Here is a 57,671-nt window from a genome sequence, read left to right on the forward strand (position 1 = left end):
ATGGCACTTTCCCTAAGGTTACCCTCGCCAGACGTTATCTGGCATCCTGCCCTATGGAGCTCGGACTTTCCTCGAGTCCCATGGACTCGCAACCGTCTTTCATACTTGCTTCAATTCAGTTTATCATAGCTAGCCTATTTGTTGCAAGAAAATGCAATATTATAAGAAAAAGAAATCATTCTGTTCTGTAAAAGCTTTCACAGGAACAGATATATCTTTACTAAGTAAATAGTCACGTAAACCCCTAGCAACAATAGATTCTGTGCCAAAATGTCCTGCATCAACTACAAGCAATCCAAGCTCTTTAGCTAATTGTGCATCATGATATTTCACATCGCCTGTAACATATGCATCTACACGCAAGCGAGCTGCATCCTTAATAAATTCAGCACCGGCACCAGAGCATAGTGCTATAGATTGAATTTCTTTAGGCGCTATGCCAGCAAAACGAATATTAGCCTCTGGTAATGCTTCCTGTACCCATTCACGGAATGTATCTAAATTTAAGGCGTTTGGTAATCTACCAATACGACCTAAATATTGAGTTGCCCCTTTCGGCTCAAATAAGGATAGCACCTCATAAGCGACCTCTTCATAAGGATGTGCATCTTTCATAGTTTTAATTACGCCTTGTAAATGCATTCCATCCACTAATGCATTAATTTGTACTTCTGGTACTACTGTCATAGATCCCGCTTCACCAATTACAGGATGAGAGTTATCATTGCCTACAAAACGACCTTCACCATGAGCACTAAAACTACAGTATTCATAGTTACCAATGCGTCCAGCGCCAGCATTCCCCATTGCAATACGGACCGCATCAGCAGCATTTTCCGGTACAAAAGTGGTTATCTTATACAATGTATCTTCACCAGTTTTGATAAAGCCTTTAATATCTATAAGACCTAATCGTTCTGCCAACATATCATTCAAGCCACCAGATGCAATATCAAGATTTGTATGTGCACTGTAAACGGCAATATTATGTTGAATCAGCTGATTAATCATTTGCCCTTGCGCCGTATCACAAGACAATTGTTTTAAGCCCTTAAAAATCAACGGGTGATGACTAACAATTAGATTACAGTCATGTTCAATGGCATATAAAATGGCCTCCGCTGTTACATCTAATGTAGTTAACACGCCTGTAACGATAGCATTTCTATCACCCACCATGAGGCCTACATTATCCCAAGATTCTGCATAAGAACGAGGGGCCAATTGTTCCATTAATGTAATAACTTGTTGAACTGTTGTCATAAAGCTCACTTCTTTCTATCTTCTAAAAGTCCGTGCAGAAATTTTACTTCACGCTCTAAATCCTTATATTTATCTGTATGGCTCAATTGCTCAGTCATACCGTCTAGTGCACATTGCCGTTGATATATTAAGTACTCAATATATTTCGTCCAAAGTGATGGTCGTTCATGTTCCAAAAGAGCACCTACAGCCCATAATAATGAATCCTCTGGCAATGATTGATAAACATCTACGTATTCAGTCATGCCCGTATACGCTTCTACCTGATCATTACGCACTGCTAAAAATGCAGTGTATAGCTTTCCTGCATCTTCAACGATGATTTCAAGGACGATAACATAGCCCTTTTGTACCATATATTGACGTAATTCTTTTTGTCCATTCTGTGGTTGTAATACGTAGAACTCTAAAGGCTCTGGACCAGCATCTACAATATCGCGCATGAGGTATCCACCCATACCACAGCAAATAGCACCATTTAATTCGCCCTTCTCTGTTACCTTTAGACCATCCCCTAATCGACAATCTACTTTAGAAGTTAATCCACAAGATTGAACATATTCTTTTGCAGATTCTAAAGGTCCTTTATGCACGTCGCCAGCAATAACAAATTCAGCACGATTACGGTTGATGAGTTCTACTGCTAAATATCCATGATCAGTACCAATATCAGCTATAGCATGAGCTTTTGGTACGATTGAAAACACCGCCTCTAAGCGATCCATCATAGGTCTAGGTTCCATAATTCCTCTATTATTATATATAAAAATAACCGCCCTTGAATCCTCAAGGACGGTAGATATCAACATAATTGGTGGGCCCACCTGGGATCGAACCAGGGACCGACCGGTTATGAGCCGGTTGCTCTACCCCTGAGCTATAGGCCCACAGTTAGTTTCTAGCTCATTAATTATACCGAATAGGCTAGTACTAAGTCAAGGCACACCGTATTTCTATGACTGTTTCATGAGCATAAAACGATGAATCATATTGTCTTCGTTGAACACACCTTTTGTAGCCAGTGTCGTCGTTTGACTATCGGTAGATTTAATGCCCCGTGCACTCATACAGCTATGAGAGGATGTAATATGAACAATCACATCTTCAGAGCCTGTTGCTAAAGAGATTACCTCAGCTATATCTTCTCCGATTTTCTCTTGCAATTGCAAACGCTTACAACACATTTCTGCAATGCGAGGAATCTTAGATAAGCCAATAACTCGACCTTTCGGAATATAACCGATACTAATGCTCATATCATACATGAGCGCCATATGATGCTCGCAATGAGAGAAGCAAGTAATATCCTTTACTACTACCATTTGATTTGTATCAACTGCAAAGGTCTTGCCATACATTTCAGCAATCTCTGCATTTGTATACTGAATCCCTTCATATACTTCTTCCATCATTTGTGCTACGCGCTTTGGTGTTTCCAGTAAGCCTTCTCGGTTAGGGTCCTCTCCCAAGGCTTCTAGTAATTGATATATAAGTGATTCTATTTTTTCTGTATCCATATTTTCCCCTTTATATCAAGATGTCATCATATCTCAATGCATCATACTTTGATTACATAGGATACTGATTCGATACATCCTAACTACACTATACACCTTTCGCATCTGGATCCCATACAAATTTATGAATTTGCAGTTGGAATCGTACATTCTGTAAATTATATGTTTTCATATAATCGATAATGGATGCTGCTTCAATTTTTCCCCACACAGGGGATACATAAATTTGAGCCTTTGTAGGATGTTCATTAATGATACGACGCATACAGTCCAAGTCCTCTACAGAACCTACTACAAATTTAATTAAATCTTGTCTTGTAGAAACTTTGAATATATCTAAATCCATAGACTCTTCTGCCAAAGATGATGGCGTCTTGTAATCGTAGGTAAACCACACATTGTCTCTGTGAAAGCTCGGTATAATGGTGCCATTCGTTTCAATATTGAAATCGTAAGGACTTTCATCAGCTAATACACCTTGAGTGCCTTCAGATAATTCATTTCTCACAGTCGATTTTTTAACAGTACACGATTTATCCTCTAGTTTAGTAGATTTACGACGATTTAATTCATCGATTAGCTCCACTACAGCAGCTTCTTGTAATAGTGGCTCACCACCAGTTATGGTAATTCGATGATTGCCTAAACTTTCAATAGCATCAGCTACCTCTTGTACGGTCATATCTGTGAAAGTACTATCAATGCCATAACTATAAGTGGTATCACAATATGAACAGCGGATATTGCAGTCATGAAGACGCAAGAATGTTGTCAATAAGCCTTGTCGACTACCCTCCCCATCAATGGAGCCGAAAATCTCAATCACGTTCATAAATAGCCGTGTTCCCTTCAGACTCTTGAACCTCTACTTTAAAACATTTCGGTCCTAACTCATCGGCAATCCATTTCGCCATATTTTCAGCCGTAGGATTGATATCGCCTAATACATCATTGATATGACGATGATCTAAGCGGCCGTGAATCTTTTCTTTAATAATAGTAAAGTCAATAACCATGCCATTATGATCTAATTCTTCAGAACGAGCATGGACAGTAATAATCCAATTATGTCCATGTAGATTTTGACACTTGCTAGGATAATCTAGTTTTAATTGATGAGATGCACTTACCTCTAAACGTTTAGTAACTGTAAACATTGTATCTCCTAAATCCTTCATTACATTTCAATATATTACTATCAGATTATATCGATGATTCTATAATTGTATAACTCTAGCGCTAGTAAAACTAATAAAACTAATAGAGTCATTAGAACTATTAGAAATAATCATAATTTTAAACATTACTAACCTTTATTATAACACAAAAGGGCTGTAACACAGTGCTAGAGAACACTGCATTACAACCCTTAAGAGATTCAATATCTTATAAGAAGTCTTTAATTTTATCGCGTTTACCACGATTGCGCAATTTAGTAAGCGCTTTGCCTTCTATTTGACGAATACGTTCACGAGTTACATTGAAATGTTGACCTACTTCTTCCAATGTACGAGGTTTGCCGTCCTTTAAACCAAAGCGCAAGATCAATACTTGTTGCTCACGGTCAGTTAAGCATGTAAATACATCTTCAATTTGTTCTTGTAATAAGATGTAGCTAGCTGCATCGTCTGGAGCAATAGCATCTTGGTCCTCAATAAAGTCTCCCAAGTGAGAGTCTTCCTCTTCACCAATTGGAGTTTCCAATGATACTGGCTCTTGTGCGATTTTTTGAATTTCACGCACGCGCTCTACCGTAATGCCCATACCTTCTGCGATTTCTTCTGGTAATGGTTCACGACCTTTATCTTGCAATAATTGTCTGGAAATACGAATCAATTTATTGATTGTTTCTACCATATGTACAGGAATACGAATCGTACGAGCTTGGTCCGCAATAGCACGAGTAATAGCTTGACGAATCCACCATGTAGCATATGTGGAGAATTTATAACCCTTTGTATAATCGAACTTATCTACAGCTTTAATAAGGCCCAAGTTACCTTCTTGAATCAAATCCAAGAATAACATGCCGCGACCTACATAACGTTTTGCAATACTTACAACTAAGCGCAAGTTAGCATCTACCAATTTTTTCTTAGCCTTTTTGGCAAGTTGAATATCTTTATATGTAGCATCTTCTGCTGCGCCAGCTTCAATTTGCTTTGCTAAAACGATTTCTTCATCTGCAGAAAGCAATGGGACACGACCAATTTCCTTGAGATACATACGTACAGGATCATCAATGTTAACACCAGAGTCTACACTTAAATCGATGGAGATATTCTTTTCATTAGGAGTATCTTCTTCATCCTCTTCTTCTGGTTCTATTGGCTGAGCGTCCGCATCCTCACTGTCGATATCAGCCACTACTTCAATATTTAATTTACCAAATGTAGTATAAATATCGTCTAATTGTTCCGCAGTAAGTCCAGTCTGCTCATGAAGAGCATCTGAAATCTCTGATTGTGTCAACACGCCGGTTTTTCGGCCTTTTTCAAGAAGTTGTTCTACAATCTCCTCTATTTGACTTTTTTGTACTTTCTTAGCCACAGCGCTCTCCTTCTTACATTATATTACTTAGACCATTCTCTAATTAAGTTCTGTATTTCCTGACACTTATGTAATTCGCTAATAAATGTCGAATCTCCTGCCCGTTTTAATTGATCCGCCATAATTGAATGCGCTTTATACTGTTCACGCAATGAATGAAGCCTTATCTTGCGGATTAATCCAGGCACTTGTACCTTATATTCATCGTCACTCATAACAACCAATCTAGAGTAAATATCATAGTCCGATGAGGATAAAATAGATTGAATGGCAGTATCATCTAGACGACCTTCTTGTTTAAATAAGGTGAATATCTTTTCTATTATACCTCGATATTCAATTTTTTCAAAGTCTTCTAATGGCAAATAGCTCATCATATGTTGTAACACTTCACCATCTGTAAAGGCTAAGGACAATAATTTTTCTGCATCACCTTTAGGTAAATCCTGTGTTGGCAACGGTGCAGACGCAGTATCAACCAATTCAATTTGTCCTTTTTTTACATAGTCTCTGAAATATCTAAAAATACTACTATTATCAAGCCATAGTGGTAATGCCAATGTCTTTAGAGCATCATCCCGTTGTGTTTGACTATCTATATTAGCAATATATGGGAATACATCAGCCATAACAGCTTGCTTCCCTTCCGTATTATTTGTGTCATGTTTAATTAAGGACTCACTTAATAAATAATCAAGAGGCTTAACCGCTTTAGCTACTAAATCTTTAAATGCTTGTCCTCCATGATTACGTACATAATCATCTGGATCCTTACCATCTGGCATAGCCAGAACACGCACCTTAAAGTCCGTATTTTGTAATAGTTCTATAGCCCTAGCTGCTGCTTGACGACCTGCGCCATCCATATCATAAGCCAGCACAATTTCATCAGCCTGCCTCATTAAGATATGACCATGATCTCGTGTATAAGCCGTCCCCAGGGATGCTACTACATTAGTAACACCATGGTTATGAGCAGATATAACGTCCATATATCCTTCCACAAGGATAGCCTGTCGCTCTTGACGAATAGATTTATAAGCCTTATCAAAGGCAAATAATAATTTTCCCTTTTCAAAGATGGCTGATTCTGGTGAGTTTAAATATTTTGGCGTGCTGTCATCCATAACACGACCACCAAAGGCAACTACACGACCTTTACCATCCATAATAGGGAACATAATTCGGTTTCTAAAGAAATCGTAAAACTGTCCCTTTTGGTTTTTACGAACCAGATTCAACTCCAAGAGAATAGAATCATCGATACCACGTTCGTGAAAGGCGCGATACAACTTATCCCATCCATCTGGAGCAAAGCCTAATTTGAATTTTTCAATCGTATCTTTTGTAAGGCCCCGTTTTTTTAAGTAATCAAGGCCCACCTTACCAATCGATGTTTGAGTAAGGCAGTTATGGAAAAATGTAGCCGCTAATTCTGAAGCTTCATATAGTTTTTTTCGTCGTTCATCTCGAGCTCGTTGTTCTGGTGAAAGTTTTGCCTCCGGCAAGGGAATATTAGCACGATTAGCAAGCCGCTCTAGAACCTCTACAAAGCTTAAATGCTCTAGTTCCATGAGGAATTTAATGACATTCCCCGATGCATGACAGCCAAAACAATAATAAAAGCCCTTTTCAGGGGCAACACTAAAGGACGGCGTCTTTTCATTATGAAATGGACAACAACCCCAATAGTTCTTGCCCCGTTTCTTTAAAGCTATATGCTCGGATATTACAGATACAATATCATTTGCATCTTTGATTTGTTCAATCAATTCATGTTCAAAATATCTGCTCATAGCCAACGCCTCCTTCCCTTATATATATTAATTCGATATATAAATAAAAAATCCTCTATTTGTAAAGTAATTTAATCAATTATCGAATCAATAGGTTTAATAACCGATACGAATCATAGGAATCATCATCTATTAAAGATTAATACATAAGGATTCCTATACTCCGTATCTTTAAATTATATGCAAATGAAATTTGATAATAATAGGCTGCAATGAAATCATTGCAGCCTATACTTATCGCTTATAGCATATTATTTTGCGTAATCCACAACACGAGTTTCACGAATAATTACGACCTTAATTTGGCCTGGATATTCGAGTTCAGACTCGATGCGTTTTACGATATTCCGAACAAGTAATGTAGACTCAGCTTCATCAATCTTATCCGGTTTTACTACAACGCGAATCTCACGACCTGCTTGAATAGCAAAGCATTTTTCAACGCCTTCGAAGGATTCAGCGATTTCTTCCAATTTAGATAAACGTTTTAAGTAGTTTTCTAATGTTTCTCGACGTGCTCCTGGACGAGCCGCAGAGATAGCATCAGCAGCTGCTACTAATACAGCTTCTACAGATTGGAACTCTTCATCACCATGATGAGCGCCAATGCAGTTAATTACTGCTGCGCTTTCACGATATTTACGAGCCACATCAACACCGATTTGAACATGAGAACCTTCAAGTTCACGGTCTAATGCTTTACCAATATCATGGATCAAACCACCTCGTTTAGCCAATGTTACATCACAGCCTAGTTCAGCTGCCATCAAACCTGCTAAATGAGATACTTCAATAGAATGTTTCAAAACGTTTTGACCGTAACTAGTACGATATTTCAAACGACCTAAAATCTTAACAATTTCAGGATGTAAGCCATGAACATCAGCTTCAAATGTTGCTTGTTCACCAGCTTCTTTAATAGTTTGGTCAACCTCTTTACGAGCTTTACCAACCATTTCTTCAATACGAGCTGGATGGATACGACCATCTACAATCAATTTTTCTAAAGCAATACGAGCCACTTCACGACGAATTGGGTCGAAGCCAGAAAGAATAACTGCTTCTGGTGTGTCATCGATAATCAAGTCAATACCTGTTAATGTTTCGAGTGCGCGAATATTACGGCCCTCACGACCAATAATGCGGCCTTTCATTTCATCATTAGGCAATGCCACTACGGATACGGTAGTCTCCGCCACATGGTCAGCTGCGCAACGTTGGATTGCAGAGGAGATAATTTCTTTTGCTTTTTTCTCCGCATCATCCTTAGCTTGCTGCTCCATTTCCTTAACCATAATTGCCGTTTCATGACGAATCTCTTGTTCTACATTTGTTAACAAGATATTCTTAGCTTCTTCAAATGTCATGCCAGAAATACGTTCTAACTCTGCCATTTGTTTTTCATACAAAGCTTCAATTTTTTCACGGCTTTGGGCTAAGTCAGCTTCTTTGCGATGTAAAGCTTCCTCTTTGTGTTCAATATTGTCTAATTTTTTATCCAAAGATTCTTCTTTTTGAAGAATACGACGTTCCATACGTTGAAGTTCAGAACGGCGATCTTTATTTTCTCGTTCTACATCAGAACGGAGCTTATGAATTTCTTCTTTCGCTTCTAATAAAGCTTCTTTCTTTTTAGACTCAGCTGTGCGCTCACCATTTGCGATGATACGTGCAGCCTCTTGTTCAGCTTGATTCAGTTTTCCTTCAGCAATATTTTTTCTAAAAAAATAGCCTGCCCCTAGTCCAATCAGTACCATTACCACTGCAATTAGACAATACTCTAAAATATGTCCCACATCTTCTAAAATCTGTCTCACCTCCTCTTAAATTCTCAAAATCGAGCTTTCATGCTCCTTTTTATGCCCTTCATGCATTAAATTATCATTTAGCCATATCATCATATAAATAAATAAGGCTATTATTAATTTTAGACTTGAAAGCCCTTTCTGTCAAGATTTTACAAGCCTGGTAAGGCCTCAGAAAAAGTACTATCTATTCATAAAAATCATTGCACACAACTTGGATAGTACTCGTTGAAAACCCTCTATATTTGAGAAAATTAAAGACTTTTACACGAGGAGTGCAATCCTCATTGAGAATGGAACCAAATTTTTTCTCCACCACACGATAAGCGGCTTTCACTTCATCATAATCAGAGATTTCCGGAGACACAGTAAGACCTCTAAGTTTCATCTTTTGCTTAATCATGTAGGCGCCGTATTTTTGTTCTTTCATCAAATAGTCTAATACTTGTTCAGACAGGCGCTCATCATTGATATAATCATAGTCTCTAAGGCGTTCGAGGACCCGCTCAATGATTGGGTCCTCGATTTGTTTACGTCTCATTTTTTGTGTCAGTTCATAGGAACTTAGAAATCGTTGAGCTAGGAAGCGATACGCTTGATCCATAGCAGCTTGCATCGTTTCTTCACTCATGATTATACTTCTTCAGTTACTTCTTCACCGATTACATCGATTTCTTCAGTGCCAACCGCTAATGTATCGCGAATAATACGATCAATCTCATCTGCGATTTGTGGATTGTCGAGCAAGTATTGTTTAGCCGCCTCTTTACCTTGACCCATACGTTCCCCATTGTAGGAATACCATGCACCAGATTTATTGATGATTTCCATATTTGTACCGATATCGATAAGAGTACCTGCTTTAGAAATACCTTCACCATACATCAAGTCAAATTCTGCTGTTTTGAATGGAGGTGCTACTTTGTTTTTAACTACTTTAACTTTAGTACGAGCACCAACGTTTTCGTTGTTAGCTTTAATAAGTTCACCCTTACGAACATCAAGGCGTACAGAAGAATAGAATTTCAATGCACGACCACCTGTTGTAGTTTCAGGGTTCCCAAACATGACGCCTACTTTTTCACGCAATTGGTTGATAAAGATAACAACAGTTTTAGACTTGCTGATGATACCAGTCAGTTTACGCAATGCTTTACTCATCAAACGAGCTTGTAAACCTACGTGAGCATCGCCCATTTCGCCTTCGATTTCAGCTTTAGGCACTAAAGCTGCAACGGAGTCAACTACTACGATATCTACAGCGCCACTGCGAACAAGAGCTTCTGTAATTTCAAGAGCTTGCTCACCATTGTCTGGTTGAGAAATCAATAAGTTATTAATATCTACGCCCAAGTTACGAGCATATACTGGATCCATCGCATGCTCCGCATCAATAAATGCCGCAATGCCACCTTGTTTTTGTGCTTCTGCTACAGCATGAAGTGCTACTGTTGTTTTACCAGAAGATTCTGGGCCGTAGATTTCAATAACACGGCCACGAGGGAAACCACCTACACCAACAGCGATATCGATAGCAAGAGAACCGGAGGAGATAACCTCTACGTTCATGCGATCAGCCGCTTCACCAAGACGCATAATAGCGCCTTTACCAAAGTCTTTTTCAATTTGTTTTAACGCGTTATCCAACGCTGCTTGTCTGCCATCTACAGCCATTATTTTATTTCCCCTTTTCTGTTATATAAGTATACACATAATATAGTGCTAGCTCTGCTGCACTTTGTCGAATATCTTCGCGATTACCAATTAAATTAGCCTTGTGAGCTACTGTCCCATGAGGTCCAGTTACACCGAACCACACAAGACCAACCGGCTTCTCAGGGCTACCACCGCCGGGACCAGCTATGCCAGTCGTAGAAACGGCATATGTTGTTTGACCCACAGTTCGTGCCCCCTCTGCCATAGCCTTAGCAACTTGCTCACTTACGGCACCATACGTATCGAGCATGTTTTGAGGTACACCTAGTACACGATGTTTGATGTCGTTGCTATACGAAATAACGCCACCCATGTAGTATTCACTACTACCGCTGACATTAGTCAATAACTTACCAACTAATCCAGAAGTACAGGATTCAGCAGTACTAATAGTGCTATGCTCTTCAAGTAACACATGACCAAGTGTTGCCTCCATAGAAACAGTCAAGTCACGTCCTACACGAGAGCCTAATCGTTCTCGAATGATAGCATCCCAAGGGTTGAGAACCTCATGGGCAGCCTCTAAGGTGTCAGCCTTAGCAGTAATACGAACCTCTATGTACCCCTTTTTAATGAGTAACGCAATGGTTGGATTCGATTGGTTCTTAATGAGATCCATTAAGGTATTTTCTAAATCAATTTCGCGAATATCGTATACCCCATAGCGATAGGAGGTAACAACACCTTGCGAACCAAATCGATTCATTAAATAAGGCACCACACTATCGTGGAACATACCCTTCATCTCACCAGGAGGTCCTGGCAAAAGTATGTATGTAGTGTCTCCATCTTCCACTACAACACCAGGAGCCACGCCTACAGGATTTTTAAGAACCTTTGCGTCTTCAGGCAACTCAGCTTCTCGACGACTTGCATCCGGCACGGTACGTTTTACACGGTCAAAGAATTTTTTAACCTCATCCATAGCCTCTTGATTAAATACAATAGGTCGTCCAATAGAATCGGCTAATACATTTCGTGTAATATCTCCTTGCGTTGGTCCTAATCCGCCAGTACTAATAACGATGTCCGCTCTAGTGCTAGCTAATTGAAAGACCTCTGCCATGCGCTTAGGATTATCCCCCACTACAGATTGATGAGCAATAGTATAGCCTAATTTATTTAATTCTTGTGCTAGCCAAGATACATTTGTATTCACTGTATCGCCTAGCAATAATTCTGAACCTGTAGAAATAAGTTCTACAATCATCAGATCACCTCCACAATCGAAAGAATCGAGCTGTGTTTTATTCTACAACCGTAGCTACTACATCGTACGCAAAGCCTTGCTCTACCTGTACTTTAAGAATATCACCAGGTTGAACCTCTTCACCGCAGTCCTCAATGTACATATTACCGTCTACATCAGGTGCTTGAGATTTTAAGCGTCCTTTAGCTAGTAATGTACCATTCTCGCCGTCCTCGATTTCTTCCACCATTGCATAGTCAATAGTACCTTCTAAATCGCGATTATTCTCTTCAGAGATAGCAGCTTGGATGGACATAAGAATATGATAACGTTCTTCTTTAACCTCTTCTAGCACTTGATCTTCACGGGCACCAGCTGGTGTACCTTCCTCTTGAGAGTAGGTAAACACGCCCATATTATCGAATTTGATTTCTTTTACAAAGTCGCAAAGTTCTTCAAATTGTTCATCTGTTTCACCAGGGAACCCAACGATGATAGATGTGCGCAATGTAATATGGGTCGGTGCATTTCTAATCTTCTTTAGCAAACGTTCAATATCATTACGATCATCACGACGATTCATTTGTTTTAAAATATCGTTATTCACATGTTGCAATGGAATATCTACATATTTACAAAGTTTTGGCTCATTAACGATAATATCTAACAATTCATCGGAGAAGAAAGTTGGATATAAGTATAACATGCGAATCCATTCGATACCTTCTACGGCAGTTAATTCCTTAAGCAATGTAGTCAACAATGGTTTACCATCATTTAGATCAATACCATAACTAGTTGTATCTTGAGCGATAAGAACGACCTCTTTAACACCGGATGCAGCCAATCGTTCTACTTCAGCCTTAATAGACTCGATAGTACGACTGCGGAACGCACCACGCACCTTTGGAATAATACAGAAGGTACAACCATTATTACAGCCTTCAGCAATTTTTACATATGCACTGTACCGAGGCGTTGTTTGAATACGCGGCATACGCTCATCATAAATATTTGTAATATTTTCCATGATACAACTGCGATTGCCATGCTCAATAGCATCAACAGCTACCATAATCTGGTCCCATGCACCTGTACCGATTAAAGCATCAATTTCAGGAATTTCTTGGAATAATTCATCTTGATATTGTTGGCTTAAGCAACCTGCTACAATAAGTCCTTTACATTTACCATCCTCTTTATATTGAGCCACCTCAAGAATAGTATTAATAGACTCGGCTTTTGCTTTCTCAATAAAGGTACAGGTATTTACAACGATAAGATCTGCTTCGCTTAGGTCCTCTGTAATCGTATAGCCATTATCTTTTAATAAGCCTAACATTACCTCTGTATCTACTAAGTTTTTAGCACAACCTAGGCTAACATACCCTAATTTCTTACCCATTCTATATCCTTTCATAACTAGTTTATTTCTCAATTTACTTCCTGTAATAGGATCTATATAACTGAGTTACTCCTTGCGGAAGCGCACTTGGCTAACCCAGTGATTTAACAATAACTTTTTGCCATCTATAGTGTAACCACCATTAACAGGCCATAAAATTAGCTCATGTCCCAATGAGTCTTTTGGCTCATCCATTTCTGGGTTTGTAAATATATAGGTGAAGTTATTTTCAACCATATACTTTGCAGTCTTTGTAGACAACAACCAATTAATAAATTCGACACTATCTGCTTTATGTTTTGAGTTTTTTAATACGGCCGCCCCAGTTACATAATAAGAGGTCCCATCTGTTGGATAAATGACCTTAATTGGATATCCATGACGCGTATATTGGGCCGCATCAGATAAATTACCAATGCCGATATTAGACTCTCCAAGCGCTGTTAAACGAACTGGGGTAGACAAGAACTTAGCATGTTGTATTACATGAGGTTTTAAGCTATATAAATAGTTTAACGCCTCAGGCTCCCCTCTATATTCCACCATGTTATATAACAAGTTCGCCGCATTTTGGGATGCTACAAAATCGGTCATTACAATGGTCCAATCTCCTTGTTTTGCCAAGGTATCCCATGTAGTAATATATTTACCAACCCCATTGTAGAAGGTATCATTTTGAACAAATACGATAGGATCATACCAAAGACCTACCCAATATCCATTAGGATCCTTTAAATTGTCACGAACTTCGTCGATTCTCTCATTAACAATAGGTGCATATTTTCCAGTATTGGCACCTACAACGAGGTTATCCTCAGAGGTAAGTACAATATCACCAGATGTATCAGCTACATTAGAGGCCGAACGTTGTGCCATTTGCTCCTCTGTAAGAGGCATAACTGTAACCTTTACATTCTTCTCCTCTTCATAACGATCGGCAAGCAATGTAGTTATATTATTTGGTAAGTCTGTATAAACTGTAATCTCACCACGAACAGGCTCTTTTGCATGTTCTAATTGTTCTTGATGGTAAAAGTTTACGCCATAGGTTAACATTCCTACCACAAAAAGGGCTAAAATGCCCGGAGCAATCCATCGTTTCATATATGCCTCCTATAAGACATAAAGTATCCCCAAATGAGATTAGTAAAACTCATCTCTATAATTAACGACCACCACGGCTTTTATTAGATGGGCGACTTTTGGTCATGCCATTACGAGAGGGTCTACCCTTACTACTTTTCTCACTAGACTGACGTCCGTTGCGACGATCATTATTCTTCCCACTATTACGAGAACCACTAGATTGACTAGGACGATTAGTCCGACCAATTGGGCGTGGTGGAATCAAACATTCAGGTCCAAACCCTATCAAGTCACGTCGATTAGCTTCAATGAGTGCCTCTTTTACAAGGTTGTAATTTTCAATATTTTTATATTGCATTAAGGCCCGCTGCTTAGCTTTATCTCTACCTTTTTTGGCAACATATACAGGTTTTCCATCCAGTGGGTTAATGCCCGTATAGTACATACATGTCGATAAGCTCCCCGGCGTAGGAATAAAGTCTTGCACTTGTTCTGGATACATATGTTGATCACGTAAGAACTCGGCTAATTCAATAGCATCTTCCAAGGCACAACCTGGATGAGAGCTCATAAAATATGGTACTAAATATTGCTTCTTACCAAGCTTTTTATTGGCCTCCTCAAACCAAGATTTGAAGGTGAGGAACTCTTCCTTACCAGCTTTGCCCATCATATTGGTAACGCGTTTAGAAACATGTTCTGGCGCTACTTTTAATTGTCCACTTACATGAAATTCACAAAGCTCGCGGACAAAATCTTTATTGTTATCCGCTAGAACATAGTCATAACGCAAGCCAGAACGAACAAATACCTTTTTTACGCCTTTTAGCTTACGTAATTTACGGAGTAAAGCAATATAGTCATCATGGTTTGTATTTAGATTTTCACAAGGCTCTGGAGCCGCACAAGTACGACCTTTACAAGCACCATATACAGCTTGTTTGTCACAAGCTAAATGACGGAAGTTCGCCGTAGGGCCCCCAACATCATGAATATATCCTTTAAAGTTATCCATATTAATCATAGTTTGAGCTTCATCAAGTAAAGACTCATGACTACGATTTTGGATGATACGACCTTGATGATTTGTTATTGCACAGAATGAACAGCTACCAAAGCATCCCCGTTGACTAACAAGGCTAAATTGTACTTCGCTTAACGCTGGTACACCACCTTTATCATCGTATTTAGGATGCCACTTGCGAGTATATGGCAAGTTATATACACCATCCATTTCCTCCTGTGTCAAAGGCAAAGCAGGCGTATTTTGAATAAGATATCTGTCCCCATGCTTTTGGACCACCATACGACCATAAAATGGGTCTTGTTCATCATATTGAATACGGAATGCATCAGCAAAGGCCATCTTATCGGCTTTAATTTCCTCAAAAGACGGGCATTCAACATAGTCTATAGTAGGAATTTCCTTTGCCATGTAACAAATACCGCGAATAGATGGCAAGGACTCTTTAAAGCGACCTTGATCTAGAGCATCTGCTAATTCCACAATTTGAAGTTCACCCATACCATAAACAAGTACATCGGCCTTAGAATCAACTAAGATAGAGCGACGTACCGTATCTGACCAATAATCATAATGACCAAATCGGCGTAAGGATGCCTCTATACCACCGATAATAAGAGGCACATCACTATATGCCTCTTTCATACGGTTCGCATATACCAAGGTAGCCCGATCTGGACGATGTCCAGATTCACCACCGGGAGAATAATCGTCTTGACGGCGAATCTTCTTTGCGGCCGTAAATTTATTGAGCATTGAGTCTAGATTCCCTGCTGTAACAAGGGACGCTAGACGCGGTTTACCTAGTTTTTTGAAAGCCTCTACATCATTCCAATCTGGTTGATCTATAATGCCTACACGAAAGCCTTTGGACTCTAGGTACCTGCCGATAACTGCAGGTGCAAAGGAAGGATGATCCACATAGGCGTCCCCACTAATGAGGACAAAATCTAATTCGGCCCAACCTCGTTCCTTCATATCCGAAGGTTCTGTTACTAAAAATCTATCCATTGATTGTGTAAATGCCTTTCTATCATTCCTAATCAACTATTAGAAAAGGAATAACCACAGTAAAAATAATGCCATACAGAATAAAATAATGCCTAAAATAATACGTTCCTGAACGATAGAACGTTGGCGTTTTCGTTGACGCGTTTCTAAGGACATACGCTTTTTAGAGGTTTGGTATTCAACGAATTCACTTTGCACCAAATTTGGCGCAGCTTGTGCCTTCTGGCGCGTCACAGAACGCAAAGAAAACGTATCTATATCACCTACTTGACTTTGGTAGGCTTTTACCAAGCGATCCCCATCAAGATCTAAATAATTACCGTAATTACGAATAAAGCCTTTTACGTAGACCTGACCAGGAATGATGTCATACTTACCATCTTCGATAGCTTCCAAATAGGTTGTTTTAATGTGCAGTACTTGCTCCACATCTTTAAAGGTTAAATTACGTCTTACTCGTTCACGTCGTAATTCTTCGCCTAATTCAGCCATTTTCGTTCCTCTCTTAATCTACATAATACTCATATCGTAATCATTTAATTATTGCTCATCATTGGAGTCTGAAAAATATCGCGCCTTAGCTTGTTCAGGGCTCATCAAAATTTCTCGAGCCTTACTACCCATACTAGGACCAACAATTTTAAGATCTTCCATCGTATCAACAAGGCGAGCCGCACGAGTATACCCAATGCGGAATCGACGCTGTAACATAGACACAGAAGCTTGACCAGATTCCATAACGAGATTAACAGCACGTTCTAATAATTCATCGCGGTAGATATCATTTTCTTCTGATGATTCTTTTTCGGTTTCCTTTTCAGCCTCTTGTGTAACAGTATTGTCATATTCTGGTTCACGTTGAGCTTTTACAAATTCTACAAGATGTTCTACCTCATCATCAGAAATAAACGCACCTTGTACACGAATTGGTTTATTAGCACCAATTGGAGCAAATAACATATCCCCTTTACCAAGCAATTTCTCAGCACCCGCCATATCGAGAATAGTACGGGAGTCAATTTGAGAACCTACTGCAAAGGAAATACGGCTCGGTACATTGGCCTTAATAGAGCCTGTAATAACGTTGACAGAAGGACGTTGCGTAGCAAGTACCATGTGAATACCTGCAGCACGCGCCATTTGTGCTAATCGACTAATAGATTCTTCAATATCATCAGGAGCAGTCATCATAAGGTCAGCTAACTCATCGATAATTAATACAATCAAAGGCATAGCCGCCTTAGGGTGCGCTTCGTTATAGCTCTTAATATCGCGTTTGCCAGATGCTGCAAAAGCTTTATAACGAGCCTCCATCTCACGAACAGCCCAACGCAATACAGCAGCTGCTTTTTTCATATCTGTTACAACTGGCGCCATCAAATGAGGAATGCCATTGTAGATAGACAATTCAACCATCTTAGGGTCGATCAATAAAAGCTTAACCTCTTCTGGTTTACGACTAAATAGAATACTTGAAATCAAAGTATTTACACATACAGATTTACCAGAACCAGTAGTACCTGCTACAAGCAAGTGAGGCATCTTCGCAAGGTCAGTAATAACAGGCTTACCTGCAATATCCTTGCCAAGACCTACCGGAATACCCCCACGAGCGTCCTTGAAGTCACTACAATCAAGAACATCACGCAAATGAACGGCCTCTGTCGTCTTATTAGGAACCTCGATACCGATGGCGGATTTACCAGGGATTGGAGCCTCCATCCGAATATGTTGAGCCGCTAAGTTTAAGGCAATATCATCAGTTAAGTTGACGATACGGCTAACCTTTACACCAGGTGCAGGTTCAATTTCGTAGCGTGTAACAGTTGGACCTTGTGTAGCATTAACGACCTTAGCAGTAATACCAAAGTTACTCAATACATTTTCAAGCATCATTGCATTTTGCGCTACTTCTTCACCATTGCTTTGACTCCCCTTCCCTTTCGCCAAAATATCAAGGCTTGGGAAATGATAAGGTCTATCATAGGTACGATGAATTTGACCATCCTTAGATACTGCTACTTGTGCTGTATCTTCTGTAGTACTAATAGTAGATGGTACTTGTAAACTCATACCAGACATACCAGCACCAGCACTTACAGAACTTGCAGCGGCACCTGTTCCAGGTACAGCAGAAGCTATGGCAGCGTGATTAGTTTCCAATGGACCAATCGTTGTATTTTGATATGTAAACTCTGGTTGTTCCTCATGATTATTCTCTACTGATTCAGATTCATCTGTATATCCTTCGTCTGGAGTATATGTATAATCCTCATCTGGAGTATATACATAGTCATCACCTGTAGATCTACTAGCATCAGAGAATTGATCAAAATCATCTGCATCATAAGACTTCGCATCACCAGCATCTTCAGAAATATTCGCCAATTGTTCTGCTGCACGGTTGCGCGCTTCTATTTCAGCTAATTCTTTCCAAGATGTAGGAGCCTTTGGAGATTCTACAGTCGTTACTGTATCCACCATAGGTTCATTATCTACAACCGCACTCGTTTCAAAGTTATCTCGATCGGTAGTGATACCTCGTTTTTCAAGTGTATCTAACGCTTGATCTGCAGCATCAGCAAAGCGTGTGTCCTTTTCCCTGTTATACGCTTTCCGTTGTTCTGCAGCTTCTTTGCGTTGTTCATTCCAATCTTCAAAGACCTCTTTAGCTACAGCGACCTTCTCAGCAGCCACTTCTTTAGCTACATCTAAACCTACTTGTGTTTTATCTGCTGCCTTTTGCAAGCCACTTCGCAAAGATAAACGAGTGATTAGAATACCAAAGGCTAATAATAAGAACACATCTAAAATGATAGCCCCTAGCTCACCTAATAGAGTACGAAGGAATGTAGCGATAGCTCCACCTACTACACCACCTTGATCAGCCAATTGTGTTGTGATTAGTTCCTGCCCCTCAGGAACGCGCCACAATGGAACAAGGGCTAGCAAGAATAAGAAGAACAAAGTCATTACAACGCCCCGTTTAGTAACGGAAATAAATGTTCCTTTATACAATAATCGCCAGCCAATCCAGAACACACCAAGGCAAGGAATAATACCGCCTAGGCCAAAACCATAACGGAATATACCTGTTAAAATCTGTCCTACAAGACCGAGTTCAAACCCAAAGAATCCGAGCAAGGAAATAACTGCAAAGGCAATTACAATTAAGCCTTTAACTTCGCTGCGCAAGGAAAACCCTTGAGACTTAGTTTGCTGTTTTGTACTTGTTCGCTTTCGTCGTGTATTGCGTTTTTTGGTGGAAGTTTTTTCTTCTGCCATAAATCTATACAAACCCCTTACTTATATAACACTACTGTAAATTAACTTATCATTATATTATAGCATATATCGAAGTATTTAGTTAGCTTTTACGCCGTTTCTCCCAGTCACAAAGTAACTGTTCTTCCTTGCCTCTTTTAATACCATTGTAGTACGAAGCATCCATAAGAGGTGTTGGTAAATATTGCTGTTTTACATAGCCATTTGGATAGTTGTGGGCATACTTATAGGTGTTCCCATGACCTAGCTTGCTAGCCCCACTATAATGACTATCCTTTAAATGATCTGGCACCTGTCCACAATCCTTGTGGCGCACATCGGCAATTGCTGCATCGATAGCCAAATAAGCAGAATTACTTTTCGGTGCTAATGCTACATAACAAGCCGCTTCAGACAATATGATACGAGCCTCCGGAAATCCTACCATATGAGCCGCTTGAGCCGCTGCATTAGCTAGAATTAAAGCTTGCGGATCTGCAAGGCCTACATCCTCAGCTGCACATATTACGATACGACGAGCAATAAAATTAGGATCCTCCCCCGCTTCAATCATACGTGCCAAATAATGCACCGTCGCTTGTACATCAGAGCCACGCATACTTTTAATAAAAGCAGAGATTGTATCGTAGTGGCTGTCACCTTTTTTATCATATGTGTAAATTCGACGTCCCACAACTTTTTCAAGAACCTCTATGGTTATAGTCCCTTCATCCGGTACCATAGCTGCAGCCTGTTCTAAAATATTCAAAGCCATACGACCGTCGCCATTAACGAAAATTCCTACATCCTCTAGCACTTCATCGGTTACTTGTAAACGGCGTTTACCAAGACCTACTTCTTCATCTGTAATAGCACGACGCAAAATTTGACCAATCGCCTTTGGTGTTAAAGCCTCCAATGTTATGAGTCGCAAACGGGATAAAAGCGGTCTATTAACCTCAAAAAACGGATTTTCTGTGGTGGCACCAATGAGGATAATCGTACCATCTTCTACACAAGGTAATAACACATCTTGTTGGCTTTTATTGAAACGGTGGATTTCATCGAGGAATAATATAGTTCTTTGTTGTAATGACCGTACGCGCTTACGAGCATCCTCTATGATGTTACGCAACTCACCTATACCAGCATTGGTAGCATTTAAATTTACAAAATGACTATTACTTACCTTAGCAATGATACCTGCTAGTGTAGTTTTCCCCGTTCCACAAGGCCCATAAAAAAGCATAGATGGTATGGTATCCTTCTCTACCATAGCACGTAAGAAGGTCCCCTTCCCTACGGCCTTCTCTTGACCGTATAAATGATCCAACTTGGTAGGACGCATACGCACAGGAAGTGGCTCATATGCATTTGTAGGCTCTAAATCAAACAAACTATCCATTCTATCACCTCAATTCACAGTATCTAAACTATTAATATCCACATTTCTAAACCATTGATGTTCTCATTATATGCCATTTTTACACGCAAAAAAGCCCCACCATGCCGTAATGTACCGCGTTTTGATCCTGCTTAGGGCAGGTGGGTGTCCTCCTCATCCTGCAGTTGTCCCATAAGGGCGTAACGTTCAGACGAGAGTTCGGACTCCCGAAGTAAATGTGTTGGCTCAAAACTGCGATATCACACGCACATGGCAGGGATATCTTATACATAAATAGTATCAGAAAGATTGGTAATAAACAAGTCTTGACATTTGAATTTTAATCAATTCTTGCCTATGTTTTTACACCAAAGATTGCTCTTCTTCTTCCTCGATATCTGGTTTAATATGCAACTCTTTTAATTGTTTAGGTTCTACTTCAGATGGCGCTTGGCTCATAACATCAGAAGCAGATTGAGTTTTAGGGAATGCGATTACGTCGCGGATAGATTGACGTTTTGCCATCAACATAACAAGACGATCAAGGCCGAATGCACAGCCTGCATGAGGAGGTGCACCATATTGGAATGCATCAAGCATGAAGCCGAATTTAGATTTTGCTTCTTCTTCAGACAAGCCAATAGCTTTGAATACTTTTTCTTGTACATCAGATTGGTAAATACGCAAGGAACCGCCACCGATTTCAACACCGTTCAATACCATATCATAAGCGATTGCTTTTACGCTGCCAGGATCGGATTCCAATTTATCAAGGTCTTCATGACGAGGCATTGTGAACGGATGGTGCATTGCAACATAACGTTTTTCATCTTCATTATATTCGAACATAGGGAAATCAGTTACCCATGTGAATGCCAATTTATCTGGATCAATCATGTTCATACGACGTGCCATTTCAAGGCGCAATTCGCCCAATGCACGTGCTACAGTTGCTGGTTTATCAGCAATCATCAATACGAGGTCGCCACCTTTAGCGCCCATTTTTTCACCGATGTTGCGGATTGTATCTTCACCTAAGAACTTCATGATTTGAGACTTAATAGAACCATCTTCATTGAAGCAAGCCCATGCAAGACCTTTCGCACCATAACGGTTTACATATTCAACAAGGTCATCAAGTTCACGACGAGGAATACCTGCATCACCAGGTACTACGATACCTTTAACTACGCCACCATTGTCGATAACAGAACGGAATACTTTAAATTCTGTATCTTTTACAAGATCAGTTACATCAGTAAAGGCCATGTCGAAACGAAGGTCTGGTTTATCAGAACCATATTTATCCATTGCTTCATCCCATGTAATGCGAGGCATAGGCAATGTGATTTCTTTGCCCAATGTAGTTTTAAATACATGAGCAACCATTTCTTCAAGCATGGAGTAAATGTCTTCTTCATCTACGAAGGACATTTCCAAGTCGAGCTGAGTGAACTCTGGTTGACGGTCTGCACGCAAATCTTCATCGCGGAAGCAACGAACGATTTGGAAATATTTTTCATAACCAGCTACCATCAAGATTTGTTTGAAAATTTGTGGAGATTGTGGCAATGCATAGAATGTACCAGCATTTACACGAGAAGGTACTAGATAGTCACGAGCGCCTTCTGGTGTAGATTTAGTAAGCATTGGAGTTTCAATTTCCAAGAAATCGCGGCTATCGAAGAAGTCGCGCATTGCTTTCGTTACTTTGTGGCGTAAAATCAAGTTACGTTGCATTTCTGGACGACGTAAGTCAAGGTAACGATATTTTAAACGAATATTTTCATCTACATCGATATCATCTTGGATATAGAATGGAGGTGTTTTAGCAGAGTTCAATACGCGCAACTCTTCACAGTACATTTCATATGCACCTGTTGGAAGATTTGGATTGATAGCAGCTTCATCACGTTTTGTAATTTTACCACGTACACAAAGTACATATTCGTTACGAACATCCTCTGCTTTGTGGAAAGATTCCACGTTATGATCTGGAGATGCCACTACTTGTACTACGCCAGAACGATCACGTAAATCCAAGAAAATCAAACCACCATGATCACGACGGCGTTCAACCCAACCACATAATACGACCTCTTTACCTACCTCTTGTTCAGAGATGGTGCCACAACCGTGCGTACGGTGTAAGCCTTGCATTGTTTCCATTCTAATTGTCATCCTTTCACCAAAGAAGTTATACGTTCAGAAACTGTATCGAGTGGTACAGCTTCTTGTTCACTAGTTTCCATGAATCGGATTATGGCTTCCCCACGAGCCAATTCATCATCACCCAATATGATAACATATTTTGCATTAATTTTGTTAGCATATTTTAATTGTGCCTTCATACTCTTACCCTGTCCGTCCATTTCAACGGATACATATGCATCATGCAATGCTTGGCAAATTTTGAAAGCCTCTACCTTAGCCGCATCACCAAGAGCTACTACGAATGCAGATGGCTCTACAGTTTGTTCCGGTAATAAGTTTTGTTTTTCAAGGGCTAATAATAAACGTTCCATGCCCATCGCAAAACCGATAGCTGGTGTATGAGGACCATCAAGTTCCTCTACAAGTCCATCGTAACGACCACCACCGGCTACTGCACTTTGAGCCCCTAATGGAGTATATTGCACCTCAAATGCTGTTTTTGTGTAATAATCAAGGCCACGTACTAAACGAGGATTTAATGTATATTGCACATTAGCAGCCGTTAAATAAGTTTTTAATTCTTCAAAGTGATCATGACATTCTTCACATAAATGTTCGTGAATTTCAGGAGCACCTACGGACAAAGATTTGCATGTTTCATTTTTGCAATCCAAGATACGCAACGGATTTTTATACAAACGTTCTTGGCAGTCACTACATAATTGTTCTTTTTTAGGCTCAAAGAACTCAATTAATTTTTCACGGTATACAGGGCGGCATATTGGACATCCTACAGAGTTCACCTCTACATTGAGGTCTTTAAGGCCAAAGTCTTTCAACAATTGTACGACCATGCAGATAACTTCACTATCCACTACAGGGGATTGAGAACCTAATACCTCTGCCCCAAATTGGTGGAATTGGCGGTAACGGCCAGCTTGTGGTTTATCATGTCGGAACATAGGCCCCATGTAATACCATTTTGTAAGGCCTTCTTTACCATATACTTTATTTTCTAAATAGGCCCGTACTGCAGATGCTGTATTTTCAGGGCGCAAGGTAAAGCTAGAGCCACCATCATCACCTGTAGTAAATGTGTACATTTCCTTTTGTACTACATCTGTAGTTTCACCGATGCCACGCAAAAATAATTTAGTATCTTCAAAGGCAGGTGTGCGAATTTCGTTGAACCCGTATACCTTACAAATTTCACGCATACGCTGTTCAATATAGTGCCAATTTATCATTTGCTCTGGCAAAAAGTCTTGTGTACCTCTTGGTTTTCTAATAGCCATTACACAACCTCCCAAAATTTTTTACAAATTCTATGTCGTTTCTCTAATAGTGCATCTATCGTTGCGTGGTAAACATCTACATCCTTTGGCATATGCTGTTTCAATTGACGATATTCAGGGGCCCGCATCCACTTAGATGAACTACCAGGTCCCATGGAAAGAATACTTTGTCGCTCCTCCATAATCTGAATATTGTATTCGCACGCTTTGCCGGGCAAGGTATAGCCGATATTCTCTAACTGTCCTCTCATATATTGTTGACGATATAGATAATATGGTACATAGCCAGCCGTTTCAAGACGCTCTTTACCATATTGTACCATGTCTGCCACGAGATGTTCCTCAGGGATATCATCTTGCATATTTAAATCATACAATGGACTACCACGTTTTAATGCTAACGTATGAATTGTAACATTTTCCGGCAAATTTTGACATACATAATCCATATTCTCTATCATGTTTTGCATCGTTTGATTTGGTAAACCGGCAATAAAATCCATATTTACCGCTAACGACGTATTATGTTTGACATATTGTAACAACTCATCAATATCACGTGCACTATGTCCACGCCCTATGCGACGTAAAATATCATCTTGCATCGTTTGTGGGTTAATACTGATACGATTAACACCTAAATCAAGCATAGATCGTAACTTTGTAGGATTAACAGAATCCGGTCGCCCCGCTTCTACAGTAAACTCATGACCTTCAGGAACAAGTATAGATAGCTGTTTCAGAACTTGGTGAAAGTCTTCGTCCCCTAACACCGTCGGTGTACCGCCTCCCATATAGAGGGTATCTACCGTTAAGCCATACGATTCAACAATAGTTTTCATATCCTCTATGTCCCGGTCTAAGGCAGTTAAAAATTGGCTTTTACCATCATAGTCCTGATAGAGTCCATACGGAAAGGAGCAGTAAACACAGCGGGTGTCACAAAAAGGAATGCCACAATAGAGACTCACCTTTTTATCGTCTGTATCAGCTAAAAACGGACGTTGGTATTCACCTATAGCTCCTAAAGTGGCAAGTTTTTCCATAGACACAGAAAACTCGTCCCTAATGTGACGAGTTGCTGTGTGGACAGAGCCATATGTATCTATATATTTATGTAGCAGCTTTGTAGGGCGTACACCGACCATAGTCCCCCATGGTGCATCAACTGGCAAGCCTTGATATTCACGCAAATAGCTTAACAAAGCTTGCCCTATTTGACGTCGTCCCATAGAGGAAACAGGGCCTTCAAAAGTCTGAACTGTCTCACCAATGGTTACAGTCAAACGATATAAACCGTCTACCTCTATAGCCTCTAGAAGAACCTCTGGATTAACCTTATCAGAGAATAAACCAGCAGCACCACAGTTATGGGCTACTACGGAGCCAAGTGGTAATGGCCCCGTATATAGATATCCATTAAGCATGGTGATGAGCCATACCTTCTAATTTTTCAAGTTCTGCTTCAGTCATATGATTTTGGCAATCGCTGCAATAACCATATACTTTCAATTGATGGTCAATAGTGCGGAAATTCAATTTCTTAGCGATGATAGACTCTAATGTTTCAAGCATATCGTCTTCGAACTCGGATACTTTGCCACATTTTACGCAAATCAAATGATGGTGGAAATGAGCAAACTCTTCATCGTTCAATTCGTAACGGTTACGACCATCGCCGAAATCAAGACGTTTCAACAAATCAAGTTCAGTGAAGAGATCAAGTGTTCTGTAAATAGTAGCCAAGCCGATATCAGGAGCCACTTCTTTTACAAGTACATATACGTCTTCTGCACTTAAATGATTTTCATCAGCATCGATGAAGGCTTGTAAAATTGTTTGACGTTGTGTAGTCAATTTGTATTTTTTGTCTTTAATGCGTTCTTTTAATTTTTCTAATGTTGTATTCATGATAACTATCCCCTTTACTTCTTACAAAATTTTATAAAACCTACGCTCCAACGAATGGATTGTATTGTTTTTCATAACCTATATTTGTTTCCGGCCCATGACCAGGATACACCATAGTATTATCAGGCAACTTATAGAGCTGCGTTTTAATGGATTCCATTAACGTCTCATAAGAACCATTTGGAAAATCTGTACGTCCTACGGAATCTCTAAATAGTGTATCGCCTACAAATACAAGGCCTTCCATATAATAACATACCCCACCTGGCGTATGACCTGGCGTTTCAAGTACTTCAAGGTCAATAGCGCCACATGTAATATGGTCACCTTGCTTAACCTCGATGATATCAGCATTTACCTTAATGGGTGTAGAATTGCTATACGCACTAAGGTTGAGCTCAGGGTCAGCCAAATACGGTACATCACCCTTTTGAATATATACAGGCACATGATATGTATCTACAATATCTTGAACGCCACCAATATGATCACCATGACCATGGGTTAACAAAATCGCCTTTGGTTTTAAATCATGTTTCTTTAAAGACTCTAATACTTCAGCAGTAGCAGGATCAATAATGAAAGCTTCTCCTACCTCTTTATCTCCGATAACATAACAGTTAGTCCCTAATGGACCTAATGGCATGCGCATAAGCACTAATTGTTGTTCACTCATTAAGCCCCTCCTTTACTACGTTGTACCGTATATACTTCACGAATACGACGCAACTTAGTCATAACAAAATCAAGTTGTGAAATATCTCGGATATCAACAACTACATTGATACTTACGGTTTTAGTATCTTCTTGAACCTTTGCATTGATGTTTGTAATGGTGATTTTCAATTCTGAAAGTACAGCCATAACCTCCATCAACAGACCATTTCGATCATAAGCTTGGATATCGATGCCTACGTGGAAAGATTCACCAGAGGAACCATCCCAGGAGACCTCAATCATACGCTCTAAATCTTCTGGCGTATGCCCTAGACTCGTACAATCGGAGCGATGGATGGATACCCCACGACCACGCGTAATATAACCGATGATATCATCACCAGGTACAGGGCTACAGCATTTCGCCATACGCACCATAACACCAGCTTCGCCTTTTACAAGAACGCCCGTACCATTCTTGGTCGTTTTCGGACCTTGAGCTTTTAGCTTCTCAATGATTTGTTCAGTGCTATGTTTAGACTCTTCTTCTGCTTCTTTAGATTTTTTATAGAGTTCAATTAACCGCAATAGAACAGTGCTTACAGGGATGCCACCATAACCGCAAGCGGCAAACATTTCTTCTTCTGTACATGCTTTGAGCTGTTTCGTAACCTGTTGAAGTCGATTGTCGGTAATCAATTCTTTCCAGTTATAATTTAATCGTTTTGCTTCTTTTTCAAGAGCTTCTAAGCCTTTTTCAATATTTTCAGCTTTATTTTCACGCTTGAACCAGTTGCGTATTTTACTCTTACTTTCAGAAGAACCTACGATATTAAGCCAATCAAGGCTCGGACGACCTGTTTTAGATGTAATGATATCTACGATATCACCATTTTGCAAGGTGTAATCAAGAGGTACAATTTTACCATTTACCTTGGCACCTACGCATCTATGCCCTACATCGGTATGAACACGATATGCAAAGTCTAGTGGAACAGAACCTATCGGCAATTTAACAACATCGCCTTTTGGTGTAAATACGAATACTTCACCGGAGAATACGTCTAATTTTAAAGCGTTTACAAGCTCTGTTGGATTACTTGTATCTTGCCATTCCAATACTTGGCGCAACCACGCAACCTTTTGGTCGAAATCCTTATCGCCATTTTTATTGCCTTCTTTATAACGCCAATGCGCTGCAACACCGTATTCAGATACGCGGTGCATTTCCCATGTACGGATTTGAATTTCTACAGGTTGCCCCATGGTACCGATAACCGTAGTATGTAACGATTGATACATATTAGATTTCGGCATGGAAATATAATCTTTGAAACGATATGGCAATGGTTTCCACAAACTATGAGCAATGCCTAGTACCGCGTAACAATCAGGAATTGTATCAACGATAACGCGGACTGCAAGCAAGTCATAGATTTGAGATAAATCGCGATTGTCCTTTTTCATCTTCTTGTAAATACTGTAGAAATGTTTTGGACGACCTTTGATATCCGCCTTAATATGAGCTTCGCCTAAAGCCTTAGTGAGTTGACTCATCGTATCATTTACAATGTCTTCACGAGCTTGGCGTTTTTGTTTCATTTGATCTACAAGATCATAGTATTTTTCTGGTTCTAAATACCGGAATGATAAATCTTCCAGCTCCCATTTCACATTGAAGATACCAAGGCGATGTGCTAAAGGAGCAAAAATTTCTAATGTTTCCTTGGCAATGCGCTTTTGTTTGTCGCTACGCATATGCTTTAAGGTACGCATATTATGTAGGCGATCACCTAGTTTAATAACAACGACGCGCACATCTTTCGCCATGGCTAAAATCATCTTCCGATAATTTTCCATTTGCCGATCTTCTTTTGTTTCATATTGGAATTGGTTTAATTTCGTTACACCATCAACAAGGAATGCTACTTCAGAGCCAAACATTTCCTCCAAGTCTTCCTTTGAATATGATGTATCCTCAACCACATCATGCATGAGTGCTGCCATAAGTGTGATATGGTCAATTTGTAAGTGTGCCAAAATATCAGCTACTGCTAGTGGATGCATGATATACGGTTCACCAGAAGCTCTAAGCTGACCTTCGTGAGCCTTATCTGCAAGCTCAAAAGCCTTTAATACTTGGTTACACTCATCATCTGTTAAATAGGTATGGATATACTCCATAAATTCAGCTAAAGCTTTTCCTTTATCAAAAGTGCTTTGTTCTACTAAAGCTTTGCCTTCTTCATTTACAGTTGTCATGGTGTCACCTCCTATACACTATAGGTAAGAAATGTTACGGACGTGACAAGATCTAATTTTCCTTCAATGGCATTCCATCTTAGCATTAATTGACCATCATCACTGGTATATTCTTCTATGATGCCCAACTCCTTAAATACATCTAAGGATGTAAGGGCACTGCGATTATTTTGATCTGCCGGCTTACGGCGCAAAATTTCTTGTTCCACATTATAAACCGATTGACTACGACCACGCATAGCTTGTTTTACTATGACATACATTTGTCTAAGACCTTCCGTGGAAAGCGTAATCGGCTCTTCAGTGAGCGGTTCAATAGCTTGGATCATAAGCTGTGGAGAAACCATCCCTTGCCATTCATTCTTTTGCAATGAAAATGCTACTTTCACCACAGTTCCAATGAATATAGTTTTAAATAAATCGGGACGATTCCAAGCAATGGCATCCAATGTGCCACTAGAGATTTCTAAAATCACCTTGCAATGATTTTTCAATTGTCCCATTAGCATTATATCTTGTACGGTTGCTTCCATAACGGCAAAGACCGGCGTACTATTGGCCATACCATATGGCTCAAGGGCTGATACGCGGTCAATAATATCTACATCAATATCATCAACGGGTAGTTCCGCATCAATAGCAACAACAGGAATGTATTCCTCTGCTGTTACATGCTCCTTACAATACGCAGTCAAACGGTCTCGCAATTCATCTATACGATTTGCATCAATACTGAAGCCTGCTGCTGCAGCATGGCCACCGAATTGTAATAACACATCTTCGCAAGACTTCAGTGCATCGTAGATATTAAAACCATCGATACTACGACAGGAGCCTTTGCCAATGCCATCGTGGATACTAATAACCAGGGTCGGCTTATAAAACTCCTCAACTAAGCGAGAAGCCACAATACCGATAACACCAGGGTGCCAGTCTTCACCGGCTACAACGGTTACATAGTCTGCCTTATGGCCTTGGTTAGCCACATCGATACGAGCTAGTTCGTGAATATTTCTCTCTAGTTCTTGACGCTCACGATTTGTTTCATTTAATTCTTCAGCAATCGCTTCAGCCATGTCAGCATTATCAGTAACTAGCAACTCAACAGCACGTGTTGCATGAGTTACACGACCTGCTGCATTGAGCCGTGGGGCTAAGGTGAAACCAATATGTCCAGATGTTATAGTTCGCTCATGGAGACCTGCTACATCGACTAGCTTTTTAATTCCTAGATTTGGATGACTATTCATCTTTTCAAGGCCTGCTTTTACGATGATGCGGTTCTCACCGACTAACGGCACAACGTCCGCCACAGTGCCTAATGCAACGATATCTAAATCATCTAAATACCATTCACCAGTCTTTGTAAGCCACAATGCTTGGCATAATTTAAAAGCAACCCCAACACCGGATAAGTTCTTATCCTTGTAGTGACAGTCCTTTTGCTTGTGGTTAATAACAGCCTTTGCTCGTGGAATCATATCTGGTGCCGTATGATGATCTGTAATAATCATATCGATACGATCTCGTACAGATTCTACAATATCGTAAGAACTAATACCGCAGTCTACGGTAATCACTAAAGCTGTACCCCGTTCTATAAGGTGCTCTAAAGCATCTAAATTGAGGCCATACCCTTCACTTTGACGCTCTGGTATGTAATAGGTAACATCAGCACCTAGTTTCTTTAAAAAACGATATAGAACAGATGTGGCAGTAATGCCATCTACATCATAATCACCATAAATAACGATTGGTTTATGTTTTTCAATTGTCTCCTGAACTAGCGAAACAGCCACATCCATATCTTTTAATGCGAATGGATCTAACAAATCAGACAAAGAGCCTTGTAAAAACCGACGCCCTTCATCAACATCTATGTGACGATTAACCATTAATTTTGCCACAATAGGGTTCACACCAAGTTCACGGATTAAGATATTCTCTTGTTCTTTGTCGCTTGTGGAAATGCGCCAACGTTTTTTCTTAATCATCATATCCCTCAGTAGTTTATAATCAATATTAGTATAAATTTTCAACGTATTATCATTATCATTTTTATTTATTATACATCAAAAAGCGAATAAAATAAACCATTTTATATATTTTATTCTCATTTAACTTTTGACATTTTCTCAACAAAAAAGAACCTCCCATTATCAATAGGAGGTTCTCGATCAGTGAATTACTTAGAACCGGAAGTCTCGTTCGCCGTCTTTCATCTGTGCAATATAAGCTTTAGCTTTATCTTTAACTAAATCATTTTTGATATTTTCTAACTGTTGTTCAATAACCTTAGCGCCATGAGCTTTAGTTTTTTCGTCACCATAATCCATGATGTATTCGTTTAATGTCATCAATGCATTAGGTTGGCAACAGTTATGGATTTGGCCGGATTTAGCGAGGGCCATAAATCTGTCCCCTGTTCTACCTGCTCGATAGCATGCAGTACAGAAACTAGGCACATATCCAAGATCTAATAACCAATCTACGATTTCATCTAATGTACGTGTGTCACTACGATCAAATTGAGCCGAATTATCTTCTGGTTTCTCTTCTTCTTTGTAACCACCTACGCTAGTACGAGAGCCACCACTAATTTGGGAGATACCTAATGCCAAACCGCGTTCACGCATGGATTGACTTTCACGGGTAGACATAATCATACCTGTATACGGTGTGGATACACGAATAAGAGCAACGATTTTCTCAAATATATCGTCAGGTACAGCATTACTGAAATCATCTACATCGATATCATCAGCAGGGCAAATACGAGGTACAGAAATTGTATGTGGACCTACACCAAATACTGCTTCTAAATGCTCTGCATGCATCAACAAACCTACAAAATCATATTTGTAATGTTCCAAACCATACAAAACACCAATCCCTACATCATCAATACCACCTTGCATAGCGCGGTCCATCGCCTCTGTATGGTAGGCGTAGTCGCTCTTAGGGCCTGTTGGATGTAACGCTTCGTAGTTTTCTTTATTGTACGTTTCTTGGAATAATGTATATGTACCAATGCCAGCTTCGTGTAATTTTTTGTAATCCTCAACAGAACAAGCTGCAATATTTACATTTACACGACGAATTTCGCCATTTTTATTTTTAATGCTGTAAATAGTCTTGATGGATTCCAAAATATACTCAAGCGGATTATTGAGTGGATCTTCACCGGACTCAATTACAATGCGCTTATGACCCATTGCTTCTAATGCGATAACCTCTTCTCTAATTTGGTCTTGAGTCAACTTTTTACGTTTAATATCGCGATTTTTAGAATGGTACGGACAATATACACAACCATTAATACAATAGTTAGACAAGTATAATGGTGCAAATAGAACGATACGATCGCCATAAATAGCTTTCTTGATTTCTTTAGCTAACGCATAAAGCTTTTCCTTATATTCAGGCAACGGACATTCTAATAGAACAGCTGCTTCTCTATGGTTTAACCCCTTAAATGTAGCAGCTTTTGCTAAAATAGCATCTAACAACTCCCGATTTTCCTTGTTTTCCTCTGCATAGGCAAGGGTGTCAAGGATTTCCTGATGGGAAATAAATTCCTCCGCCTTTGGAGATTTTACATCATACATAGTACTTACCTCAAATCTTTCTAGTGGCAACGCCACCCCTCTTTAGGTATATGAAAGTATATGACAACCAGTCTTCTGGTATTTCACTGATACTGTACATAGTATACCACTATTCCTACTAAAAAACATAGGAATTTGACACACAATAATAAAAGGTTACTCCCTCATAAGAGGAAGCAACCTTTATAGTATTGGAATTTCTAATTTATATCGATTATCTATATCGAATATGACTAAAATGTATGTAACTAAATCTATCCCTTATTTACTATGTAAGATTTCAATAAAAATTACTTATATAATTGATTTCTAGTATTAAAAAATGTCCTATAAGACAACTGGCACGTAATAAAACAAGCAATTGATATAGTGGATAACGACATAAATGTAACGATCATTTGATATTTTACAGCTTCTAAAGGAGGCATGCCCGCCAATATAAGGCCTGTCATCATCCCCGGCAGCGCTACGATACCTAATGTCTTGGCACTATCTACAGTAGGTTGTAGACCCGTCTTTATAACATCGCGTACTATCGCTTTCGAAGCTTGTTTAGGTGTACTACCCAAGGCTAATTTAATTTCCACCTCTTGTTTACGCAATTCAAAATTTGATAGCATTTGGCGATAACAAAGCCCAATCGCTACCATAGCACCACTAATGACCATACCACCAACAGGAATCACTTGATAAGCAGTAAAGGTAAGCACGCCCGTTAAAAGTAGAATCGTTAAAGTAATACTTGCACCTACAGTTATAGCAAACCAAGAAATCCATAGAGCATAAGGAATTCCCTTTCCGCGCTTAGAAGAATTATAGGCTGCATTTATAGCCATAAAGCCTAATAGCCCAATTATAAATATAGGGCTTTCCGTGCTAAAAATATACGATAAAATAAAGCCGATAATTAATAGCTGTACAGTAGCTCTCACAGCACTTATAAAGATATCCTTCTCTAGCTTCAACTCTTGTCGATAGGACATCAGCATACTGATAATCACTAGTACAGACGCAAGACATAAGGAAGTAGTAGAAATAGTTTGAAACTGACTCATATCAATACCTCCTCTTTAGCTAATTGACCGTCTACGATAGTGATGCGGCGATTTGCGGTACGCAAGCTTTGCTCTTCATTATGAGTAATGGAGATAATGGTGATTCCCTTTTTATGAAGCTCATCAATAACATTTTCTACAATAGATGTATTCGTCGTATCTAAGGCAGACGTAACCTCGTCTAAAAGCAACACTTTAGGCTCAAAAATAAGGCTCCGAATGAGGCATATTCGTTGCATTTCACCGCCAGACAACTCATCATTACGGCGCTCCATATAATTTAGTGGCATATGTAGTAGATCAAAGAGATATTCTATACGACTCATATCCGGTTTTAAACCGCGAATATCATAAGGAAATAGAATATTACGATGTACTGTTTTCGCAAACAAATAAGGTCTTTGAAAGCAGTAGCCCACCTCTCTACGATAAGATTCAGGATCTATAGCCGTTAAGGGACGATCATTATAAGTAATAGTTCCCGATGTAGGACTAATCAGATCACTACATAATTTTAAAAGTGTACTCTTACCACTTCCAGAAGGGCCTACAATAGTAATATAATCGCCTTGATTTACCGATAAAGATACATCACGGATAATAGATTTGTCTTTTACAATATAAGATATATTAGATAATTCAAGCAGTGCCATAATGCCCCCTATCTCGTCATATATATATATTAAAAGCAAAATATCGATTCACTGTGGCTAGTTATTTAGTATTCTTAAGCATTATGATTCTAATTATGATATCATTGCCAATATGATAATGCTAAGCTTAATTATAATATATCTATCAGACACATACTACAAAAAACAAAAAATCCCTAGTGGAAAACCACTAGGGATTAATAGTCTTTGTAAAATTAAGCTTCTACAGGGTATACGCTAACTTTACGGTTGTAACGACCAGCACGTTCGAATGCTACTTTACCAGGCACAAGTGCGAATAAAGTGTCATCTTTACCGATACCTACGTTAGTACCAGGGTGGAAGTGAGTACCACGTTGACGAACGATGATGTTACCGCTCTTTACGATGGAACCATCATGGCATTTAACACCAAGACGTTTAGATTCACTGTCACGACCATTACGAGTACTGGACACACCTTTTTTATGTGCGAACAATTGCAAATCAAAAGTAAACATTAAGTTCACCTCCTATATTTCGTGTATTTGGACAAACTCTGGATATTGACGGCTAATTTCCTCTAGACCGAGAAGCATAGTCCCCAGAATATCCTGTCCACTCTGGTTAATCGTCCCAGAGAGAACCATATCACATCGACCTTCGCTATTCGTATATTCCCCTTCTTGTTGAGCAATCTGGGTAAGTCCTAACATTGCCGTTGCCGTTAAAGCAGACACTGCAGCACATACGATATCGAAGCCATGCTCATCATATCCTGCATGACCGGATAGGTGACAACCAATGACTTGACCATCACTATTCCGCTGGATTTCAATAGAAACCATAATTAAGCTTGGATAGATTCAATACGAACTTTTGTGAACGGTTGACGATGGCCTTGACGACGACGGTAGTTGGATTTAGCTTTGTATTTGAATACTAAGATTTTTTTACCTTTACCATGCTCAAGAACTGTACCTGTAACTTTTGCACCGTTTACAAGAGGAGCGCCAACTTTAACGTCGCCGTCATTCACTACAGTCAAAACTTCTTCGAATGTAACGGACTCGTTAGCAGCTGCTTCCAATTTTTCGATAGTAATTACATCGCCTTCAGCAACGCGATATTGTTTACCACCAGTTTTAATAATTGCGTACATGAGAACACCTCCTTGTTATCGAACTCGCTGAATTCGGTATCCCGACCCGAACTTCGGTCGGGCGTTTAAACCTGCTTCACGCGGATTGCAAAGTTCAGTAAACCGAACTAATACTGATATAGTATATCCTATTTACCTTTACATGTCAAACAAAACTCAACATAAATAGTTCAATTTCTGATACTTTCATATATATACAAACCTCTAAAATTCTCCGATAATTCCGAGATGTTGTAACAGTATTTTAGTACCGATGAGAATTAGTACACCGCCGCCGAGAATATTTGCATATTTTCCAACAAACTGGCCCATAAATTTACCTAAGTATACTCCAATTAAAGAAATACCGAAGGTAATAACACCGATCATAGTAGATGCTTCCCACACATTGATGGGCATAAAAGCAAAAGTAAGACCTACAGCCATAGCATCAAGGCTGGTGGCTACGGAGAGCATCATCATTTCCCAAGCGCCTAAAAACTGCTTATCATCGTCTTCATCGTCTTCATCGTCATCACTGAGGCCTTCTCGTATCATAGCAACACCTAAATAGCCCAGAAGTCCAAAGATAATCCAATGATCCCATTCAGATATGACATCGATAAACTGGCGACCAATAAGCCAGCCCATAACAGGCATGAGAAACTGGAATAACCCAAATAAGAATGCCAATGTAACCTTTCGGCCATTTTCACCTACCGGCATTGATAAACCTTTACCAATCGATACACCAAAGGCATCCATGGCTAGACCAATACTAATTAATATAATTTCAAATACAGACACAAAACTCACCTATAAAAACTACTTACTTATTCTGCTACTGCCATCAAAGAATATCCTTCTCGGCTAATTTGTGAATTCACTACAATCGAAATCTTACGCCCTATAGAATCACCTAACTCCTCAAGGACAGCCTTAGTTAAGTATTGGGCTACCTCTGGATGTACTTCAATTTCTAGATTAGATTTAATGCGACCTGATTTAAACAGCTCACGTATACGACGGATAATTTGCATGTATACAGTTCTGCCTGACAACATGTATCCAGTGCCCCCACATTGAGGGCATGTATCAAACATCAAAGTTTGCAAACCTTGACGGGCACGCTTTCTTGTCATCTCCACAAGACCAAGCGAACTAATACCACATACCACAGTTTTCATCTTATCTAACTTGGCTTGTGCGCTCAACAATTTTAACAACTCTTGTTGATGGGACTTATCCTTCATATCGATAAAGTCGACGACGATAATACCACCAATATCGCGCAATCGCAATTGTCGACAAATTTCCTTTGCCGCCTCTTTATTAACTGTAAAAGCCAGATCTTCTAACTTATTAGACTTACCTGTGTAATGAGCCGAGTTTACATCAAATACGGTGAGAGCCTCCGTATGATCAATACGGATAGAGCCACCGGAAGGTAGATTGATATCACGAGAGATAAGATCTTCTAATTGTGGTTCAATATGATTAGCTTTAAAGATAGGTGTGCTACCACGGTGACGTGTCACTTTAATCTGCTGTGATGTAGGCCCATGACCTAAGAGATCCAGCAATCGAGACTCGCCCATATCAGAATCTACAATAATCTCTCCTACATTGCGATGCGCATAGTCTCGCACAAGGCGGAACCAAAAATCCGCATCACTATAGAGATCAGTACCACTCTTAGCCACCTTAAATCGTTTTAATACATGTTGCCATGTACGCCATAGATATTCCATATCACGACCGATTTCGTCAGCACTAGCCTTAGCGGCTGCCGTACGAATAATAAATCCACAGCCTTCCTGTACATAAGGCGCTGCTAATTCTTGTAATTTAGCACGTACTGCTTCATCAGTAATTTTCTTAGAAATATGCATGCCTTCAGAATATGGTAAAAGCACCATAAAACGTCCTGCCAAACTCACATCAGCTGTAACACGAGCTCCTTTACCAAGCATTTCCTCTTTTACCACTTGTACAAGAATTTGCTGTCCCACAGATAGGCGTGGCAAGATTTTCTGTTCTTTCCCCTGTTGAAGGTTCAAATACGCATTTTGAGAGCCCCCTATATCAACAAAGGCCGCTTGCATACCGTTTAATACGTTCTTAACAGTACCTTTGTACATATGATTTGCCATATGAGACTCATCAGTACGCTCTAAGACAAAGTCTACTAACTGCCCTTCTTCGTCGATAACAGCCATGCGAATTTCTTCTCGCATAACATTGACCAAAATTTTATGCATCCTATCCCTCCCTTCGTTCAATTTAAAATATATAGATCTTTTAAAGCGCTAAAGCGTATATAAACCGCTTAATATTTATGTAAAGATATTAGTAATTAAGATGTATATAACGAGTATTAGTAGTTAATTTCCAATGGGGTATAACGACCTTCTTCATTTTCCACCATAATCGCTTTACGGTGAATTTCATAGCCACTTGTAATAGGCCAATTATATTGGTCTTTACCAAGATTCCACACTTCGCTAGGTTTGATTGTACCTTGCGGATAAATGCCGATGCCCATAGTAAGAGTTACCTTACCGTCCTTAACAGATGCTACGATAGGTTCTTTTACAAATTCTTTCACATCAATGATGCGAGTTTTCTTAGGCGTTACCTTTTCATAAGAAATTTCCGTTGCTTCATTAAAAGGTTTAAGTAATGCATTCCAATCAGCATGTTCATCCGTTACAGGACCTGTAACTTCGTAAATAGCAAAGTTACAAATGGCCATCATCTTTTTCACCTTTTCAGGCATTTCTTTGCCATCTAGCACCTCAAGACCTGGAGGAGCTACGCGGTTTAAACGCTCCATGATGGACTCTAAAGAATCTTCTTCCAGTACATCCATATCGATATATTCAGCCGCCGCTGTTACACCTAGAGCAAGTGCAGAGGAAAAGCTAATTTTCATATGTGGATTAAAGCCTTCAGAATAAGCCATTTTAATTTCTGCGCGGCGAATCATACGTTCTACTGCTTGTGCATAATCAAGGTGCGACAAGAATCGCAATTTTTCGCCTTTATTTAAGGCCAAACGTAACTTTTTCAACTCTGCCACCCTCCTTATAGTCAATAATTGCAGTATTTAGCTCTGGACATACGTTACAGCCCTTACATGGACCGCGACGGCAATCACTTGTTAAGTTTGCCTCTACCGCTTGTTCCCACTCTCGTTTCAAGAAAGCTTTACTTACAGTGCAATCCAAATGATCCCAAGGTAATGGCTCGTCGAAATCACGAGTACGACGTGCAAAATATGCAGGATCCAAACCACAGTCAGCGAATGCTTTTAACCAAGTTTCATAGTTGAAGAACTCAGTCCAGCCATCAAATTTACAACCTGCTTCCCATGCTTTTACAAGAACCTTAGACAATCTACGGTCTCCACGAGCAAAAGCGGCCTCCATGTAGCCAGTATAGCCATCATGATAGTGATAAGAAATATTGCGGTTATTGATGAGAGATTTTAAATAGCGTTGCTTACGATGAATTTCCTCTACATCTTGTTGACCATACCATTGGTATGGAGAATGTGTTTTTGGCACGAAGAAGGATACGCTGACAGTTACAGAGCCATTGCGTTTACCCGTAATATCACGATGCAAATCAAGCACCTTGTACGCTAGATCAGCAATACCTGCCAGGTCTTCATCAGTTTCAGTAGGAAGGCCCATCATGAAGTACAATTTAACTGTATTCCACCCAGATTTAAAGGCATTTGTACACGCTGCCAATAAGTCTTCTTCGCTAACACCTTTGTTGATAACATCGCGCATGCGCTGTGTACCCGCTTCAGGCGCAAAGGTAAGACCACTCTTACGTACTTGTTGCACCTTTTTCGCAATATCGATGGAGAAACTATCGATGCGCAAGGATGGCAAGCTTACGCTCACTTGTTTGTCTTTGAACTCTTCCATAAGCATGTCTACTAGCTCTGGCAATTTAGAATAGTCCGCAGAGCTTAAGCTCATCAAAGAGATTTCATTATAACCAGTGTTAGCAATCGTATCCTTAGCAATTTGAAGCAAACGCTCTGGCGTCTTTTCACGGACAGGGCGGTATAGCATTCCCGCTTGGCAGAAACGACAACCACGTGTACAGCCGCGGAATAATTCTAGTACTGCCCGGTCATGCACAATATCTAAGAAAGGCACAACAGGTTTTGTAGGGTAAAATACATGTTCTACGTCTTCTACGATGCGTTTCTCTACAGCTGCCGGTACCTCTTCAAAGCGAGGTGTAATAGATTTAAAATCACCTTGTTCTGTGTATTCTACATCGTATAACGCTGGACAATAGGTACCAGGAATTTGAGCCACTTTACGCAAAAACGCCTCTTTACCACCTGGGAAACCTTTTGCTTTTTCAGCTTTATAGAGGTCGATAAATTCATCGCCCCATTCTTCGGATTCACCGAGAGATACAATATCAAAGAAATCTGCAATAGGCTCTACATTAAATGCACATGGGCCACCACATACGAGTAACGGGAAATCCATATCACGATCTTTAGCGTACATAGGAATGCCAGCCAAATCGAGCATATTCAAGATATTAGTAAAGCTCATTTCATATTGAAGCGTAAAGGCTAGTACATCAAAGTCTTTAATAGGCGTACGAGTTTCCAAAGAGAACAAAGGAATGTTGCGCTTGCGCATCTCCTCTTCCATATCGTGCCAAGGTGCAAACACGCGTTCCGCTGCTGCATCATCACGACGGTTTACAAGACCATATAAAATTTTGATACCCAAATGGCTCATAGCCACTTCGTATACATCTGGAAAAGCTAATGCCATTGTTACATCAACAGTACTGTGATCTTTTACGATACTGTTATATTCGCCACCCGTATAACGAGCAGGCTTTTGGACATGTTGTAACCATGACGTATCTAATTGAATCATACATCCTCCGTCTTTTCTGAAAGACTTCTTTCACAATTAATCCTAAATACATAGGGTTTTAGAAAATATATTTCGTTCGTTGCATAGCGATATTTAACAAAATACCAATACTCAACATATTGGTCGTCAACGCACTAACACCATAACTAAGGAATGGTAATGGAATACCTGTAACAGGCATAATACCAATAGTCATGCCTACATTAACGAGTACCTCGAAGGTAAACATGGTGGCAATCCCTGTAGCTAGTAACATACCAAAATTATCATTACACATATATGCTACTTTAATACTGCGATAAATCAGCATAAAGAGCAAAAACAAAACGATAATACAGCCTACAAAACCAAATTCTTCACCAATAACGGAGAAAATAAAGTCCGTATGGTTTTCTGGTAAGAAGTTCAACTGACTTTGCGTACCATTAAAGATACCTTTACCAAAAATCAAACCTGAACCAATGGCAATCTTAGACTGAATAATATGATAGCCAGATCCAAAGGGATCAATATCTGGATTTAAAAATACGAGAATACGTTGTTTTTGGTATTCTTTCAGTACAAACCAGCCTAAAGGCATCAACAATAACCCGGTGCCCGCAATGATTTTTATGAGTCTAGTTTTAATACCAGAGATAAATAGCATGCCCACAAAAATGGCAATGTACACAAGAGATGTACCTAAGTCAGGTTGTAAAAATACAAGTGCAATAGGTACCCCAACATATAATACAGGCAATATTAAAGACTTAAATGTATCTAACTTGCCAATACGGGGCTCTAGCATTTTGGCCATACAGATAATCATCAATAATTTAGAAAATTCTGATGGCTGAATGGTAATAGGACCCAGTTGAATCCACCGTTGAGCACCCAATGCAGATGTACCAACGGCCATAACGGCAATTAACATCAAAAGGGTAATGCCATAAATGATATTGCCCCAATCCTTTAACCGATGGTAGTTAAGGAATTGTATGCCTATCACAACAGCTGCATTAGCAAGGAAAAATATAAGTTGCTTTACTACTAAACTACCAAATCCAATAGGCTCTTGATTAACATGAGTTGCACTGCCAATAGCTGCTAAGCCAATACAAACCAGTAGAAAAGTACATATGATAATAGCCCAGTCGCTATCATTCCATAGTTTCCGCCACATCATATCACCTATTTCAATTTACGACGGCGCCATAAACTTTGCTTACCTTGCACTAATAAACGCTGAGTAGTCCATCCACCGCGATTAATATACAAAACAGTATTCGAATCTTCAAAGATAGACTCACCAGCTGAAGCAAGAGTCGGTGTACATGCTTCTTCTTTAGCCGCTTTTTTCTTAGTTACATAGGCATCAAATTGTTTTTGTACATCATAATCTTCCCAACAATCGCCTGTCACAACATAGTCTACAAGAGGTGCTAATACATTACGAAACTCATGAGAAACAAGGTCTAACAAATGACCATCTTGTGTATATGTTAGGATATCTTCATCATAAGGAATCATAGCCCCTACATACTCGGTGCGAAGGACTTCCAACATATCATATAAATCTATGTCTTCACCATCTACTGGCACTGCATTAAAGGCAATAGCAAAGTCGCGAATATTATGTTCTTGACACACTTGAATCATACGCGCCCCATTGCGCAAGGATACCCACAATGGATGGGTCACAACGATACAACGACTCACAAGATCTAAAATTGACTCAATGCCCTTACCAATCCCTGCTGGTGCATCAATCAAAATATAGTCATATACATCACAAAGCCGACGAACTAATTTCTTATACTTCTTTCGACCTATATCTTCCCAGCGTGCACTTTGACTAGCCGGTAAGAAATCTAGATTTTCTGCAATGGATACAATAGCATCATCTGTATATTCTTTATCTTCACTCGCATCAAGTGCATCATAGATAATTTCATCTGCCACGCCTAATACGAGATCCAAATCGCGCAATCCAAAGTCCCCATCACAGAGCAATACGCGGTGCCCTGCATGACTTAAGGCTGCACCCAAGCATGCAGTGACGGTCGTTTTACCTACGCCACCCTTGCCGGATACAACACCAATGATTTCGCCCATACTAATCCTTTCTTGGTTGCCCACTTGTTACTGCATTCTGAGGTTTCTGCCCATTAGACGTATTCCCTACAGTTGCACTATCTTTATTACTTTTAGTATTTGTATCATTCGTTTTTTTATTTAATGGTACATTGAAATATGCGGCTAACACATCTCGTACGATTGGACCTGCAGAGCCCGCACCAAAGCTACCTTGTTCAACAAGTGCAACCACAACAATTTGTGGCTTGTCATATGGTGCATAGGCTACAAACCAGCCATGATCCCGGCCATGTGCATTTTCCGCAGTACCAGTCTTACCAGCTACATTAATTGGGAAGCCTTTAAATAAGTCCCCTGCTGTACCACCTTCGTTTGTAACATCACGCAAACCTTCTCGAATAAGGTCCATAATATTTTTTGGAACTGGTAGAATACCTAATTTATCAGGACCGAAAATCTCTTTCGGAGTGCCATCTTTATTATCAATACGGCTTACCACATAAGGTTTATATTTAATGCCACCATTAGCTACTTCGCTGAGCAAAACAGCCATTTGCAATGGCGTAACTAAGGTAAAAGATTGACCAATAGCAGCATCGAAGGTTTCACCTAAGTACCAATCTTCATCATATACTTTTCGTTTATACTCAGGGCTTGCCATAATGCCAGACGCCTCACCTGGTAAATTAATACCAGTCTTTTCGCCAATGCCGAAATAAGCAGCATATTTATCGAGATTTTCTATACCAATGCGATTACCCATTTCATAGAAGTAAACGTTATCTGACTTAGCAAGCGCTCTATTAAAGTTAAGCCATCCTAAGGCTTCACCTTCTGCATTTCGCTTATCGATCAACCAGTGCTTACCACTATCAAAGATCATCTCTTCAGGAGTAACCTTTTTAAGATCTAACGCTGCTGTACCGGTAATAATCTTAAATGGTGATCCTGGTGGATATTCACCAGAAATAACCTTATTATCAAATGGATGATTTTTATCATTATTCAGTTGATTCCATTGAGCAGTTGTAATTCCTTTAGAAAACCAGTTTGGATTAAATTCAGGCGCACTGACCATAGCTAAAATAGCCCCTGTATTAGGGTCCATGGCCACCACTGCCGCCCCTTGTGCTGGAATACCTTGCGCACGCAATTGATTGAGCTGATTCTTAACAGCCTCTTCAGCGGCCTTTTGAAGATTTACATCAATGGTTAAATGAATATTAGCGCCTGGTACCGTATGTTTTCTATCTACCTCAGCCACAGGACGACCTGTAGCATCTACCTCAACTTGTTTACCACCATCAGTACCACGCAAGATAGAATCATATAATTTTTCGAGACCAGAACGACCTAAAATAGTACCGCCACTAACCAGTGTATTAGGGTCTTGCTGTTTTAGCTCTTCTAATTCCTCTTCACTCACTTCACCAACATAACCAAATAATTGAGAAGCCATCGTTTCATATGGATAGTATCGAAGTGGCTCAACATCAATGGTTACACCTGGTAATTCATGACGATGCTCTTCAATGGTTGTCACTACATCCATAGAAATATCATTAGCAATACGTATTGGTTCATAACCATACTTGTGATCATTAACCTTCTTTGTAATATCTTCAGGCTTCATTTTTAATAAAGCTGCCAATTTAGCAACTTCACCATCATCCAAAGCCTTTCCGGTAGGCATGATAGATATAGTATAGGCAGGTCGAGAGCCTACCAGAATTTGACCATTACGATCATACATAACACCTCGTGCTGCAGTCATCGGTACCATGCGCAATCGGTTGCCTTCCGCCTTGGCTTGATAATAGCCACCAGCCAAGATTTGTAGCATAAACAAACGCAATGCTAACACTATAAATATGCCCGCTACAATGTAAAAGAGTACATCAAAGCGACTCGTTTTTCTTCGTTTATAGAGGCCTTCAAGCACTCTTTCACCCCCTTACTAATTTATTACCAAATATAATCTTGCTGTTCGTCCTTACGCCACAATAATCCATGTACGATGGCAGCCAATAGACCGTTCCAAAATAGTACTGGTATAACCATATGCCACATATATAGCCCTATATGTAAATCTCCACCACTGGCCAATATCATTAAGCTCCGGATAAATCCATCAAGCAATGTACAAATGGCTACAATAGCACTGGACCAATACCAACGTTCTTCATAGAGTCGATGTTTCACTGCAGATAATAGGTAAACCACAAGAACGTAAGGGAATAAATGGAGCCCAAAGAAGTTAGATATCAATACATCATGTACAATACCACCTATAACAGCTGCCATCAGCCCCATATAACGACCTTTAAATAGTGTGACTATAACAATGGTGGTCAAAATTAAATTTGGCAACCAATTCGTATGAAAAATAGCAGGCAATAATTGCGCCTGTATAAAGTAAATTAAGAATCCACAGAGTACTAAAGCTAGACGCGTCATGGTTTAACGGCCCCCTTTGCCCCTTCAACTTGATCCCGTTGTGTTTGAGGTACCAGTTTAGGCTCAAGCCCTGGTTTTGGTGGTGCACTTACTGAAGATGATGTAAGGACAAACACCTCTTCTAAACGATAGAAGTCCACACTTGGTGTAATCACGGCATTCTTTACAAAACCTTCCGTATCATTTTCGATGGACTGTACATTACCAACAGGCAATCCTTTAGGGTAGATACCACCATACCCAGAGGTGATTAATTTATCCCCTACTAATACATCACCATCACGGGCAATATTTACCATTGATGGAGTACGAGGTGAGTCGCCATCACCTTTTACGACGCCAGATAGGCGAGATTCAGGACGTTGTACAATAACACCGATTGCACTACGTGGGTCAAGAATGGTTTGTACGCGAGAAGAGTGAGGGTATACATCGGTAATAAAACCAACTACCCCACTTGGTACAACGACAGCCATATTAACAGCCATCCCTTCTTCACTACCCTTATCGATAGTGAACGTATTTGTCCATGTGCCGTAATCCTTTGTAATAATACCGGCTAAAGTCATGGAGAATTCCGGATGATTGCTCTTATAGTTGAGCAATTGACGAAGTCGAATATTTTCTGCTACTACTTCATCATAGTTAACAACCTTTTGTTCTAATGCAGCCTTGCGAGATGCTGCCTCATCACTTTCAATAGTTGCAGAAATAGCATTATTGAGCACTGTAAAACCGGTTTGTACACCGTCAAGCAAACGGGCAGATCCATAAGCAAATGGTGTTGTAATACCTTCAAGAGTGACAGTAACAAAAGGAATACTAGTTCGTTGTTTCCATGCAAATCCGAGCAACGCTAATAGGATACAGCTAATGACAACAACGATAATTAACTTTTTATCTGACTGTATCATATTAGTCTTGTCCCTTTCTATTTTTAGAATTCACAATAAAACGTGATAAGCTCACCAAGTCAGATGAAGCCCCGTTAAGGCCCACAACGACTTTTGTCTCTGGTGCATCTGGAACATGTACAGGTACACCTAACTCGCCCCCGATACGCTCAGCCAAACCCGACAATTGCGCAGTACCACCAGTAAGATATATTCCATATTGCATAATATCAGCTACAATCTCAGGTTCAGCGGAACGAATCATTTGTTTCACTTCATCTAAAAGGCCAGCAATACAGTCATTAACAACTTGATATACCTCTGACTGATGAATAACACAACGTCTGCCTAAACCATTCATCATATCACGGCCTTGAAAGGCATATTCGGCATCTTCTAAAGGTGCCATAGCAGTGCCTACTGTATGTTTAATATCTTCTATAATTTCTTCAGAAACGATAACCCCAAAACACTCACGTACATAGCGTAGCAATGCATTATTGATATCTGAGCCACCGAAGCGAATCGTTTTACTGTCTACAATGCCGCCCAATGAAACAATACCCATATCGACAGTGCCACCACCAATATCAATGACCATAGATCCACGAGCTTCAAAGATAGGTGCACCGCAACCAATGGCTGCCGCGACAGGTCGTTCGATAAGAAATACTTCGCGTGCTCCAGCCTGAATAACAGCATCCATCATCGCTCTTTGCTCGACGTCGGTCATCCCACAAGGAACACCAACAAGAACTCGAGCGCGGCGCAATGCATTAGACACTTTATTCAGAAAATAGTTAAGCATCGTGTGCATAACTCGATAGTCTACAATAAATCCATCTTTTAATGGTGTTAAAGGTCGCCACATATCGGGCATACGCAATACAAGACGTGCCGCTTCATCCCCAACGGCTACTACTTTTTCTTGTTTTGTATCAGTTGCTATAATAGATGGTTCGCTTATAACAGTTCCCCGCGTCCCCCCCATGAGGCGCGTCTGTATGGAACCAATATCTATACTTACATCTTTTCCTAGAGTAGGTAAAATGGAACTCATAGTAAAATCTCCTTCATTACATCATCATTCCATTTTACCACATATAATGCGACTTTATCTATTGAATAGAAAAAGCACTCCTATAATGATGTATACATCTCTTCACTGAACAAATCAGAAAGAGTGAACTCATTATTATGAGTGCTTTTACTATTAATATGTGCATTCTCTAACTAAGTTTACCTATTTCACTAAGGCTAGTGAATTCATTATCACCAATGATAATATGATCTAATACTGGTATTCCCATAAACTGACCTGCACTAACAAATAACTTGGTAAGCCGAATATCTTCGTCACTAGGCCGGCTATCGCCAGATGGATGATTATGTATTAAGATAATGGCTGCCGCATTACAAGATATGGCCTTCTTAAAAACAGCTCGCTGCTCTACGAGGCTAGATACTAAACCTCCATTCGAAATATGTTCTAACTGAATCAACTTATTTCGAGACGTCAACATAGCTGCCCATACATGCTCCACCTCTTCGTGTCGCAGGCGCTCCATTACATATTGAGCAATGACAAAAGGTTGAGAAAAATCTTCGTATGTTTCCTTAATTTTTAGTTCCCCTAATCGTCGCCCCATCTCAAGAGCCGCACACAAAGTTACCGCTTTATCTGTGCCAATTCCCTTAATTTTTATAAGCTCTTCAACGGTCATTCTATTAAGACCGTACGCCCCATCATCATAGGACTGTACGATATCATTCGCCAGCGATAAGGCAGACTGACCTTTCACTCCAGTACGCAATAAAATAGCTAGCAATTCCTCCATCGCCATATGAGATGGTCCTAAAGCAAGAAATTTTTCACGGGGACGCTGAAATGGTAACATGTCTTTTACACTTACTGTTGGTACTTCCATAGAATCTCTCCATTCAAATAGATAACACCATTTGTAAATCTAACTACACACATCTACTCTCTCACTATATCAATAGCGCACAGCACAGCACAGCATAGCACAGCATAGCACAGCATAGCACAGCACAGCACAGCACAGCACAGCATAGCACAGCACAGCACAGCACAGCACAGCACAGCACAGCACAGCACAGCACAGCACAGCACAGCACAGCACAGCACAGCACAGCACAGCTGATTATAGCACCATCGTCATCAAATGATAGTATTATTTAGCACCTAATGCTTTACACAATTCATCGTATACATGTTCAACAGGTAATCCTACCACATTGGTATAAGAGCCTTCTATCTTCTCTACCCATAAAGCACCTTTACCTTGTATGCCATAAGCGCCAGCTTTGTCCATAGGTTCGCCACTAGCAATATAGGATTCGATTTCAAAAGGAGCTAATTTTTTAAAATATACCTTTGTTTCATTATGAAAAACTATTTCTTGACCTTTAATAAGCAAGGCTACACCAGTAATTACAGAATGAACTCGGCCTGATAAACGCTCTAGCATATGACGGGCCTCAGATTCATCATGAGGTTTACCTAGCACTTGATTGTCTAATACGACAATCGTATCAGCACCTAGTACGATGCTCCCTTCAGGTACGCCTACAGCCGCACGAGCCTTACCTAACGCTTGTTCTTTCACCATTTCAATAGGATCATCATAACCCTTATTAGCCTCTTCATAGGTACTTGATACAACAATATGATCAATACCAACTTGTGTTAATAATTCAGTTCTTCGTGGTGATTGGCTCGCCAAATATAATCCAGCCATTTGCACTCCTTTATCGTATACAAATTTTAGTTAATTTCACCGTTTTATAAATAAAACCATTCCAACTAATTTAGATAATATAAATTAGAAAATATCTGTAAATTAAATAAAAATATCAGGGCTATCCTTTTTAGGTGTTGTTAACTTTTTATAGTACTCTTGTACATCTTCGCCATGTTTTACCGCATCAGCACGGACTGCAGCATAGAACACAATGTCCGCTTGAGGCACACGGATACGACCTGGTACATGTTCCTCTAAAATCTCAAAAAATTTATCATCCGCTTTCAATAAAAGGCGACCATTTTGAACCTTATCACCCTTTACAATCGCATACACTAGAGACCAAATAGGACGTGGATCAGAAGTTGAGCATTTTCTATATTTATATCGATATTTAATATTTGTCAATAATTCACGTTCAAACTTAAATACGCCATCAATCATATCGTAATCTACCTCAAAATGGCGCTTTCTAAATATAGAAGCTTCTTCAATTACTAACTTTGTATCTGTCAAAATATAGGTATATCGACTAACAGCTTGTTTAACAATTACGATGATAGCCATAATTTCAATAAAATATTCTGCTATTAGTATAGTATGCAAGTTAATACTTCGATATGTAGTATACCCGACACCACATAATAATAGAATAACAAAACATAATACTAGCCACTCTGCACTTTTAGCACGCTGAGATTTTTCTTCATATAATACTGTCATATATTACCCCTTTAAAAGAACTACTACTTTATAACTATACATTCTATTATAAGGTATTCTAAGTATAAAAACTACAAAAACCCCGCCTATATCTATGATATAGACGGGGTTTTATGACTCTATTAGTCACCTAGTTCAGATACGAACTATATTATTTTTTCAAGGATGCTGTAATACGTTGAGTATCGCGAGCAATCATGATTTCTTCGTTTGTAGGGATTACAAAGATTTTAACTTTGGAGCCTTCAGCACTGATTTCTTGTTCTTTACCGCGGATGTTGTTGCGTTCAGGGTCAATGCGAGTACCCAAGTATTCTAAACCGTTGCAGATTGCATCACGGTTACCGATACCGTTTTCACCGATACCAGCTGTGAATACGATAGCATCAACGCCACCCATAACTGCTGCGAATGCACCAATTACGCGGCGAACTTTGTAATGGAACATGTTCAATGCTAATTGAGCACGTTTGTTACCATTAGCTGCTGCTTCTTCGATAACACGGAAGTCATTGGACACACCGGAAATACCAAGTACACCGGATTTTTTATTCATAATAGTGTCTACTTCATCGTAGTTCATGCCAGTTTTGTTCATCAAGAATGGAACGATAGCTGGGTCAATATCACCAGTACGAGTACCCATGATCAAACCAGACAATGGAGTAAAGCCCATTGTAGTATCGATGGAGCGACCACCTTTAATAGCGGATACGGAAGAACCATTACCTAAGTGACATGTGATGATGCGAAGATCAGACATGTGTTTACCCATCAATTCAGCGCAACGTTGTGCAACATATTTGTGGGATGTACCATGGAAACCGTAACGACGGATGCCATAATCTTCATAGTATTCGTAAGGAAGCGCATACATGTAAGCTTCTTTAGGCATTGTTTGGTGGAATGCAGTATCGAATACACCAACTTGTGGTACGTTAGGCATGATAGCTTGGCAAGCTTCGATACCTTGAATGTTTGGTGGGTTATGCAATGGAGCCAATGCGCAGCATTCTTCTAATGCTTCCATAACAGCTGGAGTGATCAATACGGAGTCAGCGAATTTTTCACCGCCATGTACTACACGGTGACCAACAGCGTCGATTTCGTCCATAGACTTAATTACACCATATTCAGCATCAACTAAAATATCAAGCAAAATGCGAAGAGCTTCTTTATGGTTCAAAATTGGTTCAACGCGTTCTAATTTATCTGCGTTAGGACGTTTATGAGTAAAGATAGCGTCTTGATCACCAATCTTCTCAAAAAGACCTTTTGCCAATTCTGTTTCAGTTGTCATATCAAGTAATTGATATTTCAAGGAAGAACTACCGCAGTTAACTACTAATACGTTCATCGATTAACCCTCTTTCTGTTGTGTAACTTGAATCTTGTTTTGAATTTCTTTGCTGATATCAGCACCTACCTGATCCTTTTCAGGATATTGGTAGACTATATTCCACAATACGCCATGATCTAAGAATACGTATTGAGAAAATCTAAATGTTTGCCCTTGAGTTGTATAAGTCACATCAAGCTTTTTAGCAGACGCGCCTTCTAAAGCTACAGACTCTTCTTTGATGGTGCCGCCAATTTTAGTAAACTCAGATTTGCTGCGGTTAACATACTCATCCACCGTTGGCAATGGTTTATTTTCACCGGCACGCAAAGCCTCAACCTCAATCACCATATGGTCTGTAACAGATCCATAAATATCAATTGGATACCCATCATCAGACATATTTTTTGTGCTTTTACCCATTTCATAAGGCAAAGCAATGGTAATTTCAGATTGACCAGCACGGATAACTTGATGGCCAAAACTATATGTATCCATTACATTTGTAGAGCCACATCCCGCCATTGCTAGTAGCGCAGCACCGAGCAGAGCCCCTTGTAATGTACGTTTCCAATTTTGTTTCATCATATACCTCACATCAATTCAGCATTTACAGTTAATTATAGCCTATAGGACAAATAAAATCTACAAAAAACTTTAGTTTTACACACATTTTTTGCATCTATTTTTTACTATACGGCCTCTTAAGTTCAAAATTTATTTACAGTCTTTCTATGCTTTGTTACACTAACACTAATGAAAGGAGTCCCTATGAAAACTATCGGTATTATTTGTGAATACAATCCATTTCACAATGGTCATGCACATCAACTACATACATTAGCTACAAAATACCCTGATGTATTGCGCATCTGTATTATGAGTGGCTCCTTTGTACAACGTGGCGAACCAGCCCTTTTCTCAAAATTCGATCGCGCTCGTTGGGCTATTCTAGGCGGTACAGATATCGTTATCGAACTTCCTACGCTTTATTCGTTAGGTAGTGCCCAACTATTTGCTTCAGGTGCCATTCAATTAATTAAATCTTTATCTATTGATATACTGTCCTTCGGTTCTGAAACAACTGATTTAAATCAATTCATCAATACGGCTAAGCGTATGGATTGTGAAAGCACCCAAAATGAATTACGCAATTACTTAAATGAAGGCATATCCTATGGTACAGCCTTCCGTAAAGCGCTAGGCTCCGAATCACTTAGCACACCTAATGCCTTATTAGGACTTGAATATATCCGCGCTGCATTAAAATATTATCCAAACTTAGAATATATTCCTATTCAGCGTACATCTGATCACCACAATCACAATCTCAATCAAGAGTTACCATCCGGTACGGCATTGCGTCATCTCATCACTACTGCTAATCCCTTAGATATGTGTTCAACGCTTCAAAGTACTATTCCAACACCAATTCTAGATGATATGATGCATAGAATCACAAATGATGACTATGTCGACTACAATAGATATTACAATATGGTACATATGTTGAGTCGCCGCATGACTGCCAATGAATTAGAGCGTTTTGTTGATTTTACTGAAGGTATTGAACACTTGTGGTTAAAAGCAGCACAACAGCCTTCATGGGAATCTGCCATTGAGCAAATAAAATCCAAGCGCTACACCTACGCCCGTTTACAGCGCATGGGTGCATATCTTACATTAGGCATTACGAAAGACTTGATAAATATCGCTATGCAAGACGGTCCTCAATACGCTAGATTACTAGCCTTTAACGACAGAGGACGTCAATGGCTGAGAACTGAACATGACATTCCACTCATTCAAAAATGGGCTAAAGCACCTATTCAGCTCAATAATCTTGGAAAATCTATGCATCATATAGATACACTAGCTACAGATATACAAGCCTTATGTTTCCATAATAAAGGTAAACGTATAGGGCATACAGACTATACATATACACCGCAATATATCAAATAAAAAGTATAATTTTAATTTAAGCAAAAAGGGTTACAATACAGATTATTCCTGTATTGTAACCCCTTCTTCACCATCTAAGTCTTCTACGGCAACTCGTACACTTTCAAGATGTGATGTAGGAATATTTTTACCCACATAGTCTGCGCGAATCGGCAATTCACGGTGACCACGGTCCACGAGTACTGCTAATTGAATAGATTTAGGTCTACCCGATGTCATCAATGCATTTAAAGCTGCACGAATAGTACGCCCTGTGTAAAGTACATCATCCACGAGAATGATTGTTTTCTCCGTTGTATCAATCGTACATGGTTTCCCCTCTTTTTGGCGAGCATCACGATCATCACGATACATAGCAACATTGAGTGATTCACATTCAATACGAATACCTTCAATGCGTTCGATTTCGGCCTGCAAACGTTTTGCCAAAATAACACCACGTCGTTCAATGCCTACAATAAGAGCATTAGATAAGCCTTTATTACGTTCTAGGATTTCGTGACTAATACGACGAATCGCGCGCATAATAGCATCTTGATCCATCAATAAGCGTTTCTTTTCCATATATACGCCCTTATAGCACAGAGTTCTCTATGCCCCTTTACAAATATAGTTAGAAGATTATTTAGTAAACCACAATATAAGACAGTTATTTCATTTGCATGTATTTACGTTTGTCTACGTTTGTCTACGTTTCTTTACATTTCGTTTGATTTCTTTTCATTTTTTCGCTTATTTACGCTTATCTTCTCGATATGTTTTAGCAAACTCTATACATGCTTTGAAGTCATCTGGAAGAGGCGCCTCAAAATGCATACTTTCACCTGTAATAGGATGTTTTACATCTAAAGTTTTAGAGTGCAATGCCTGTCCTTCAATAGGAAAATCCATACGACGGTAACCATAGAACGGATCATTAACAACAGGATGTCCAATATGAGCAAAATGTACACGAATTTGATGTGTGCGCCCAGTCTCTAAATTACATTCAACCAAGGTTTGATGGCCAAATCGTTCAACTACATTAAAGTGAGTGACTGCATCCTTACTATTTTCAAAGACAACAGCCATTTTCATACGATCCTTAGGATGTCTTCCAATAGGAGCCTTAATAGTACCCTTTTCTTCTACAATATTACCTTGTACTAATGTTAAATATGTCCGTTTAGCAGAATGCTCCTTAACCTGCTCCGCTAAACCTATATGAGCTGCATCATTTTTAGCAGCCATCATAACACCAGATGTATCCTTATCTAAACGGTGAACAATACCAGGTCTAATCTCACCATTAATACCGGACAAATCCTTACAATGATATAGCAATGCATTAACAAGTGTACCCGAATAATTGCCCACCGCAGGATGAACAACCATACCACGTTGTTTATTTACAATGATAATATCATGATCTTCATACAATACATCTAAAGGAATATCCTCTGGTTTTACCTCTACAGATTCAGGTTCCGGTACCTCTACACGTACAACAGCATTTGGTGTAAGTCTAAGATTTGCTTTCCCTACCTTAGCACCTACTGTAACGTGACCACCTTTAATTAAACTTTGAATATAACTACGAGACCCTTCCATATGTTCTGTTAAGAATACATCCAGTCTCATACCGTCTTGCTCAGCACTTACAATATATTCGTTCATCCTCTACCTCTCTATGAGTTAAGTATCATATATTAATTAATTATTTGTCATAATATATGAATTATTTATCATCATCTTTTAATGTAAATAAATAGTAGACTACTAAAGCTACGCCTACACAGATACCAATATCAGCAACATTAAAGATAGGCCATATACGGAAATCAAAAAAATCTACCACACCATGAATCATGTAACGATCTATGCCATTACCAATAGCACCAGACACTAATAAAGCAGATCCAATTTGTAAAGTCCAAGGACCTTTTGATAAGCGCTTCCAATAATATGCACATGCACCTAGCAAAATAACTGCTACCAGTAAGAAGAACCATCGCTGATTAGCAAGCATACCAAATGCTGCACCGCGATTAATAATATATGTTAAATGAAATACATTAGGTATAACCACTAAAGACTCACCTAACATAAAATGATTCATAATGTAATATTTAGTCCATTGATCTAAGAGCAACCAAAGAATTAGTATAATGTAAAACAAGCTGTACTCCCTTATAATAATATATATCTTAATAGTCCTATTATACTAAGTTAAGCAAATTTAGGCAAAATAAAAAGCCCCTCAATGAGGGGCAGTTTAATTTGTGATTACTCAGCGGAAATTACAGATACTGGGCAAACGGATTCGCAAGAACCGCAATCGATGCAAGTATCGTTGATTTCGTATTTAGTTTCGCCTTCAGAAATAGCAGAAACTGGGCAAACAGATGCGCAAGAACCACATTTAATGCAACCATCAGCAATAACTCTCATAATTAGGACCTCCATAAAAATATAGATCAGAACTTTTATTATCATTTAGAAAGGCACTTGCCTCAACTTATGTTCTCATTATCACACAGTTCTTTTTGAAAGTCAAATGAAAATGATAAAAAACTGTATATATTTTTGCATATTACTTTTTCATTTTTATCATACAAAGCCTATGTTTATAGGTATTTTGATATTACTTTTCATTTAATTAATTGAATATGATATTCAACAAATGAGAATGTTGTAATTATCAATTTTATAAAATCCTAATCATTATAATAGGAATTTAATTATCAATATTTATTATCATAAAAACTATTTTTTTATTACAACAGATTTAACGCTTATCTATATTTTAATCTAACATATAAACTTCACTCTAAAAAAGGCCGAATCATACGATTCGACCTCATTTATATTTATAAAGTAAAGTAATATCTTTACTATTATTCACTATATAACAATAATACTATTTTTTTCTTATAGCACTTAGAAAGATGTTAAGAATGTTAGTGTACCTAAAATAACGCCTGCAAGGTTTGGTACGATTAAAATATAATCACGTTTAGGTGATTTTGTCCAACCATATAATACCCAGATCAAACAGGATACTGCTGCAAATAATGGTTGCCATGGTTGACTAGGTTGACCATGAAGATTAGCAATTATTTGTGGGATATAGGCTAAAAATACAAATACACCAATAAATGCACCAATAGAACCAACTAACATGTTAAATCTTTCTTTTGTCATAGATGATCTCCTTACTTAATATTATATAATTATAAATCATACAATATACTATATCATATTTTTTTGATATAGTCAATTGCATAAAATTAATCATGCAAATTAGTTTAATTCATATTGCTTTTGATTACACTTATATGTAATCTATATTAAAATCATATAGGCTAAAATCATAAAAAACGAGGCCGAATCTTACGATTCGACCTCGTATGTGCTTTATAGTAGAGTAACCTATCCCCTATTATTTACCAGGGAAGAATGGCCATACCATTGGAATGATAATTAAGCTTACTACGAAGCAAACTAAAATCAATGGAACGCCGGCTTTTACATAGTCTGTAAATTTGTATTGACCAGGGCCAAGTACTAATGTATTTGGAGGTGTACCTACAGGTGTACCGAATGCACAAGATGCAGCAACGCCGATAGCCATCAATACAGCATGAGGGTCAGCGCCCATACCTTGAGCAATGGAGATACCGATAGGAGCCAATAATGCGCAAGATGCTGTGTTAGACATAAATTGAGTCATAACACAAGACAATGCGAATAATACTGCTGTTGCAAAGTAAGGGCTAGGGTCAGAACCCATAACACCGATTACTGCATTAGCAATCATTTTGCCTGCACCAGATTGATCAAGTGCAGTTGCTACTGGCATCATACCAGCGAATAAGAAGATTGTTACCCAGTCAATAGATGTGTAAGCTTGTTTTTCGTTCAAGCAACCAGTTAATACGCAAAGCATTGCGCCAATAACTGCAACCATGCTCAATGGTAAGTTGATACCATAACCTTTTAGGAAGTCACCTAAAATCATAGCGATGATTACGCCTAAAAGAATAAGACCAGAATATAATTGTTTCTTAGGATCGTTAGAAATATCTTCAGCAGCTACTTCTTGTTCTACATCACCAGCATCTTGAATTTCATGTTTAGGTAATAAATGTTTACCAATGAGCATCATGAATACGATAGTAGCAACAGTCAAAGGAATACCGATCCAAGCAAATTCGAAGAACCCAAATGGTTGTTCGCCAAATTTAGTTAATGTACCACTTACAATGATATTAGGTGGTGTACCAACCATTGTAATGATACCACCAATACCTGCAGCGAATGCTAAAGGCATCAATTGGCGAGATGCAGGAATCTTAGCAACAGCACAGATACCAACAACTACAGGAAGTAAAGCAGCTGTAGTACCAGTGTTAGATAAGAATGCGGACATAGTTGCTGTAACAACCATGATTGCTAGCATTAAGCCATTTTCGCTAGTACCAGCATGAGATACTACTGTTTCCCCAATTTTTTGAGCTAAACCAGTGTAGAACAATGCTGCACCAACAACGAACATGCCAGCAAACAACACAACTGTACTATCAGATAAACCAGAGAATACAACCTTAGGAGTAATAATACCCATAAGGCCAAGTGTAATAGCGCCGCCTAAAGAAGTAATAGCTAAAGGAATAATTTCCGTAACAAATAAAACAGCCATGACTGCAAGGACGATTAAGGTTTGTTCTGCAGTACCCATACATCATCATCTCCCTTCAGAGAAATGCACTGATATAGTTATAAGAGGTATAAAATATAACCTACGATACCAATGGCGGA

At 39.3% G+C, this 57,671-nt stretch carries 53 protein-coding genes, 1 tRNA gene and 2 other RNA genes (2 of these 56 cut by a window edge); 1 reads left to right on the forward strand and 55 read right to left on the reverse strand.

Annotation, left to right across the window (positions count from 1 at the left end; all coding sequences use genetic code 11):
* The 48 genes from rnpB to O3607_RS03250 all read right to left on the reverse strand — a co-directional run.
* Positions 1-109, reverse strand: an RNA gene (rnpB, locus tag O3607_RS03015) — RNase P RNA component class A (it extends 242 nt beyond the left edge of the window).
* 50 nt (positions 110-159) lie between these two features.
* On the reverse strand, positions 160-1,263 hold the full coding sequence (locus O3607_RS03020; RefSeq protein WP_119209250.1) for a Nif3-like dinuclear metal center hexameric protein: 1,104 nt from the start codon (positions 1,261-1,263) through the stop codon (positions 160-162).
* Between the two features lie 5 nt (positions 1,264-1,268).
* On the reverse strand, positions 1,269-2,006 hold the full coding sequence (locus O3607_RS03025; protein ID WP_119209249.1) for a class I SAM-dependent methyltransferase: 738 nt from the start codon (positions 2,004-2,006) through the stop codon (positions 1,269-1,271).
* Between the two features lie 69 nt (positions 2,007-2,075).
* Positions 2,076-2,150 (reverse strand) — tRNA-Ile (locus O3607_RS03030).
* Positions 2,151-2,216: 66 nt separating this feature from the next.
* Positions 2,217-2,780 (reverse strand): GTP cyclohydrolase I FolE, encoded by a 564-nt coding sequence (folE, locus tag O3607_RS03035; RefSeq protein WP_119209248.1) that lies wholly within the window; start codon positions 2,778-2,780, stop codon positions 2,217-2,219.
* Between the two features lie 88 nt (positions 2,781-2,868).
* Positions 2,869-3,612 (reverse strand): 4Fe-4S cluster-binding domain-containing protein, encoded by a 744-nt coding sequence (locus O3607_RS03040; protein ID WP_119209247.1) that lies wholly within the window; start codon positions 3,610-3,612, stop codon positions 2,869-2,871.
* Positions 3,599-3,937: a 6-carboxytetrahydropterin synthase QueD gene (gene queD / locus O3607_RS03045; RefSeq protein ID WP_004696395.1), complete on the reverse strand. Its 339-nt coding sequence runs from the start codon at positions 3,935-3,937 to the stop codon at positions 3,599-3,601. Before queD ends, O3607_RS03040 begins: the two co-directional genes overlap by 14 nt.
* A gap of 229 nt (positions 3,938-4,166) precedes the next feature.
* Entirely contained in the window at positions 4,167-5,330 is a 1,164-nt protein-coding gene (gene rpoD / locus O3607_RS03050; protein WP_060923956.1) for an RNA polymerase sigma factor RpoD, read from the reverse strand.
* Between the two features lie 23 nt (positions 5,331-5,353).
* Positions 5,354-7,126, reverse strand: coding sequence for a DNA primase (gene dnaG / locus O3607_RS03055; RefSeq protein ID WP_371443302.1), 1,773 nt, complete (start codon positions 7,124-7,126; stop codon positions 5,354-5,356).
* Between the two features lie 251 nt (positions 7,127-7,377).
* On the reverse strand, positions 7,378-8,922 hold the full coding sequence (rny, locus tag O3607_RS03060; protein WP_105094511.1) for a ribonuclease Y: 1,545 nt from the start codon (positions 8,920-8,922) through the stop codon (positions 7,378-7,380).
* A 196-nt stretch (positions 8,923-9,118) separates the two neighbouring features.
* On the reverse strand, positions 9,119-9,562 hold the full coding sequence (locus O3607_RS03065) for a regulatory protein RecX (RefSeq protein WP_371443303.1): 444 nt from the start codon (positions 9,560-9,562) through the stop codon (positions 9,119-9,121).
* 2 nt (positions 9,563-9,564) lie between these two features.
* Complete coding sequence (recA, locus tag O3607_RS03070) at positions 9,565-10,605, reverse strand: recombinase RecA (protein WP_105094512.1); 1,041 nt, start codon at positions 10,603-10,605, stop codon at positions 9,565-9,567.
* Between the two features lie 4 nt (positions 10,606-10,609).
* Positions 10,610-11,857: a competence/damage-inducible protein A gene (locus O3607_RS03075; protein ID WP_371443304.1), complete on the reverse strand. Its 1,248-nt coding sequence runs from the start codon at positions 11,855-11,857 to the stop codon at positions 10,610-10,612.
* Positions 11,858-11,894: 37 nt separating this feature from the next.
* On the reverse strand, positions 11,895-13,241 hold the full coding sequence (gene rimO / locus O3607_RS03080) for a 30S ribosomal protein S12 methylthiotransferase RimO (protein WP_371443305.1): 1,347 nt from the start codon (positions 13,239-13,241) through the stop codon (positions 11,895-11,897).
* A 66-nt stretch (positions 13,242-13,307) separates the two neighbouring features.
* On the reverse strand, positions 13,308-14,345 hold the full coding sequence (locus tag O3607_RS03085) for an ABC transporter substrate-binding protein (RefSeq protein ID WP_005386080.1): 1,038 nt from the start codon (positions 14,343-14,345) through the stop codon (positions 13,308-13,310).
* A 61-nt stretch (positions 14,346-14,406) separates the two neighbouring features.
* The gene (locus tag O3607_RS03090; protein ID WP_371443306.1) at positions 14,407-16,362 is read right to left on the reverse strand and encodes a YgiQ family radical SAM protein; all 1,956 of its coding nucleotides are present in this window, start codon (positions 16,360-16,362) and stop codon (positions 14,407-14,409) included.
* Between the two features lie 39 nt (positions 16,363-16,401).
* Complete coding sequence (locus tag O3607_RS03095; RefSeq protein WP_005386075.1) at positions 16,402-16,854, reverse strand: helix-turn-helix transcriptional regulator; 453 nt, start codon at positions 16,852-16,854, stop codon at positions 16,402-16,404.
* A gap of 48 nt (positions 16,855-16,902) precedes the next feature.
* Entirely contained in the window at positions 16,903-19,647 is a 2,745-nt protein-coding gene (locus tag O3607_RS03100) for a DNA translocase FtsK 4TM domain-containing protein (RefSeq protein WP_371443307.1), read from the reverse strand.
* Between the two features lie 82 nt (positions 19,648-19,729).
* Positions 19,730-21,031, reverse strand: coding sequence for a replication-associated recombination protein A (locus O3607_RS03105; protein ID WP_129823166.1), 1,302 nt, complete (start codon positions 21,029-21,031; stop codon positions 19,730-19,732).
* Between the two features lie 89 nt (positions 21,032-21,120).
* Positions 21,121-21,293: non-coding RNA, 6S RNA (gene ssrS, locus O3607_RS03110), on the reverse strand.
* 80 nt (positions 21,294-21,373) lie between these two features.
* Complete coding sequence (gene aspS, locus O3607_RS03115) at positions 21,374-23,179, reverse strand: aspartate--tRNA ligase (protein WP_024065547.1); 1,806 nt, start codon at positions 23,177-23,179, stop codon at positions 21,374-21,376.
* A gap of 8 nt (positions 23,180-23,187) precedes the next feature.
* Positions 23,188-24,459: a histidine--tRNA ligase gene (hisS, locus tag O3607_RS03120; protein WP_371443308.1), complete on the reverse strand. Its 1,272-nt coding sequence runs from the start codon at positions 24,457-24,459 to the stop codon at positions 23,188-23,190.
* Complete coding sequence (hemZ, locus tag O3607_RS03125; RefSeq protein ID WP_371443309.1) at positions 24,459-25,886, reverse strand: coproporphyrinogen dehydrogenase HemZ; 1,428 nt, start codon at positions 25,884-25,886, stop codon at positions 24,459-24,461. Before hemZ ends, hisS begins: the two co-directional genes overlap by 1 nt.
* On the reverse strand, positions 25,879-26,370 hold the full coding sequence (locus tag O3607_RS03130) for a Fur family transcriptional regulator (protein ID WP_287534052.1): 492 nt from the start codon (positions 26,368-26,370) through the stop codon (positions 25,879-25,881). The genes hemZ and O3607_RS03130 overlap by 8 nt, the downstream gene beginning before the upstream one ends.
* Before the next feature lie 40 nt (positions 26,371-26,410).
* Positions 26,411-27,046 (reverse strand): MBL fold metallo-hydrolase, encoded by a 636-nt coding sequence (locus tag O3607_RS03135; protein WP_295231240.1) that lies wholly within the window; start codon positions 27,044-27,046, stop codon positions 26,411-26,413.
* The gene (locus O3607_RS03140) at positions 27,046-29,289 is read right to left on the reverse strand and encodes a bifunctional (p)ppGpp synthetase/guanosine-3',5'-bis(diphosphate) 3'-pyrophosphohydrolase (protein WP_371443310.1); all 2,244 of its coding nucleotides are present in this window, start codon (positions 29,287-29,289) and stop codon (positions 27,046-27,048) included. The genes O3607_RS03135 and O3607_RS03140 overlap by 1 nt, the downstream gene beginning before the upstream one ends.
* A gap of 11 nt (positions 29,290-29,300) precedes the next feature.
* Positions 29,301-31,283 (reverse strand): single-stranded-DNA-specific exonuclease RecJ, encoded by a 1,983-nt coding sequence (gene recJ, locus O3607_RS03145; protein WP_371443352.1) that lies wholly within the window; start codon positions 31,281-31,283, stop codon positions 29,301-29,303.
* A 195-nt stretch (positions 31,284-31,478) separates the two neighbouring features.
* On the reverse strand, positions 31,479-32,897 hold the full coding sequence (gene hydG / locus O3607_RS03150; RefSeq protein WP_119208656.1) for a [FeFe] hydrogenase H-cluster radical SAM maturase HydG: 1,419 nt from the start codon (positions 32,895-32,897) through the stop codon (positions 31,479-31,481).
* 290 nt (positions 32,898-33,187) lie between these two features.
* Positions 33,188-33,952, reverse strand: a complete 765-nt coding sequence (gene fetB / locus O3607_RS03155; protein WP_024066238.1) for an iron export ABC transporter permease subunit FetB — start codon at positions 33,950-33,952, stop codon at positions 33,188-33,190.
* Positions 33,949-34,605 carry an ATP-binding cassette domain-containing protein gene (locus O3607_RS03160; RefSeq protein ID WP_119208658.1) on the reverse strand — a complete coding sequence of 219 codons (657 nt, stop codon included), beginning with the start codon at positions 34,603-34,605 and terminating at the stop codon, positions 33,949-33,951. Before O3607_RS03160 ends, fetB begins: the two co-directional genes overlap by 4 nt.
* A gap of 215 nt (positions 34,606-34,820) precedes the next feature.
* Positions 34,821-35,105 (reverse strand): 50S ribosomal protein L27, encoded by a 285-nt coding sequence (gene rpmA, locus O3607_RS03165; RefSeq protein ID WP_004696430.1) that lies wholly within the window; start codon positions 35,103-35,105, stop codon positions 34,821-34,823.
* A 12-nt stretch (positions 35,106-35,117) separates the two neighbouring features.
* On the reverse strand, positions 35,118-35,432 hold the full coding sequence (locus O3607_RS03170) for a ribosomal-processing cysteine protease Prp (RefSeq protein ID WP_119206461.1): 315 nt from the start codon (positions 35,430-35,432) through the stop codon (positions 35,118-35,120).
* Between the two features lie 2 nt (positions 35,433-35,434).
* On the reverse strand, positions 35,435-35,746 hold the full coding sequence (rplU, locus tag O3607_RS03175) for a 50S ribosomal protein L21 (RefSeq protein WP_004698652.1): 312 nt from the start codon (positions 35,744-35,746) through the stop codon (positions 35,435-35,437).
* 204 nt (positions 35,747-35,950) lie between these two features.
* Positions 35,951-36,532, reverse strand: coding sequence for a manganese efflux pump MntP family protein (locus O3607_RS03180; protein ID WP_371443311.1), 582 nt, complete (start codon positions 36,530-36,532; stop codon positions 35,951-35,953).
* A 26-nt stretch (positions 36,533-36,558) separates the two neighbouring features.
* Positions 36,559-37,986, reverse strand: coding sequence for an Rne/Rng family ribonuclease (locus O3607_RS03185; RefSeq protein ID WP_195185905.1), 1,428 nt, complete (start codon positions 37,984-37,986; stop codon positions 36,559-36,561).
* Between the two features lie 116 nt (positions 37,987-38,102).
* Complete coding sequence (locus O3607_RS03190; protein ID WP_316582437.1) at positions 38,103-38,798, reverse strand: TIGR03936 family radical SAM-associated protein; 696 nt, start codon at positions 38,796-38,798, stop codon at positions 38,103-38,105.
* Positions 38,770-40,653, reverse strand: coding sequence for a TIGR03960 family B12-binding radical SAM protein (locus O3607_RS03195; protein WP_371443312.1), 1,884 nt, complete (start codon positions 40,651-40,653; stop codon positions 38,770-38,772). Before O3607_RS03195 ends, O3607_RS03190 begins: the two co-directional genes overlap by 29 nt.
* Before the next feature lie 58 nt (positions 40,654-40,711).
* Positions 40,712-41,815: a rod shape-determining protein RodA gene (rodA, locus tag O3607_RS03200; protein WP_371443353.1), complete on the reverse strand. Its 1,104-nt coding sequence runs from the start codon at positions 41,813-41,815 to the stop codon at positions 40,712-40,714.
* Between the two features lie 8 nt (positions 41,816-41,823).
* On the reverse strand, positions 41,824-42,747 hold the full coding sequence (locus O3607_RS03205) for a P-loop NTPase (protein ID WP_371443313.1): 924 nt from the start codon (positions 42,745-42,747) through the stop codon (positions 41,824-41,826).
* A 1-nt stretch (position 42,748) separates the two neighbouring features.
* Positions 42,749-44,671 carry a penicillin-binding protein 2 gene (mrdA, locus tag O3607_RS03210; RefSeq protein ID WP_371443314.1) on the reverse strand — a complete coding sequence of 641 codons (1,923 nt, stop codon included), beginning with the start codon at positions 44,669-44,671 and terminating at the stop codon, positions 42,749-42,751.
* A 23-nt stretch (positions 44,672-44,694) separates the two neighbouring features.
* Positions 44,695-45,186 carry a rod shape-determining protein MreD gene (gene mreD / locus O3607_RS03215; protein WP_178884681.1) on the reverse strand — a complete coding sequence of 164 codons (492 nt, stop codon included), beginning with the start codon at positions 45,184-45,186 and terminating at the stop codon, positions 44,695-44,697.
* Positions 45,183-46,100 carry a rod shape-determining protein MreC gene (gene mreC, locus O3607_RS03220; RefSeq protein ID WP_060923981.1) on the reverse strand — a complete coding sequence of 306 codons (918 nt, stop codon included), beginning with the start codon at positions 46,098-46,100 and terminating at the stop codon, positions 45,183-45,185. The genes mreD and mreC overlap by 4 nt, the downstream gene beginning before the upstream one ends.
* A gap of 1 nt (position 46,101) precedes the next feature.
* Positions 46,102-47,139: a rod shape-determining protein gene (locus O3607_RS03225; RefSeq protein WP_060923982.1), complete on the reverse strand. Its 1,038-nt coding sequence runs from the start codon at positions 47,137-47,139 to the stop codon at positions 46,102-46,104.
* A gap of 169 nt (positions 47,140-47,308) precedes the next feature.
* Positions 47,309-48,007 (reverse strand): DNA repair protein RadC, encoded by a 699-nt coding sequence (radC, locus tag O3607_RS03230; protein WP_371443315.1) that lies wholly within the window; start codon positions 48,005-48,007, stop codon positions 47,309-47,311.
* A 267-nt stretch (positions 48,008-48,274) separates the two neighbouring features.
* A complete protein-coding gene (locus O3607_RS03235; protein WP_371443316.1) occupies positions 48,275-48,841 on the reverse strand; it encodes a nucleoside triphosphate pyrophosphatase in 567 nt (188 codons plus the stop codon).
* A 102-nt stretch (positions 48,842-48,943) separates the two neighbouring features.
* Positions 48,944-49,567, reverse strand: coding sequence for a hypothetical protein (locus O3607_RS03240; RefSeq protein WP_371443317.1), 624 nt, complete (start codon positions 49,565-49,567; stop codon positions 48,944-48,946).
* A 151-nt stretch (positions 49,568-49,718) separates the two neighbouring features.
* Positions 49,719-50,924 (reverse strand): acetate/propionate family kinase, encoded by a 1,206-nt coding sequence (locus O3607_RS03245; protein WP_195185910.1) that lies wholly within the window; start codon positions 50,922-50,924, stop codon positions 49,719-49,721.
* A gap of 3 nt (positions 50,925-50,927) precedes the next feature.
* Entirely contained in the window at positions 50,928-51,491 is a 564-nt protein-coding gene (locus tag O3607_RS03250) for a hypothetical protein (protein ID WP_039969076.1), read from the reverse strand.
* A gap of 186 nt (positions 51,492-51,677) precedes the next feature.
* Here O3607_RS03250 and O3607_RS03255 point away from each other — a divergent pair, with 186 nt between their 5' ends.
* Entirely contained in the window at positions 51,678-52,871 is a 1,194-nt protein-coding gene (locus tag O3607_RS03255) for a nucleotidyltransferase family protein (protein ID WP_371443318.1), read from the forward strand.
* Between the two features lie 42 nt (positions 52,872-52,913).
* On the opposite strand, the gene pyrR is transcribed toward O3607_RS03255, so the two are convergent.
* The 7 genes from pyrR to O3607_RS03290 form a co-directional block, all read right to left on the reverse strand.
* Complete coding sequence (gene pyrR, locus O3607_RS03260) at positions 52,914-53,435, reverse strand: bifunctional pyr operon transcriptional regulator/uracil phosphoribosyltransferase PyrR (protein ID WP_105089436.1); 522 nt, start codon at positions 53,433-53,435, stop codon at positions 52,914-52,916.
* Positions 53,436-53,603: 168 nt separating this feature from the next.
* The gene (locus tag O3607_RS03265; RefSeq protein ID WP_371443319.1) at positions 53,604-54,527 is read right to left on the reverse strand and encodes an RluA family pseudouridine synthase; all 924 of its coding nucleotides are present in this window, start codon (positions 54,525-54,527) and stop codon (positions 53,604-53,606) included.
* Positions 54,528-54,588: 61 nt separating this feature from the next.
* A complete protein-coding gene (lspA, locus tag O3607_RS03270) occupies positions 54,589-55,029 on the reverse strand; it encodes a signal peptidase II (RefSeq protein ID WP_039969072.1) in 441 nt (146 codons plus the stop codon).
* 107 nt (positions 55,030-55,136) lie between these two features.
* Positions 55,137-55,301: a DUF362 domain-containing protein gene (locus O3607_RS03275; protein WP_005386021.1), complete on the reverse strand. Its 165-nt coding sequence runs from the start codon at positions 55,299-55,301 to the stop codon at positions 55,137-55,139.
* Positions 55,302-55,790: 489 nt separating this feature from the next.
* Complete coding sequence (locus O3607_RS03280; protein WP_004696474.1) at positions 55,791-56,054, reverse strand: SemiSWEET family transporter; 264 nt, start codon at positions 56,052-56,054, stop codon at positions 55,791-55,793.
* Between the two features lie 238 nt (positions 56,055-56,292).
* Entirely contained in the window at positions 56,293-57,591 is a 1,299-nt protein-coding gene (locus O3607_RS03285; protein WP_308518661.1) for an SLC13 family permease, read from the reverse strand.
* Positions 57,592-57,629: 38 nt separating this feature from the next.
* Positions 57,630-57,671, reverse strand: partial view of a hypothetical protein gene (locus O3607_RS03290; RefSeq protein ID WP_009661594.1) — the 3' end only. Its footprint extends 216 nt past the window's final position; 42 of the gene's 258 nt are visible here — the last part of the coding sequence; its start codon lies beyond the right edge, outside the window; the stop codon is at positions 57,630-57,632.

Origin of the sequence: Veillonella sp. 20925_1_51 (genome assembly GCF_041431445.1) — a bacterium.
Lineage (GTDB): Bacteria > Bacillota > Negativicutes > Veillonellales > Veillonellaceae > Veillonella > Veillonella nakazawae.

Bases quoted from the DNA above. Each gene is read 5' to 3' on its own strand.
- O3607_RS03020 (WP_119209250.1), bottom strand. From the start codon at position 1,263: ATGACAACAGTTCAACAAGTTATTACATTAATGGAACAATTGGCCCCT.
- O3607_RS03025 (WP_119209249.1), bottom strand. From the start codon at position 2,006: ATGGAACCTAGACCTATGATGGATCGCTTAGAGGCGGTGTTTTCAATC.
- folE (WP_119209248.1), bottom strand. From the start codon at position 2,780: ATGGATACAGAAAAAATAGAATCACTTATATATCAATTACTAGAAGCC.
- O3607_RS03040 (WP_119209247.1), bottom strand. From the start codon at position 3,612: ATGAACGTGATTGAGATTTTCGGCTCCATTGATGGGGAGGGTAGTCGA.
- queD (WP_004696395.1), bottom strand. From the start codon at position 3,937: ATGTTTACAGTTACTAAACGTTTAGAGGTAAGTGCATCTCATCAATTA.
- dnaG (WP_371443302.1), bottom strand. From the start codon at position 7,126: ATGAGCAGATATTTTGAACATGAATTGATTGAACAAATCAAAGATGCA.
- O3607_RS03065 (WP_371443303.1), bottom strand. From the start codon at position 9,562: ATGAGTGAAGAAACGATGCAAGCTGCTATGGATCAAGCGTATCGCTTC.
- recA (WP_105094512.1), bottom strand. From the start codon at position 10,605: ATGGCTGTAGATGGCAGACAAGCAGCGTTGGATAACGCGTTAAAACAA.
- O3607_RS03075 (WP_371443304.1), bottom strand. From the start codon at position 11,857: ATGATTGTAGAACTTATTTCTACAGGTTCAGAATTATTGCTAGGCGAT.
- rimO (WP_371443305.1), bottom strand. From the start codon at position 13,241: ATGGGTAAGAAATTAGGGTATGTTAGCCTAGGTTGTGCTAAAAACTTA.
- O3607_RS03085 (WP_005386080.1), bottom strand. From the start codon at position 14,345: ATGAAACGATGGATTGCTCCGGGCATTTTAGCCCTTTTTGTGGTAGGA.
- O3607_RS03090 (WP_371443306.1), bottom strand. From the start codon at position 16,362: ATGGATAGATTTTTAGTAACAGAACCTTCGGATATGAAGGAACGAGGT.
- O3607_RS03095 (WP_005386075.1), bottom strand. From the start codon at position 16,854: ATGGCTGAATTAGGCGAAGAATTACGACGTGAACGAGTAAGACGTAAT.
- O3607_RS03100 (WP_371443307.1), bottom strand. From the start codon at position 19,647: ATGGCAGAAGAAAAAACTTCCACCAAAAAACGCAATACACGACGAAAG.
- O3607_RS03105 (WP_129823166.1), bottom strand. From the start codon at position 21,031: ATGGATAGTTTGTTTGATTTAGAGCCTACAAATGCATATGAGCCACTT.
- aspS (WP_024065547.1), bottom strand. From the start codon at position 23,179: ATGGAAACAATGCAAGGCTTACACCGTACGCACGGTTGTGGCACCATC.
- hisS (WP_371443308.1), bottom strand. From the start codon at position 24,459: ATGGCTATTAGAAAACCAAGAGGTACACAAGACTTTTTGCCAGAGCAA.
- hemZ (WP_371443309.1), bottom strand. From the start codon at position 25,886: ATGCTTAATGGATATCTATATACGGGGCCATTACCACTTGGCTCCGTA.
- O3607_RS03130 (WP_287534052.1), bottom strand. From the start codon at position 26,370: ATGAATACAACATTAGAAAAATTAAAAGAACGCATTAAAGACAAAAAA.
- O3607_RS03135 (WP_295231240.1), bottom strand. From the start codon at position 27,046: ATGAGTGAACAACAATTAGTGCTTATGCGCATGCCATTAGGTCCATTA.
- O3607_RS03140 (WP_371443310.1), bottom strand. From the start codon at position 29,289: ATGACAACTGTAAATGAAGAAGGCAAAGCTTTAGTAGAACAAAGCACT.
- recJ (WP_371443352.1), bottom strand. From the start codon at position 31,283: ATGATTAAGAAAAAACGTTGGCGCATTTCCACAAGCGACAAAGAACAA.
- hydG (WP_119208656.1), bottom strand. From the start codon at position 32,897: ATGTATGATGTAAAATCTCCAAAGGCGGAGGAATTTATTTCCCATCAG.
- fetB (WP_024066238.1), bottom strand. From the start codon at position 33,952: ATGAGTCAGTTTCAAACTATTTCTACTACTTCCTTATGTCTTGCGTCT.
- O3607_RS03160 (WP_119208658.1), bottom strand. From the start codon at position 34,605: ATGGCACTGCTTGAATTATCTAATATATCTTATATTGTAAAAGACAAA.
- rpmA (WP_004696430.1), bottom strand. From the start codon at position 35,105: ATGTTTACTTTTGATTTGCAATTGTTCGCACATAAAAAAGGTGTGTCC.
- O3607_RS03170 (WP_119206461.1), bottom strand. From the start codon at position 35,432: ATGGTTTCTATTGAAATCCAGCGGAATAGTGATGGTCAAGTCATTGGT.
- rplU (WP_004698652.1), bottom strand. From the start codon at position 35,746: ATGTACGCAATTATTAAAACTGGTGGTAAACAATATCGCGTTGCTGAA.
- O3607_RS03185 (WP_195185905.1), bottom strand. From the start codon at position 37,986: ATGCATAAAATTTTGGTCAATGTTATGCGAGAAGAAATTCGCATGGCT.
- O3607_RS03195 (WP_371443312.1), bottom strand. From the start codon at position 40,653: ATGATTCAATTAGATACGTCATGGTTACAACATGTCCAAAAGCCTGCT.
- rodA (WP_371443353.1), bottom strand. From the start codon at position 41,815: ATGTGGCGGAAACTATGGAATGATAGCGACTGGGCTATTATCATATGT.
- O3607_RS03205 (WP_371443313.1), bottom strand. From the start codon at position 42,747: ATGGGCGAAATCATTGGTGTTGTATCCGGCAAGGGTGGCGTAGGTAAA.
- mreD (WP_178884681.1), bottom strand. From the start codon at position 45,186: ATGACGCGTCTAGCTTTAGTACTCTGTGGATTCTTAATTTACTTTATA.
- mreC (WP_060923981.1), bottom strand. From the start codon at position 46,100: ATGATACAGTCAGATAAAAAGTTAATTATCGTTGTTGTCATTAGCTGT.
- O3607_RS03225 (WP_060923982.1), bottom strand. From the start codon at position 47,139: ATGAGTTCCATTTTACCTACTCTAGGAAAAGATGTAAGTATAGATATT.
- radC (WP_371443315.1), bottom strand. From the start codon at position 48,007: ATGGAAGTACCAACAGTAAGTGTAAAAGACATGTTACCATTTCAGCGT.
- O3607_RS03235 (WP_371443316.1), bottom strand. From the start codon at position 48,841: ATGGCTGGATTATATTTGGCGAGCCAATCACCACGAAGAACTGAATTA.
- O3607_RS03240 (WP_371443317.1), bottom strand. From the start codon at position 49,567: ATGACAGTATTATATGAAGAAAAATCTCAGCGTGCTAAAAGTGCAGAG.
- O3607_RS03245 (WP_195185910.1), bottom strand. From the start codon at position 50,924: ATGAACGTATTAGTAGTTAACTGCGGTAGTTCTTCCTTGAAATATCAA.
- O3607_RS03250 (WP_039969076.1), bottom strand. From the start codon at position 51,491: ATGAAACAAAATTGGAAACGTACATTACAAGGGGCTCTGCTCGGTGCT.
- O3607_RS03255 (WP_371443318.1), top strand. From the start codon at position 51,678: ATGAAAACTATCGGTATTATTTGTGAATACAATCCATTTCACAATGGT.
- pyrR (WP_105089436.1), bottom strand. From the start codon at position 53,435: ATGGAAAAGAAACGCTTATTGATGGATCAAGATGCTATTATGCGCGCG.
- O3607_RS03265 (WP_371443319.1), bottom strand. From the start codon at position 54,527: ATGAACGAATATATTGTAAGTGCTGAGCAAGACGGTATGAGACTGGAT.
- O3607_RS03275 (WP_005386021.1), bottom strand. From the start codon at position 55,301: ATGAGAGTTATTGCTGATGGTTGCATTAAATGTGGTTCTTGCGCATCT.
- O3607_RS03280 (WP_004696474.1), bottom strand. From the start codon at position 56,054: ATGACAAAAGAAAGATTTAACATGTTAGTTGGTTCTATTGGTGCATTT.
- O3607_RS03285 (WP_308518661.1), bottom strand. From the start codon at position 57,591: ATGGGTACTGCAGAACAAACCTTAATCGTCCTTGCAGTCATGGCTGTT.